48 protein-coding genes and 5 pseudogenes (1 of these 53 only partly in view) are annotated in these 50,208 nt (G+C 61.8%); 29 read left to right on the top strand and 24 right to left on the bottom strand.

All coding sequences use genetic code 11. The features are described 5' to 3' along the window. A partial coding sequence (locus VSR82_RS18160) for a helix-turn-helix domain-containing protein (RefSeq protein ID WP_498857977.1) occupies positions 1-223 on the bottom strand: 223 nt, incomplete at its 3' end. A 606-nt stretch (positions 224-829) separates the two neighbouring features. On the opposite strand from VSR82_RS18160, the gene VSR82_RS18155 reads away from it, so the two are divergent. Both VSR82_RS18155 and VSR82_RS18150 read left to right on the top strand, forming a co-directional pair. Beyond that, positions 830-2,173, top strand: a complete 1,344-nt coding sequence (locus VSR82_RS18155; protein WP_429462332.1) for an ATP-binding protein — start codon at positions 830-832, stop codon at positions 2,171-2,173. Between the two features lie 162 nt (positions 2,174-2,335). Then, positions 2,336-3,286 carry a universal stress protein gene (locus tag VSR82_RS18150; RefSeq protein WP_498857976.1) on the top strand — a complete coding sequence of 317 codons (951 nt, stop codon included), beginning with the start codon at positions 2,336-2,338 and terminating at the stop codon, positions 3,284-3,286. Between the two features lie 24 nt (positions 3,287-3,310). Here VSR82_RS18150 and VSR82_RS18145 read toward each other — a convergent pair whose 3' ends face one another. Then, positions 3,311-5,602 (bottom strand): heavy metal translocating P-type ATPase, encoded by a 2,292-nt coding sequence (locus VSR82_RS18145; protein ID WP_498857975.1) that lies wholly within the window; start codon positions 5,600-5,602, stop codon positions 3,311-3,313. 235 nt (positions 5,603-5,837) lie between these two features. Here VSR82_RS18145 and VSR82_RS18140 point away from each other — a divergent pair, with 235 nt between their 5' ends. Beyond that, on the top strand, positions 5,838-6,479 hold the full coding sequence (locus VSR82_RS18140; protein WP_429462339.1) for a hypothetical protein: 642 nt from the start codon (positions 5,838-5,840) through the stop codon (positions 6,477-6,479). A 230-nt stretch (positions 6,480-6,709) separates the two neighbouring features. Next, positions 6,710-7,177 (top strand): CreA family protein, encoded by a 468-nt coding sequence (locus VSR82_RS18135; RefSeq protein ID WP_410853059.1) that lies wholly within the window; start codon positions 6,710-6,712, stop codon positions 7,175-7,177. A 329-nt stretch (positions 7,178-7,506) separates the two neighbouring features. Here VSR82_RS18135 and VSR82_RS18130 read toward each other — a convergent pair whose 3' ends face one another. Continuing rightward, a complete protein-coding gene (locus VSR82_RS18130) occupies positions 7,507-8,520 on the bottom strand; it encodes a hypothetical protein (protein WP_429462342.1) in 1,014 nt (337 codons plus the stop codon). Positions 8,521-9,034: 514 nt separating this feature from the next. Between VSR82_RS18130 and VSR82_RS18125 the strand changes: the two genes are divergently transcribed. The 5 genes from VSR82_RS18125 to VSR82_RS18105 all read left to right on the top strand — a co-directional run bounded on the left by VSR82_RS18125 (position 9,035) and on the right by VSR82_RS18105 (position 12,468). Then, positions 9,035-9,616: a lipocalin family protein gene (locus VSR82_RS18125; protein WP_429463602.1), complete on the top strand. Its 582-nt coding sequence runs from the start codon at positions 9,035-9,037 to the stop codon at positions 9,614-9,616. 220 nt (positions 9,617-9,836) lie between these two features. Then, positions 9,837-10,073: a ChaB family protein gene (locus VSR82_RS18120; protein ID WP_429462344.1), complete on the top strand. Its 237-nt coding sequence runs from the start codon at positions 9,837-9,839 to the stop codon at positions 10,071-10,073. 165 nt (positions 10,074-10,238) lie between these two features. Continuing rightward, a complete protein-coding gene (locus VSR82_RS18115; protein ID WP_429463604.1) occupies positions 10,239-11,078 on the top strand; it encodes a universal stress protein in 840 nt (279 codons plus the stop codon). Between the two features lie 502 nt (positions 11,079-11,580). Then, a complete protein-coding gene (locus VSR82_RS18110; RefSeq protein WP_410853281.1) occupies positions 11,581-12,183 on the top strand; it encodes a hypothetical protein in 603 nt (200 codons plus the stop codon). A gap of 33 nt (positions 12,184-12,216) precedes the next feature. Next, the gene (locus VSR82_RS18105) at positions 12,217-12,468 is read left to right on the top strand and encodes a Bax inhibitor 1 family protein (RefSeq protein WP_429462346.1); all 252 of its coding nucleotides are present in this window, start codon (positions 12,217-12,219) and stop codon (positions 12,466-12,468) included. Positions 12,469-12,651: 183 nt separating this feature from the next. Here the strand turns inward: VSR82_RS18105 and VSR82_RS18100 are convergent, their stop codons facing one another. Then, a complete protein-coding gene (locus VSR82_RS18100) occupies positions 12,652-12,924 on the bottom strand; it encodes a hypothetical protein (protein WP_410842388.1) in 273 nt (90 codons plus the stop codon). Between the two features lie 237 nt (positions 12,925-13,161). Here VSR82_RS18100 and VSR82_RS18095 point away from each other — a divergent pair, with 237 nt between their 5' ends. After that, positions 13,162-14,406 carry a hypothetical protein gene (locus tag VSR82_RS18095; protein ID WP_410852300.1) on the top strand — a complete coding sequence of 415 codons (1,245 nt, stop codon included), beginning with the start codon at positions 13,162-13,164 and terminating at the stop codon, positions 14,404-14,406. Positions 14,407-14,551: 145 nt separating this feature from the next. Here VSR82_RS18095 and VSR82_RS18090 read toward each other — a convergent pair whose 3' ends face one another. From VSR82_RS18090 to VSR82_RS18075, 4 genes are all read right to left on the bottom strand, one after another. Continuing rightward, positions 14,552-15,508 (bottom strand): 1-phosphofructokinase family hexose kinase, encoded by a 957-nt coding sequence (locus VSR82_RS18090; RefSeq protein ID WP_498857974.1) that lies wholly within the window; start codon positions 15,506-15,508, stop codon positions 14,552-14,554. A 38-nt stretch (positions 15,509-15,546) separates the two neighbouring features. Further along, complete coding sequence (gene ppsA, locus VSR82_RS18085; RefSeq protein WP_498857973.1) at positions 15,547-17,955, bottom strand: phosphoenolpyruvate synthase; 2,409 nt, start codon at positions 17,953-17,955, stop codon at positions 15,547-15,549. Between the two features lie 83 nt (positions 17,956-18,038). Continuing rightward, positions 18,039-18,512 (bottom strand): hypothetical protein, encoded by a 474-nt coding sequence (locus VSR82_RS18080; protein ID WP_368581654.1) that lies wholly within the window; start codon positions 18,510-18,512, stop codon positions 18,039-18,041. 312 nt (positions 18,513-18,824) lie between these two features. Then, positions 18,825-19,187: a hypothetical protein gene (locus VSR82_RS18075; RefSeq protein WP_368581655.1), complete on the bottom strand. Its 363-nt coding sequence runs from the start codon at positions 19,185-19,187 to the stop codon at positions 18,825-18,827. 367 nt (positions 19,188-19,554) lie between these two features. Between VSR82_RS18075 and VSR82_RS18070 the strand changes: the two are divergent. From VSR82_RS18070 to VSR82_RS18060, 3 genes and pseudogenes are all read left to right on the top strand, one after another. Next, positions 19,555-20,649 (top strand): annotated as a pseudogene (locus VSR82_RS18070) (sensor histidine kinase); the annotation flags it as partial. 21 nt (positions 20,650-20,670) lie between these two features. Then, complete coding sequence (locus VSR82_RS18065; protein ID WP_410852296.1) at positions 20,671-21,123, top strand: response regulator; 453 nt, start codon at positions 20,671-20,673, stop codon at positions 21,121-21,123. Further along, on the top strand, positions 21,120-22,595 hold the full coding sequence (locus tag VSR82_RS18060; RefSeq protein ID WP_410852295.1) for a hybrid sensor histidine kinase/response regulator: 1,476 nt from the start codon (positions 21,120-21,122) through the stop codon (positions 22,593-22,595). The genes VSR82_RS18065 and VSR82_RS18060 overlap by 4 nt, the downstream gene beginning before the upstream one ends. 203 nt (positions 22,596-22,798) lie before the next feature. On the opposite strand, the gene VSR82_RS18055 is transcribed toward VSR82_RS18060, so the two are convergent. From VSR82_RS18055 to VSR82_RS18040, 4 genes are all read right to left on the bottom strand, one after another. Continuing rightward, positions 22,799-23,119: a chaperone modulator CbpM gene (locus tag VSR82_RS18055; RefSeq protein WP_368581658.1), complete on the bottom strand. Its 321-nt coding sequence runs from the start codon at positions 23,117-23,119 to the stop codon at positions 22,799-22,801. A gap of 3 nt (positions 23,120-23,122) precedes the next feature. After that, positions 23,123-24,058, bottom strand: coding sequence for a DnaJ C-terminal domain-containing protein (locus VSR82_RS18050; protein ID WP_368581659.1), 936 nt, complete (start codon positions 24,056-24,058; stop codon positions 23,123-23,125). 177 nt (positions 24,059-24,235) lie between these two features. Continuing rightward, a complete protein-coding gene (locus VSR82_RS18045; protein ID WP_368581661.1) occupies positions 24,236-24,475 on the bottom strand; it encodes a hypothetical protein in 240 nt (79 codons plus the stop codon). A gap of 65 nt (positions 24,476-24,540) precedes the next feature. Beyond that, positions 24,541-25,191: a BON domain-containing protein gene (locus tag VSR82_RS18040; RefSeq protein WP_498857972.1), complete on the bottom strand. Its 651-nt coding sequence runs from the start codon at positions 25,189-25,191 to the stop codon at positions 24,541-24,543. A 378-nt stretch (positions 25,192-25,569) separates the two neighbouring features. On the opposite strand from VSR82_RS18040, the gene VSR82_RS18035 reads away from it, so the two are divergent. Further along, entirely contained in the window at positions 25,570-25,923 is a 354-nt protein-coding gene (locus tag VSR82_RS18035) for a hypothetical protein (protein WP_429462353.1), read from the top strand. A 209-nt stretch (positions 25,924-26,132) separates the two neighbouring features. Here VSR82_RS18035 and VSR82_RS18030 read toward each other — a convergent pair whose 3' ends face one another. Continuing rightward, on the bottom strand, positions 26,133-26,822 hold the full coding sequence (locus VSR82_RS18030) for a CBS domain-containing protein (protein WP_035490457.1): 690 nt from the start codon (positions 26,820-26,822) through the stop codon (positions 26,133-26,135). A gap of 124 nt (positions 26,823-26,946) precedes the next feature. Next, positions 26,947-27,981 carry a chemotaxis protein CheB gene (locus tag VSR82_RS18025; protein ID WP_429462355.1) on the bottom strand — a complete coding sequence of 345 codons (1,035 nt, stop codon included), beginning with the start codon at positions 27,979-27,981 and terminating at the stop codon, positions 26,947-26,949. Between the two features lie 327 nt (positions 27,982-28,308). Between VSR82_RS18025 and VSR82_RS18020 the strand changes: the two are divergent. Further along, a pseudogene (locus VSR82_RS18020) lies at positions 28,309-28,707 on the top strand (nitroreductase family protein); the annotation flags it as partial. A gap of 77 nt (positions 28,708-28,784) precedes the next feature. Here VSR82_RS18020 and VSR82_RS18015 read toward each other — a convergent pair. From VSR82_RS18015 to VSR82_RS18005, 3 genes are all read right to left on the bottom strand, one after another. Continuing rightward, entirely contained in the window at positions 28,785-29,219 is a 435-nt protein-coding gene (locus VSR82_RS18015) for an Hsp20/alpha crystallin family protein (RefSeq protein WP_429462357.1), read from the bottom strand. A gap of 174 nt (positions 29,220-29,393) precedes the next feature. Continuing rightward, positions 29,394-29,708: a hypothetical protein gene (locus VSR82_RS18010; RefSeq protein ID WP_429462359.1), complete on the bottom strand. Its 315-nt coding sequence runs from the start codon at positions 29,706-29,708 to the stop codon at positions 29,394-29,396. A gap of 227 nt (positions 29,709-29,935) precedes the next feature. Beyond that, positions 29,936-30,178 (bottom strand): hypothetical protein, encoded by a 243-nt coding sequence (locus tag VSR82_RS18005; protein WP_429462361.1) that lies wholly within the window; start codon positions 30,176-30,178, stop codon positions 29,936-29,938. 375 nt (positions 30,179-30,553) lie between these two features. On the opposite strand from VSR82_RS18005, the gene acs reads away from it, so the two are divergent. From acs to VSR82_RS17990, 3 genes are all read left to right on the top strand, one after another. Beyond that, positions 30,554-32,530, top strand: a complete 1,977-nt coding sequence (gene acs / locus VSR82_RS18000) for an acetate--CoA ligase (protein ID WP_429456631.1) — start codon at positions 30,554-30,556, stop codon at positions 32,528-32,530. 30 nt (positions 32,531-32,560) lie between these two features. Continuing rightward, on the top strand, positions 32,561-33,172 hold the full coding sequence (locus VSR82_RS17995; RefSeq protein ID WP_368587505.1) for an acetate uptake transporter: 612 nt from the start codon (positions 32,561-32,563) through the stop codon (positions 33,170-33,172). 247 nt (positions 33,173-33,419) lie between these two features. After that, positions 33,420-33,755, top strand: coding sequence for a c-type cytochrome (locus VSR82_RS17990; RefSeq protein WP_368587506.1), 336 nt, complete (start codon positions 33,420-33,422; stop codon positions 33,753-33,755). 436 nt (positions 33,756-34,191) lie between these two features. Here the strand turns inward: VSR82_RS17990 and VSR82_RS17985 are convergent, their stop codons facing one another. Next, positions 34,192-34,683 carry a hypothetical protein gene (locus tag VSR82_RS17985; RefSeq protein WP_410852284.1) on the bottom strand — a complete coding sequence of 164 codons (492 nt, stop codon included), beginning with the start codon at positions 34,681-34,683 and terminating at the stop codon, positions 34,192-34,194. Positions 34,684-35,261: 578 nt separating this feature from the next. Beyond that, positions 35,262-36,011, bottom strand: a complete 750-nt coding sequence (locus VSR82_RS17980; protein WP_498857971.1) for a flavodoxin family protein — start codon at positions 36,009-36,011, stop codon at positions 35,262-35,264. A 60-nt stretch (positions 36,012-36,071) separates the two neighbouring features. Between VSR82_RS17980 and VSR82_RS17975 the strand changes: the two genes are divergently transcribed. The 5 genes from VSR82_RS17975 to VSR82_RS17955 all read left to right on the top strand — a co-directional run bounded on the left by VSR82_RS17975 (position 36,072) and on the right by VSR82_RS17955 (position 41,034). Then, a complete protein-coding gene (locus VSR82_RS17975) occupies positions 36,072-36,911 on the top strand; it encodes a universal stress protein (RefSeq protein ID WP_429462370.1) in 840 nt (279 codons plus the stop codon). Positions 36,912-36,934: 23 nt separating this feature from the next. Continuing rightward, positions 36,935-37,438 (top strand): universal stress protein, encoded by a 504-nt coding sequence (locus VSR82_RS17970; protein ID WP_498857970.1) that lies wholly within the window; start codon positions 36,935-36,937, stop codon positions 37,436-37,438. Next, the gene (locus tag VSR82_RS17965; protein ID WP_498857969.1) at positions 37,435-38,262 is read left to right on the top strand and encodes a universal stress protein; all 828 of its coding nucleotides are present in this window, start codon (positions 37,435-37,437) and stop codon (positions 38,260-38,262) included. The genes VSR82_RS17970 and VSR82_RS17965 overlap by 4 nt, the downstream gene beginning before the upstream one ends. 327 nt (positions 38,263-38,589) lie before the next feature. Next, positions 38,590-39,237 (top strand): response regulator, encoded by a 648-nt coding sequence (locus tag VSR82_RS17960; RefSeq protein WP_368587513.1) that lies wholly within the window; start codon positions 38,590-38,592, stop codon positions 39,235-39,237. A 219-nt stretch (positions 39,238-39,456) separates the two neighbouring features. Then, complete coding sequence (locus VSR82_RS17955; RefSeq protein ID WP_429462376.1) at positions 39,457-41,034, top strand: HAD-IC family P-type ATPase; 1,578 nt, start codon at positions 39,457-39,459, stop codon at positions 41,032-41,034. A 154-nt stretch (positions 41,035-41,188) separates the two neighbouring features. Here VSR82_RS17955 and VSR82_RS17950 read toward each other — a convergent pair whose 3' ends face one another. The 3 genes and pseudogenes from VSR82_RS17950 to VSR82_RS17940 form a co-directional block, all read right to left on the bottom strand. Then, complete coding sequence (locus VSR82_RS17950; RefSeq protein ID WP_429462378.1) at positions 41,189-42,409, bottom strand: permease; 1,221 nt, start codon at positions 42,407-42,409, stop codon at positions 41,189-41,191. A 44-nt stretch (positions 42,410-42,453) separates the two neighbouring features. Beyond that, a pseudogene (locus VSR82_RS17945) lies at positions 42,454-43,101 on the bottom strand (YncE family protein). 6 nt (positions 43,102-43,107) lie between these two features. After that, positions 43,108-43,308: a heavy-metal-associated domain-containing protein gene (locus tag VSR82_RS17940; protein ID WP_368587517.1), complete on the bottom strand. Its 201-nt coding sequence runs from the start codon at positions 43,306-43,308 to the stop codon at positions 43,108-43,110. 958 nt (positions 43,309-44,266) lie between these two features. Here VSR82_RS17940 and VSR82_RS17935 point away from each other — a divergent pair. From VSR82_RS17935 to VSR82_RS17915, 5 genes are all read left to right on the top strand, one after another. Beyond that, positions 44,267-45,769 carry a TolC family protein gene (locus tag VSR82_RS17935; protein WP_429462381.1) on the top strand — a complete coding sequence of 501 codons (1,503 nt, stop codon included), beginning with the start codon at positions 44,267-44,269 and terminating at the stop codon, positions 45,767-45,769. A gap of 6 nt (positions 45,770-45,775) precedes the next feature. Continuing rightward, positions 45,776-47,071 (top strand): multicopper oxidase domain-containing protein, encoded by a 1,296-nt coding sequence (locus VSR82_RS17930; protein ID WP_498857983.1) that lies wholly within the window; start codon positions 45,776-45,778, stop codon positions 47,069-47,071. A 64-nt stretch (positions 47,072-47,135) separates the two neighbouring features. Further along, positions 47,136-47,483, top strand: a complete 348-nt coding sequence (locus tag VSR82_RS17925) for a copper-binding protein (RefSeq protein WP_429462383.1) — start codon at positions 47,136-47,138, stop codon at positions 47,481-47,483. 68 nt (positions 47,484-47,551) lie between these two features. After that, entirely contained in the window at positions 47,552-47,926 is a 375-nt protein-coding gene (copC, locus tag VSR82_RS17920) for a copper homeostasis periplasmic binding protein CopC (RefSeq protein ID WP_176367070.1), read from the top strand. Further along, entirely contained in the window at positions 47,926-48,867 is a 942-nt protein-coding gene (locus VSR82_RS17915; protein WP_410852273.1) for a CopD family protein, read from the top strand. The genes copC and VSR82_RS17915 overlap by 1 nt, the downstream gene beginning before the upstream one ends. 20 nt (positions 48,868-48,887) lie before the next feature. On the opposite strand, the pseudogene VSR82_RS17910 reads toward VSR82_RS17915, so the two are convergent. Both VSR82_RS17910 and VSR82_RS17905 read right to left on the bottom strand, forming a co-directional pair. Further along, positions 48,888-49,073 (bottom strand): annotated as a pseudogene (locus VSR82_RS17910) (DUF6691 family protein); the annotation flags it as partial. Then, positions 49,073-49,327, bottom strand: a complete 255-nt coding sequence (locus tag VSR82_RS17905) for a protein-disulfide reductase DsbD domain-containing protein (RefSeq protein ID WP_498857982.1) — start codon at positions 49,325-49,327, stop codon at positions 49,073-49,075. The pseudogene VSR82_RS17910 and the gene VSR82_RS17905, both read right to left, overlap by 1 nt. Before the next feature lie 62 nt (positions 49,328-49,389). On the opposite strand from VSR82_RS17905, the pseudogene VSR82_RS17900 reads away from it, so the two are divergent. Next, positions 49,390-50,208: pseudogene (locus tag VSR82_RS17900) on the top strand (copper-translocating P-type ATPase) (its annotated part continues 699 nt past the right edge of the window); the annotation flags it as partial.

The raw sequence follows: 50,208 nt of genomic DNA, 5'->3' as shown, positions 1-50,208 counted from the left end.
CGACCGGCAGTTCCCGGTTACTGGGCAAGCCCCGTTTGGCCGACACCAGTCCCGCCGGCCCACAGGCCTCGTAACGCCGGCACAGCCGGCTGACCTGACGCGTACACAGATCCAGTCGCTCGGCCGCTTGAAAACAGTGCAGCCGGCCTTCAATGACCGCCTCGATGACCTTGACCCGTTCCAGTTCGCGCATGCTTGCCGTGATCAGTCCACGCCCGTTCATGATTCACCCCTGGTGACGCTTCGCGACAGCGTGCGCCCTGAGGGTGCGAATCGGACATTTCTAATGAGCCAGAATCGGACATTACTAAAAAGCCCCCACATCAAAAATATTGATAATTTATCTTATGTAAAGTTGAAGCGGCTAACAAAGTCAAGGCCGGCATTTCTCTAAGGTTCAATGCGGAAAACTGTAACCTGCGTTACATATGGTCACATTGCGCACCTGCCCCCGATATCCATGAATGCCCACCGTGGCATCGCATCGAACTGCTGCGCCGTATTACCTGCGAGGCCAGCGCCGGCGCAGCGCCGTCCGCCGTGGCGGCCAATCCACAGCCGGAAGCTGTAGCTGCGGGCATCACGGTCAATATCGAGCCCGATCCGGCCGCGCCTGACGTGCCGCCCGACGAGATACTCGCATGGGTCGGCGTCCACGCGCCGCACTATCTGTCAAGCCAGCGCAGTTTCGCGCTGTACGTGCGCGGCTGGAACGTTGTCGACAAAGTCCGCGGCGCCAAACTCAACGGGACGTTCGCCGTGGTGCTGGCCCGCTGGCGCGTGCTCGCCGTCGATCTGCCGAAGGCGTGGCGCGGGCTGCCACCACGTGATGATCCGGCCGCGCTCACTGCAGGGCCGTCTGCTCGTACTCGTACTCGTGATCGCGGTCGTGGTCGGCGTCTGGCTGATTACCGCGCTGTTCATCTGGCGCGACGCACGCGGCGAACTCGACGAACTGCTCGACAGTCATCTCGCCCAGGCAGCGGCGCTGCTGGTCATCCAGCAAACTCAATCGATCGACGACGATGACACGATCGATTCGCGTGTGCCCCACCCGTACGCGCCCAAGGTTGCGTTTCAGATCTTTCATGAGGGGCAGGCGGTCCTGCGTTCCGCCAACGCTCCAACAGCCCCCATGATTCCCGCGGATCGACAGATCGACCAGAGTTTCGCAACCGTGCAAATCAACGGTGAAGCGTGGCGGGTGTTTTCCACCAGCGGGCCGCATGAACACACACGCGTGTATGTTGGTGAGCGTGTCGATTCGCGCACTTCGATACTGCTTGCAGTATTGCGCGGCACGTTGTGGCCTATGGCAGTTGCGTTACCGCTTTTCGGCTTGGTCACCGGGTGGGCCGTGCGGCGAGGCGTAGCGCCCCTCAAACGGCTGGGTCGTACGATCGCCCTGCGTGGTCCCGATGACCTTGCGCCTGTGGTGATGACGCAAACGCCCGCCGAAATGTCCCCAGTGCTCGACGCCCTCAACCATCTCTTCATCCGCATTCAGACAGTCTGGGAAGCAGAGCGCCGGTTCACTGCGGATGCGGCTCATGAGTTGCGCACGCCGATCGCGGCGATTCGAACCCAAGCCCAGGTTGCGCTCGCCGAAACAGATGATGCGCTTCGCCAGCATGCATTGCGCGCTACGCTGGAAGGGTGTGACCGTGCAACGCGGCTGGTGGACCAGTTGCTGGTTCTATCACGGCTCGAGTCTGGGGCGACTCTCGAACTGACCGTAGTTGATCTAAGCGCGCTGGTGCAACGCGTGGTCGCGGAACTGGCACCGACGGCGATCACGAAGCGTCAGTCGCTGGAATTCGACGGTGCGAAACTGTGCCGCATCACGGGCGACGAAATGCTGCTCGCGGTTCTGGTGCGCAATCTCGTGGACAATGCCATCCGCTATTGCCCACCCGGCGCATCGGTCCTGATCAAAACCGAAAACGGCAAGGACGGAGCAATCCTGTCAGTCGAGGACAGCGGTCCCGGGCTCGCGGACTCGGACCGCCCGCGACTGGGGGAACGTTTCTTCCGCGTGCCAGGCACGGCGGAAAGCGGCAGTGGACTCGGCTGGTCGATCGTGCAACGGATCGTCGACCTTCACGCGGCGTCGGTCGACGTGCGGCGCTCCAGTGCCCTCGGGGGGCTCAGGTGGCACCCGGCCGGGAACTGATCGACATCCTCGCGATGCCAGCACTGGCTCGAACCTGTCCCGGGGCGATCCGGACCCGATCAATGACCCGGGCCGAAGAGTTGACCTTGGTCAACCGCCATTGCATGTTCGACGGTAGGATGCCCATGAATGCACACTAAATTCGTGTGTACGGAGCAAATCATGAATTCCCCTCGTTCAGGCGACGCCATGTCGACGCTGCCGTGCAGGGTCCTGATCGCAGTCGATTCGTCGATGGCCTCGCGACAGGCACTCACCTACGCCCGAAACATTCTTCCCTTCGGTGCCGAGGTACGGCTCGTGAGCGTAGCCGAGAATCCGCATACGCTCTTTCCAACGGGCCGGCATGTTGCCCGCGCACTTGACGTGGTTCGCGAAGAATTGCTGCACGATGCGGCCGAAGCGCTCGACCGCGCGAGGGAATTGATGTCCGAGTGCGATGTGCGTATCGAAGCCGAAGTGATCGATCTCTCGAAGCGCGGCGGCGACGTCGCGGATGCCCTGCTCGAGGCAGCCGACTCGTGGCGAGCCGACCTGATGGTTGTCGGTGCCCGTCAACACCAGGGTTTGCAGCGTTGGGTCGAGGGTACCGTGTCGGAACCGCTCACGAGACGTCTGCGATGCCCGATACTCGTTGTTCCTGAAAACCACAGCATGACGGGTGGCCACTTGCCGCAGCGCATCCTGTTTGCGGTCGACGGAAGCCCTCAGTCGATGTCGGCATTGCGGCATGGCGTACGGTTCGCCACGCCCGACACGCACCTGCGAGCGGTCTATGTGATCGATCGCGCCGTGCGGGTCTCCGATTTCTTCCCCATCGATGCGCTCCAGGACGCGTTCGTCGAAGAAGGCAATCAGGCGCTAGCCGCCGCCGAACCGGTTCTTGCCGACGTGTCGACGCAGACCACTACCGCGCTCGTCAGGACAGGCCCGGCCAGCGACGACGTTGCGCACGCTATCGTGCGCGAAGCGAGCGGCTGGGACGCGCAACTGATCGTGATGGGCACTCATGGCCGGAGGGGCATGGCACGCTGGATACTGGGCAGCGTTGCTGGGCGCGTCGCTCAGATCACGCAAACGCCGCTCCTGCTCGTTCAAGCGACCGGGGCTTGACGGATTCAGGCTGCAGCTTCGGCCTTATGCCCCGTCTCCAAGGGCGTGGAACAGTTCGTCTTCCTGCGCGCAATGCAGACGTACGATCGCATCGAGCCCGTACAGCAGGCGCTGGAATTCGCACAGGCTGGCAGCATCGGGCCCCTCGGGTCGTATGTCCTCCGTCATTTGTCCGAGCAACCGGGCAATCCGAAATATTTCGCGGTGCGTAGCGCTCATCGCCGCCATCGGGTCTTCCCCGCCAACCAGACGTGCGAGACCCGGATACACCTCCAGATCGTCGCGCTGTTCATGCGGCACGAGATGACGCTTCAGCAGATCGTTCATGCCGGCGAGCGCGCCCACCACTGACGTTCGCGGCAAACGGGGCAGCTTGTCTGCCAGTTCCCGGATTTGCTCCATAACCGGACCGAGCTCGACATGCTCACTTTTGAGGCGCTCCGCATCGCTACGGGACAGGGAGCCGGCAGTCGCCGTCGAACGTATCCGCAACGCGCGCAGCGCGTTCGCGATGACAGCCACATCGATGACCTCCTGGATCACCGCGCCCAGCAACGGAGGCAGAAACCCGAAGGCGGCGGCGACCATTGCGGCAAACGAGAGCGCCATCCCGGCAATCACGCTCTCCAAGGCGATTCGCCTTGTCTGGCGTGCTACCCGTAATCCCTCGACAAGCCGATCCAGCCGGTCGACCAGAAGCACCACGTCGGCAGCCTCCGACGACGCCGCTGCTCCGCGCGCCCCCATTGCTACGCCGACGTCGGCGGCCGCAAGCGCTGGCGCGTCGTTGACGCCGTCGCCGATCATGATGACCGTGCCTTCCCGGCGCGCTGCGCGAATGGCTTCGAGCTTGTCCGATGGCGTCTGTTCTGGCCGTACTTCAGTCAGGCCGAGCGTCGCGCCGATCGTCTCTGCCACGTCGCGCCTGTCGCCCGTGAGCATGATCAAGCGCCGGATGCCTTCCTGCCGCAACAGCCGCAGAGCCCGGGGCGTCTCGAGGCGGATCTGATCGGCCATCTGGAGGGCGCCTATCATCACGCCGTCCACGCTAACGAACACCGCGGAAGCGCCCCCATAGCCCACGCGCTGAAGGAACGCCGCGCTCCACAGCGCTGGCGTCGCTAGCGACGACACGTAGGCAAACGAACCGATTGCGACGGCACGGTCTTCCACTTCGCCCTGCACCCCGGCGCCAGCCTGCTCCACGACCCTTCGGGGCGCTGGCAGCACGAGATTGCGCTCGCGTGCGGCCGTCGTCACTGCTTCGGATATCACGTGCGCAGACGCCTGGCCGAGAGAGGCCGCAAAGCGCAATACGGTCTCGGGTGAAATAGCAGGACCAGTTTCGATCGAGACGAGGCGCGCGCGTCCGCTCGTCAGGGTTCCCGTCTTGTCGAAGAACAGCACACTGGCTCGCGCGAGCGTTTCGAGCGCGCCGCCGCCCTTGACTAACACGCCACGTCGGGCGCACCGCGACATGCCGGAGACGACGGCCACCGGAACAGCAAGAATCAGCGGGCAAGGCGTTGCCACGACGAGCACCGCGAGCGCCCGAACTACCTCGCCGGTGACAAGCCAGCTGCCACCGGCCAGCATCAGCGCGACAGCGACGAACAGCAGCGCGTAGCGGTCGGCAAGACGCGTTGCGGGGCTGCGCTCCTGCTGCGCGGACTCCACCATGCGGACGATTCCGGCAAACGTGCTATCTGCGGCGCTCGCCGCGGCGACCATCTCGAACGCCGCCCCCACGTTGACTACGCCGCTGCACACCGATTCGCCGGACGATCGCTGCTGAATCGCGGATTCCCCGGTCAGTGTGGACTCGTCGAGCTGCGCGTGGCCCGTGAGCGAGCCATCGACCGGTACGAACTCGCCATTGCGAACGAGCAGACGATCGCCGGGACGCACCGTGTCCAGCCCGATCTGGCGCCACTCGCCAGCCTCGAAGCGGTTGGCGTGACGCGGAGTACGGTTTAGTAACGCGGTCATTTCGCGACGCGCCCGCTGCTGGGCGTACTGTTCGAGCGCCCTCCCACTCGCGAGCATCAAGGAGATCACCGCCGCTGTCAGATATTCGCTGAGGCTCAGTGCGAAACCAATGGCAAGCAGCGCGAGCACATCGACGCCCGCTTCGTGGCGCCGCAGCGCCGTGACGATGGATATCGATAGCGCCACCAGGATCGGTAATGCACCGGCTATCCACAGCGCATGTGCGACCGCGCCCCTGCCGATCACGGCGAAAGCAGCCCCGGCTAGCAGGCTCCCTCCCGAGACGAGCAGGAGAGCCAGATCGACTGCGGGTAACGGACGTGACATGGCGGGCAGGTGAAGAGGAGTCCAGTCGACCAGGAAGCGCTACGCGCGCGCATCACGCGAGATCCGAATCATAATTAGTGTAGGGATCCATCTTTTACATTTGCTTGACTTGCGTCAAACCGGACGTTTCCCCGCCAATCCGATACTTGCCGTTCGCCGGTCGAACCGTGTCGATTCGCGCCTCCCGTCGCACGGCAAGTTCGAAAAGGTGGTCAATCGGTCAAGAGGCCCTGACATGTCGACGTTGGCAACGCTGTTCGTTGTCGTGCTGCTGCTCAATCTCGCGCCTGCGTTTGCGCCGCCTACGTGGATGGCCATGTCCTGGGTCGGCTTCAATATCTCCGAGGGCAATCCGTTCGTATTTGCCGTCGTAGCCGCCAGCGCCGCAACCATTGGCCGGCTGGTGCTGGCCAGGTTTTCAAGGTCCTTGATGCGCGGGCGGCTGATGCGCGAGTCCGACCGGGAAAACATTGCTGTTGTTGAAGAATGGCTCAGGAAGCGCAGGAAGCTCACCGTGGGCGCGTTCTTTTTATATGCGCTGGGACCGTTGCCTTCCAACTTCCTGTTCATCGCATATGGACTGTCGGGATTGCCCCTGCGCGTCATCGGTGCCGCATTCTTCGCGGGTCGTGCGATCAGTTATTCCGTCTGGGCTCACCTTGGGCGGTTCGCTTCCACATTTATCGATTCGGAGTCCGACTTCGAAGGCGGATATCTCAGCGGCTACTTTGTCATCTCCCAGCTGGCCTTGCTAGGTTTTGTGTACATCCTGATGAAACTTGACTGGAAGATGCTAATGGAGCAACGCAAGCTGAGGTGGCGGCGCTCAGTCAGCCTTCCCCACGTCGCTGAGCGCGGCCAACCCCCGAAGGATTGAACACGGCTATTCGACCAGCCAGGCGCGTTTTTGCACGCCTTTACAGGCGTGCAAAAGTTTCACGCGGTTGCGATGGCGCGCTGATCTGATCCCGCACGGTGTCTCCCTTTCCGCCATCTGTTGACATGCGTCAAGCCTTCGCACTTACGAGGCCATAGTCTGTCCGAAACAACCCATACGACCGTCCGAACGGTTCCTCGATACCGTCCAGCGAATCAAGGAGATGTGTGATGACACGTTGCCTCGTCCTTTATTCGAGTATGGCAGCCGCGCTGGCCATTTCGCTACCCGATCCGGCTCCCGGCGAGCAATTGGCGAGAATCGCGACGCATTCCCACCGCTATGGTGGGCAAATAGAAATCTCCGCGTATGACGATCCGTTCTTGAGGGGCATCACCTGTTATGTTTCCAAATCACACGACGAAAATGCTCTGGGTGGCACATCTCAGCCGACGCGGGCACCTGATGCGGAAGTTTCCTGTCATCAAGTGGGCAAGCTGACGGCCTCGAACCGTGTCCCCAAACAGGCGCAGGTATTCGACGAATCCGTGGACCCGATTTTCAGGGTCCTTCACGTATTCCGGATACTCGATGCGAGCCGGCAATCGGTCCTGTATTTCAGTTACACAGAAAGTGAACTGGCAGGAGACTTACCCGGCCATGTTGACGTGATTCAGTTACCGGTACGGGGAAGGTAAACCGGAGAATAGATGAAGCCCCCGTTTCAGTTCGCAATACCCAACCCCCGATACCGAATCGGCTTATCGGATCGTGCGGATGTTCGAACCTCTAACTGCGCGTTACGCTGAACGCCTCGCTACCGTTCGACAGAAGGTTCGAGGTCCAGCCGATCTTCGTGCCGTCGAGCGGCGCGTTCGAGTCCATTGCGGGTAAATCCACAATCGTGCTAACGATCGCCCGTCGAAAGTTGTCGAAGTCTGCAACGGAGATAATACGGCACACTGCATCGTGCTCGGATTCCATTGTTTGAACGGGCGACGGCACGCATACGCCAAGGTCCGAAGCGTCAGATCGCGCGCGTTGCTGCGTCGACATGCAACCCCGCGGGCAATAGTTCGTCACGAGCGAAACGTACGAGTATGAATGCGCGCATGCGGGGTGGATCGCCCGGAATGCGCGCAAGGCGTAGCTCAATTTCGCGGCTGGCCTCGGTATCGTCGTTGCGGATTACATTCATCAAATCCAGACGCAGGCGACGCTTCTCGACATAGATATGCTCGGCAGGAGTCGAAAATACCTCGCAAACCCGGTCCAGTTGAAGGTCAATAAGTTCGGTCGGGACGCGAAGTGCAGCCAGGTTTCGGGTGTTCTCAGCGATCTGGTTCTCGAGCCGCGCCAGTTCATCCGAATCAGCGTCCTGACTGCCCCCGACCACCGAGCGCATGCCCACGCCGCGGCGTTCCAGTAGCGCGACGCGCGCCTCGATAAGCTCTCTGCCTTTTGCTACAAGCGCGTGACGATCAGCGGCCAGTCTGGCGAGCCCCTCCAGCGCCAGTTGATCCACCAGGCGGCGCGCAATCTCCTCGCGGAGGTCGGCGTCTGATTTGCCACAGACGCTGACACGATGGTCACTGAAGCAAAGCGTGGTTTGGGGGACGTCGTGCCGCACCTCGCCGCCCTCGGATGCAACGCCCAGCACGTGGCGTTCGAACATCGCCATACCAAGCGTCGCGTAGGCTTCTGTCAGCAAAGAGTTCCGGGCGAAATATGTGCGCAGTTCTTCGGAGCGGCTGAAGGCCTTCACGAGATCATCGGGCGTTGCGAAGAAAACGCGAATCAATGGATCGGTCGACCAGGCGGCCGCATTGGCTTCGTGGGGCGCGGGCAGCGAGCCTATCAGATCGTCGATGTAGGTCAGCGAGACGGAAACGGCTTTCTCGAGACGTTCCCTGTAATGTCGTGCCAGCCGCAGGCGCGGGTTCATCGCAATGACGCGATCGATCATCTCGGCCGCGCGCGCGCTTTCGACATGTGCAGCTCGTGCTCGCATGGGATGGAACAGACTGGCAAGCAATCCCATAATTCACCTCTTACAAGAGTCTCACATTGCGCGTGGTCACGTGAACCGTGGCGAATCCACAATCGCAATAGTAGTTGCCCTGACTGCTCCGTGCTAGCAAATGTCACGGCGACCACGCGTGTGCTCTTCTGCCGAACGGAGTGTCCCCCTGTCACAGGCGCCGGCTACGATGCACCTGCCCGCCTACGCGTCAGTCAGGCTAAAGGGCCACGCGTCTATCAGACTGCCGGGCGGGGACATGTCAATTGATCCATGTCAAGACTGGTAAGTGACTCGCTTGCGGGTACGTCTCGGTCGGGCAGTTATCGTAGCGCGCGTGATCGTTAAAAGCTTCGTTCCGAACTGGAATCGCCCTGCGCAATCGAGATGCGCTCGAATTGATGCAGATCAACGGAGCCAGCAGTCAGCGCGAGTGCAATGGCGACATGCGCTAAACGCTCCGATCAACCGTCGCTGCATCGCTGGTCTCGCGAAATCGCGTTTCGATGACGACCGCTCAACATACACTGCGCCAATGCAAAATTCGATAGCGTGCTTGACGGCCATCGCCGCTTGCCAGACCGGCTGCGCGCACATCCCGGCAGCTTCGCCGCAGGCCCCCGGCCAACCCACAGCCTGTGTCGCGGGTCCGCCGATCGATCTGCAACGCTACATGGGAAAGTGGTTCGTCATTGCGGAAACGCCATATCTCAGCGATGCCGACTATGTCGGCAGCTACGACGAATGGACGTTGCGTGCCGATGGAAAAATCACAGACGACTATCGCGGCCGACGACACTCATTCGACCAGCCGGTCACAGGAAGCCACTTCGTGGCGAAGGTTGTGGGTGGAACGGGGAATACGACGTGGCGAGTCGGACTCATCTGGCCATTCGAAGTCCGGGTTGTGACCGCGTACGTGGATCCTGAGTATCACCACACGATTCGCTGCATGGTCGACAGCAACATGGTGTGGGTGCTCTCGCGCAGTCCAACGATGGACGAAGAGACTTACCTCGATCTGATTGCCCGACTCGCCGGTATGGGCTTCAACGTTCAGCGAATACGGCAGGTTCCACAAGATGCGGAACATATCAGCCCACCGGGATCTGAATGAAATCCGTGGGGAACGTGGTTCGAAACCGGTGGCGTAAAACCACAATCGACGTCGTTTCAACGGAACTAGACCCTTTAGTCGGACGTCCCGATGCTCCATCATTGATACACGTCAACGCCTGCGCCTCGCAGGCGCTCATCCTCTTATTTGAGCGTCACGCTTTTTCATCCCAGCGGTCATCTGCAATTGGGCGTGATCTGCCGCCGTGCACGCGACGCACATGCCGACTCTTCGAGCGGAGAACGAAGTGCCCTATTTCAGCAATGCCGATCTGCCCGAATCGGTTCGGGATCATCTGCCGCAGCACGCGCAGGAGATCTATCGGGCTGCATTTAACGCTGCATACGAGGAATACGCGGCCGATGCGCGTCACGAAGAAATCGCGCATCGCGTGGCATGGGCGGCAATCAAGCGGCGTTACGTCAAGGGCGGCAATGAGTGGATAGCGCGCCGCTGATCCGCCGGATAGTGGCGCTCCTGCTGCTGGTCAAAGCCCTTTGTGCTGTACAGCCCGCAGGCCCCCAATCCGGTTGACTTGCGTCAACGCTGCGGTCTCCCGCCTACCCGGACTGGATTCAGTCATGCGCGAAGACATCTTTTGCGTGCCGATGGAGTCAATGCGATGAACTACCGCAACTTGCTGGTCCATCTGGACGATAGTCAGGCAGCGCGGCAGCGCCTCGAAATCGCGTTGCGCGTCGCCCGGCAGTTTGATGCGCTATTGGTGGGGCTGGACGCCACCCCCATTCCAGATCCTCACATATTGTCTGCGATACCGGGCGCGGCCAGCATGTACGCGGAAGTAATGCGGCAGAGCGATCAGCAGCGAGCGGCTTTGCGTGATCTATTCGACGCCGCGTGCCGGCACGCAGAGGTCGCCGGCCAATTCCGATGCCGCGACGCCAGCGACATGCGTAGCATCGTACGGTACGCGCGTCTGGCTGACCTTATCATCGCCGGCCAGTCGAACCCGAACGCCCCCGAAACATACATCCACGATCACGTTGGCGAACAGCTGATGATGACAGCAGGGCGACCCGTGCTCTTCGTGCCCCACACGGGCGTACTCCCGAGCGTCGGCAACCGCATCCTGATCGCATGGGATGGAAGCCGCGCGGCGACCCGCGCCATCCACGACGCCCTGCCGTTCATTTCCCGCGCGCGACAGAACATCCTCGTGATGGTGCATGGACCGGCGGACGCGCCGTTTGGCGCGCGCATTCCGGGCACGGACATGGCACGTACGCTCGCCCGTCACGACGCGGTCATCGACTTGCTCGAACTCGAAGGCGCCACCGGAGAGCGCGTGGGAAGCAAGTTGCTGTCGTGCGCGCAGGCTCATGGCAGCGACCTGATCGTGATGGGTGGATACGGTCACGCGCGCTGGCACGAAGCCGTATGGGGCGGTGTTACGCGCGCCCTGCTGCAATCGATGACTGTCCCGGTTCTGATGTCGAACTGAATCCGCGCAGTTTGCGTGAGGTACGTCATGTTCGCGAATACCGTCGTTCGCTCTGGACGTGATTCGCGCGCTCAGTCTCGGACTCCGCGATATGGCGCAATGCGTGCATCAATCGTCCACCGCCTTTCGGATTGACCTGCGTCAGGTGTGCATTTTGCCGCGCGGTGCCTCGCACAGCACGCGTTCGCATCAGATCCGTATCGCCGTTGACATGCATCAACCGAACTGGCGCGCGAGCCCCTACGATGAAACCGTGCGTGAAGTGCAGACGGGGCTCAGCATGCTTAAACGGATCTTGCTAATAGGATTTCTCGCACTGCCGGGCTCGTTCGTCGTCGTGTCGCTCGCGTGCGTTCATCCTCGCGTCCGCGCAAGGTTGGCCGAACTCGCATACGCGCCGCAGTTGCTCGCTCGTGTGAGCAGACGTATTGCGCCGTCCACATTCTTCGAACGTGGCGGCGTGAACAAACGCATTTGAGTTGCACGGCGCGGAGGTTACACGATGAAACACAGATGGCAAGGCGGACTGCTGGCGGCCACGGCAGGACTTATATTCGCCGCAGCGCTTCCGCGCGCGGCAACGGCGGAAGAAGGCACAACCCAGACGGCCCCCGACAAGCCTTTCTCGGGCACCAGCGTCACACATGCGAACGCGGTCGTGTTCGCGATAGATGCCGGACGAAACAGCATGACACTCCTCGAAGACAACGGTGAACCCGTCGACGTGGTGGTCGACCCGAGTATCGGAGACGTGCAAAAACTGCGGCTGGGCGACACCGTCGCCGTCACGTTCAACCGCGCGCTATTGCTGCGGGCCGACAAGTCCAACTCGAGTGGCATCCGCGAGCGCGTCGATAAAGGGTTCACGACCGGCCCATCGCTCGGCGCGTCCCTTGCCGTACACCGGGTCGAGGCAGTGGTTACCGTCGTGCAGATCGATCGCGGCAAGCGTCAATTGACGTTGCGCGGACCGACGCGCACCGTTGTGCTGCAGGCGTCGTCAGACGGTTTGCTCGAAGGGCTCGAAGCGGGCGACAGCGTACACGTCGACTACGTCGAGGCGACTGCGGTTCAGATCACGCGAGACGGCGCTCCGGTACGCTGAACGCGTCCCGCAATCGCAGTAACAGGAGCGACCATGGCACACAGATTCGCCGGCAGCGACCAGCCAGCAGCGACGCAGCCCGGACTCGAAAGTAGCGCCCCGGGGCTCGCGCAATATGTGCTGCGCGTCTACAACTATATGGCAGCGGGCCTCGTGCTGACGGGCGTCGTTGGATACGTCGGGGCGGTGAGCGGATTGTATGCATCGATCGCCGCCACGCCTTTGTGCTGGATCGTGCTGCTCGCCCCGCTCGCCCTCGTCTTTTTGCTGAGCGGTCGCCGTTAGGCCGGCTGTCGCGCGCCCCAAACGGGGGCGGTGCGCGAGCAACAGGCATCGTGCTGTAGCGCCGTCCTCCATCAAAAGGCTTCTATGAAAGCCGGCCGTCCGCCTCCTCACTTCAGACCCGATCGTGGAGTTCCTATCGCTGTCAGATTTCGAGAACCAGGTCACGGACCATGTCAATGAGCTCTATGAACGAGGACGCGGATTCCCGCGCATCTCCTCCCGTTTTAGCGACGTTTCCAAAACTTCGGCAGACGACGCTATATAGCGACGCGCCCATTCAATGGCGTCACCTTCAGCCATTGCCTTGGTTGGCTTGACCGCCCGGAGAAAGAAACGGACCTTCGGCACTTTGATTGGTTTCGCGTAGTCGCCTTGACGAGAAAAGCGCGCCTCCGCCGTCCATCCATCTACACGCTCGGGAAAAATCTCAACGAAGAAAGGTTTGATCGAGTACATCATGCGCTCCGGCGGTCTTTCGCCTACCGTACGCCACGCATCCCGTCGTCATTTGATCTGGGTCATACAAGCTGTCGCGAACTCTCTCTCGGACGGGAATGAATTTCAGTGCGCCCAGCTAGCACCGGTGCGCGAACATGCAAGCATGACCTGGATCAATATGCGCGGGCCGTGCGGTTCTACGATGAATCCCAAGTCGAGAGAGAGTACGCGACAACGTGGATGAGGCGCCAAATCATGAATCGCTACCTGCATCTTGGGCCTGAAAGAACGGAACGTAATGCGCCGACCGCCGAGGAAATCCTGCAGGACACGCAGAGTTTCTCACTGGTTCTGGGCGGCCCGCTCTATCAGCTTTTGCGCCGCACGCACATGGCCGACGATGCGCTGGCGTTGGTGCGCCAGCGGGTTCTCGTCATCTCGCTGTTGGCCTGGCTGCCGCTACTGATGCTCGCTGCTGTGGGCGGGCATTTGCTAGGCAACCGTGTGGCGCTACCGTTCCTGCTGGACCTGGAAGTTCACATCCGCTTCCTCGTGGCGGTGCCCCTTTTGATCATCGCCGAGCTGGTTGTGCATCGGCGGCTGCGCCCGATCGCGCAGGCCTTCCTCGAACGCAAGATCATTCCGGAAGCGTCCGTTGCGCGGTTCGATGAAGCTGTCAGGTCGGCATTCCGTCTGCGCAATTCAGTGGCCGCCGAGCTGATGCTGATCGCTCTTGTGTACGGTGTGGGTGTCCTTGTGGTGTGGCGCCAATACATCGCATTGCAAACGACGTCGACGTGGTACGCAGTACCCACTGCCAATGGCTTGACGCTTTCGCTCGCTGGATTCTGGTATGCCTTTGTGAGCGTCCCACTGTTTCAGTTCCTGTTGATCCGCTGGTATTTCCGGATCTTTATCTGGGCACGGTTTCTCTGGCAGGTGTCGCGCATCGAACTGAGCCTTGTTCCCACTCATCCTGATCGCGTCGGCGGTCTGGGATTTCTCGCCAACACCGTCTATGCGTTCATGGCCCTGCTGGCCGCGCACGGCGCGATGCTTGCGGCCCAGTTCGCGAACCGCATTTTCTTCGCCGGGGCCGCCCTCACGGAATTCAAGGTCGAGACTGCATCGATGGTTCTCTTCCTGTTGTGTCTGGTCTTTGGTCCCTTACTGGTGTTCGCGCCTCAACTGGCCCAGGCGAAGCGAACAGGCCTGAGTGAATACGGTGCTCTGGCCGAACAGTACGTGCGTGAATTCGACGCCAAGTGGCTGCGGGGCGGCTCGTCTGGCGGTGAGGCGTTGGTGGGCAGCGGTGACATTCAATCGCTTGCGGACCTCGCCAACAGTTTCGACGTGGTCCGAACCATGCGTATCGCTCCCATTACCAAGGAAGCCATCCTTCGCCTCGCAGCCGCGGTACTTGTGCCGATCGTGCCGTTGGCCCTGACGATGATGTCGTTGGAAGATCTGGTGAAAAGACTGTTCGGCCTGGTGTTCTAGAAGTTGCCCTGCTTTGCGCAATGACCGCCAAAGACCCCGCAGAGCCGAGCCAACTGGAAACCCGGGAGTCGCCACGCAGTCTGATCGATTCGCGTCAAACGAATCGCGGTCCAAGCGTCCGTCGTTCGTCCGCGGGAATCGGGCGTCAAGCCAAGGAGACGATATCTGCACCCGCGAGCTCGAGCTCGCGGTAAATCCGCTCTATCTGCTCCCGCTCGCACAGGCGGGTTCCCTCAGTGAGCAACGACGCCGAAGCAGCCGCCACCGCATAGCGCAAGGTTTCGTCAAACGTCATGCCGCGATTGAGTGACCAAACCATTGCGGCGAGGAAGCTATCTCCCGCGCCGATCGAACTCGAAACCGGTACCGCAACTCCAGGCACGCGCAGCGCACGATCCGCAGTGACGACGAGTGCCCCGTGTTCGCCGAGCGTGAGCGCGACGATCGCCGCGCCGCCGTCACGCACGACCTTGCGTGCGGCGGCGAGCCGCTGCCCATCGTCTTCGAGCTCGCGGCCTGCCAACGTGCAAAGTTCCGACAGACTCGGTTTGACCAGAAAAACCCCAGCCGCCAGCGCCGCGGCAAGCGGCGCCCCGGAGGAGTCGAGCACGACGCGGGTGTCGTGTTCCCGTGCAATCCTTGCGACGCGAGCGTAGATGTCGTCGGGGACGCCCGGCGGCACGCTGCCGCTGAGTACGAGGTAGCGTGGCACGACGGCGAGCTCACCGATGTGCCGCAGGCAGGCCTGCCATTCCGCCTCGGCGAGCACGGGCCCGGGTAACACGAAGCGGAACTCGCGCCCGGACGAGGTCTCACGGACGCAGAAGCTTTCACGGGTCTCGCCGGCGATGCCGATACAAGTGGCGTGCACCCCTTCCGCTTCGATCATCGCGCTCAGCGTCAGGCCAGGCGGACCGCCCGCCATATAGAGCGCCTCGCAGTCGCCACCTAGCCGATGTATCACGCGCGCGACGTTGATCCCACCGCCGCCAGGATCTCGCCGCGCCGCGCTGCAACGAAGCTTGCGCGTGTCGACGATTCTATCGACCGAAGTCGCGACGTCGACCGCTGGGTTCAGTGTCAGAGTGAGGATCTCGGGCATCGGGCATCTCCGGTCGCGCCGGGGCGTCTTCAACCCGTTCAGGCCGTCGCCGCCGGCGAAGCCACGCGAGTTTCCGCACTTGCCACTGCGCGCTTGACCGCAATGAAGCTGTCCGGGCTCACCGACATCGAATCGATCGCACAGTCGACGAGAAACACCGCGAATTCCGGGTGATCGCTCGGCGCCTGACCGCACAGACCAACCTTCGCGCCTGCCCGATGCGCGTCGTCGATCACCCGACGGATCATCCATTCGACGGCTTCGTCCTGCTCGTCGAACAGTGGCGCCAGCTCCGCCGAGTCACGATCGACACCGAGCGTCAATTGCGTGAGATCGTTGCTGCCGATCGAAAAGCCGTCGAAACGCTGCGCGAATTGGCGCGCAAGAATCACGTTCGACGGAACCTCGCACATCACGTATACCTGCAGTCCGTCCTGCCCGCGCCGCAAGCCATTCTGCGCCATGACTTCGAGCACCTGATCGGCTTCGCAAACCGTGCGACAGAACGGAATCATCACCACGACGTTACGCAGCCCCATTTCTTCACGCAGCCGCCGGATCGCCCTGCACTCCAATGCAAAACCTTCGCGATAGCGCGGCGAGTAATAGCGCGAAGCGCCACGGAACCCCAGCATCGGATTTTCCTCGTGCGGCTCGAACGCCTGGCCGCCGATCAGATGCGCGTATTCGTTGGTCTTGAAGTCGCTCATGCGTATGATCGCGGGCCGCGGGTACTGGACCGCGGCAATGCGGCCGAGTCCACGCGCAAGCCGATCCACGAAATACTCCGCCTTGTCCGGGTACCCTGCCGTCAGTTCCTCGATGCGCTGCTTCGCGGTCGCGTCCGCGAGCTCATCAAATCGCACGAGCGCCATCGGATGAATCTTGATGTCGTTGCTTACGACGAACTCCATGCGCACGAGACCGACGCCGTCAGCCGGCAAGCGCCACCAACGGAAGGCGGCCGCGGGATTGGCCAGATTGAGCATCACGTGGGTGCGCGTTTGCGGGATCGATCGGAAATCGATCTCCTCCACGTCGAACGCGGCCGTGCCCTCGTATACGAAACCTTCGTCGCCTTCCGCGCACGACACCGTCACTTCCTGTTCGTCGTGCAGCAGATGCGTGGCGTTGCCGGTACCGACGATCGCGGGCAGCCCCAGTTCCCGGCTCACGATGGCCGCGTGCGAAGTGCGCCCGCCGTGGTCCGTGATGATCGCGGCGGCGCGACGCATCACCGGCACCCAGTCGGGGTCGGTGGTGGGCGTCACGAGAACCGCGCCGTCGACGAAACGGTGCATGTCGCTCGGATGCTCGATCACGCAAACCGCGCCGGCCGCGATCGCTTCACCCACGCTGACGCCGCGCAAAAGACGGCGCCCCGCGTCGCGCAGCCGGTAGTTCCTGACCGAACTCGCTTCCCGGCGCGACTGCACCGTTTCGGGACGCGCCTGCACGATGAACATCTCACCGGTCGCGCCGTCTTTCGCCCATTCGATGTCCATCGGCCGCCCGTAGTGAGCCTCGATCGCGCAGGCCGAGCGCGACAGGGACAGGATCTCGGCATCGTCAAGCACGAATGCGGCGCGCTCGGCTTTGGAGGTCGGCACGTTCTTCGTCGGATGAGGTCCGTTTTTCGCGTAGATCATCTTGCGGGCCTTCTCCCCGCGCTTTTTGCCGACGATCGGTGAATACCCGCGTTCAGCCAGCAGCGGCTTGAACACCTCGTACTCGTCCGGATCGACCGCGCCCTGCACGACGTTCTCGCCAAGGCCCCAGGCCGCATTGATCAGCACAATCTTGTCGAACCCGGTCTCTGTGTCGATCGTAAACGTCACGCCCGCGCCGCCGAGATCCGAGCGCACCATCCGTTGCACGCCGATCGACAGTGCAACCTGCAAATGGTCGAAGCCCTTCGCCGTTCGATACGCGATGGCCCGGTCGGTAAACAGCGACGCGTAGCAGCGCCGGCAGGCATCGAGCAGCGCCCGCTCGCCGCGCACGTTGAGAAAAGTTTCCTGCTGGCCGGCAAAGCTCGCGTCGGGAAGATCCTCGGCTGTGGCGCTCGAACGTACCGCGACGTCAGCGTCAGCGCCGCCGCTGCGCTCTCCGAGCGTTCGATATGCGGCACAGACGGCTTGCGCGAGTTCGGTCGGCCAGTCGCCATGCACGATGGCCGCGCGGATCGCCTCCCCGGCTTCGGCGAGCGTGAGGCGCCCTTGCGCAAGGTCCTCGAGACGCGCCGAAATTTGCTCACGCAGACGATTGGCGTCGATAAAGCGCCAATAGGCCTGCGCCGTGGTCGCGAATCCCGGCGGAACCCGAACGCCATGCCCGTCCAGCTGGGACAATAGTTCCCCAAGCGACGCGTTCTTGCCTCCAACGCTTGCGACGTCCTCGCGTCGCAAGTCCTCGAACCAGATCACCTGCGCGACAGCTTGATCCATGTTGTGCTCCTTGCCCCGACCATTTGCCGCGCCGTGGGCGCGCGCCTGCGCGGCGCGACGTCCCGGCTGCAGCAGGGCTCTTACTAGATGCTGATATAGCCCTGGAAAGTCCACGGCAGCTGCATTTGCGCCTGCCTCGCCGATTCGCCGCCGCATTCGAAGCACGTGCCCGAGAACCCTGGGGCGCCATCCGACGAGAAGACCGGCACGAAAGCGAACTCATCGTTCACCGTGATCAGAAAATCGCGGTTGTAGCGAGATGGCGCGAAGATCGTCACGGAGCGAAAGAACTGCGACGTCTGGAACGGGCGGTCGAGGTCGATCCCACGCGCTCCGGAGGCGCGGCCCAAATCGAACCGCGCGGGAATCTCGTACTCGAGACCGCTCCGTTCGACCCGCTCACCTGGCGTGAACACGAGCGTCGCGCCGGGATACGGAAGAGTGTGTATCTGCTGAGGGGCCGGCCCTTCCGGTCCGAGAATCAGTGGCGGGTAGGCCCACATCGACAGAGCCAACGATGCTGTTTTCTGCGAAAAAAACTCTGCAAGCCAGTTCATGCGATTCTCCAACGCGACCGTATCGATCTCCGACAATCGGAAGCTATGTCATGCAGCTGTCGGTCGCATCGCTGCATCCATTCAGGCTCACTGTAGGCGGTCCCGCGCATGGCTCATTGATGTGGGTCAATCGCGCAAGGCGGAACGACGCGCAACGAGCCATCGTGATGACCCACGCTACACAACTCGACGCGGTGTGCCGGCACATCAGAGATTCGAGCAGGACTGTTCCGATGCCGCTGACCGCTGCCTGATTTCGAACCGCACGCGAGATCAAGACCGCAGAAGTCCATTCCGGCAAACCGCAACGTGTCAGTGTGTAACGACTTCATAGCCGTCGGCCGCGACCTTCCACGTCGTCACGCGTTGCAGTCTTTCGAAACGATGAATGGCGCCGGAAATCGCAGCCTCCTGCGCGGCGCCGTCATAGCAGACGCGCATGACCTCGCAGTGATGTGGAAAGCCGCGGTGGTCGAGGATCTCCTTGTAGAACACGACTTCGACGCGGGGCACATCCGTGAGCGCGGCGCCGCTCCGCGCGAGCGACGCGTTGCGCGAGCGGGCGTTGATACGATGACAGCGCCTGTTCCTGCCGCTACACGCCGACTCGGCCTCGCAGTTCGAATCACAACCGGCAAGCCGGCGCTTGTCACGTCGTTCAAGTTTCTTCGCCATGGCAGTGCTCCCCCATCTTTTTGCGGCTCGTCGCAACAAACCCCCTTCCGCGCAAAGAGCGCTGGGCGCACATAAAGTGTGTCGCGATATGAAGCAATTTAGACGTCTCGCTCCGGGCCCCGTTGACGCACGTCAACCGGATCACGTCAACGAGCCGGTGCTTTCGTGCAAGCTGATCGGCGATTTACCAGTACTACCTGAACGGTTAATTCAATGTTGCGATTCGGGCGCAAGAATTGCATTCCCTGCCCGTCCAGGCGGGTAATAGATGCTATAAAGTGAATGAGCTTTGTTGCTCGTCGGCGGTACTCTTCGCACAGCCGGAGATCGAATGGAATCGTCCAAGCAATTGAACAGCCCCACGCACGAGCTATTCCGCCAGGTCGTCGAAGCGGCCCCCAACGCGATGGTGATGGCGGACCGGGACGGCCGGATTGTGCTCGTCAACGCGCAGGCGGAGAAGATGTTTGGTTATCTGCGAGACGAACTGGTCGGCCATAGCGTCGATATGCTCGTGCCCGAGCGTTTTCGTTCGGCGCATCCTCAGTATCGCCGCATGTTCTACGGCAACCTCAGCAGCAGGCCGATGGGCACCGGACGCGATCTTTTCGCGCTCAGAAAGGACGGCTCCGAAGTCCTTGTGGAGATCGGACTCAATCCGGTCACGACCCCGGAGGAAGTCTTTGTGCTGGCCGCGATCGTCGATATTACGGAACGCAAGCGCGCCGAGCAGGAACTTATCAGGCGTACCGAAGAACTCGCGCGTTCCAACCATGATCTCGAGCAATTCGCCTACGTCGCGTCGCACGACCTTCAGGAGCCGTTGCGCGCCGTCGCCGGGCCTCTTCAGCTGCTACAGCGCCGCTATCACGGGCAACTGGATGCCCGCGCGGACGAATTCATCGCACATGCGGTAGATGGTGCGACGCGCATGCAGAAGCTCATCGAGGATCTGCTTGCGTACTCGCGCGTCGGAAGGTCAGGCGCCACCCAGGAACTGGTCAACTGCACGACGGCTCTCGACCAGGCGCTCAAAAGTCTGAGCGTCGTGCTGCAGGAATCTCACGCGCAGATCAATCGCGATGCGCTCCCCGTGGTCATGGGCATTCCGACGCAACTCGCTCTGCTGTTCCAGAACCTCATCGGCAACGCGATCAAATTCCGGCGACTCGATCAACCGGTACGGATCGACATCGGCGCCCGCCGTGAAGGAGACGAATGGATCGTCTCGGTCAAGGACAACGGAATCGGTATCGAGTCGCAATACTTCGAACGCATTTTCATGATTTTCCAGCGCCTGCATTCGCGTGCCGAATACCCCGGCACGGGAATCGGCCTCGCGCTATGCAAGCGTATCGTCGAACAGCATGGCGGCCGCATCTGGGTGGAATCCGGGCCAGACGGCGGATCGACCTTCTTTTTCACGCTGAATGCGAAGTTGGATGGCGGCGCTCGAACGTAATGTCCGCCCGAGGAGACGCCAATGCAGTCACAGGTTACGAGCAATCCCGTACACATCCTTCTGGTCGAAGACAGTCCTACCGACGTGTTGATGACGCGCGAAGCGCTCGAGGACCAGGAGGTGCTCAATCCGTTGCACGTCGTGCAGGACGGCGCCGAAGCCATGGATTTCCTGCACCGCAGCGGTCGGCATCACGACGCGCCCCGTCCCGGCCTGATCATTCTCGATCTCAATCTGCCGAAAAAGAGCGGCCGGGAAGTCCTTGAGGAACTGAAAGCCGATCCCGATCTGATGAGTATTCCCGTCATCGTGCTCACCACGTCGAGATCGGAGGAAGACGTTGCAAAAACGTACGGATTACATGCCAATTGCTACGTCACCAAGCCAGTCGACTTTACGATGTTCGTCGATGTCCTGCGCCGAATCAACGACTTCTGGTTCAGCGTCGTGACATTGCCGCCGGCCAAGCCATGAATACGCCCCAGCATCTGCGAATTCTCCTTGTCGAAGATAGTCCGACCGATGCCCTTTTGATCGGGGAGGCGCTTGCCGATGTGGACGATTTCCAGCACGACCTCGTGCATGTGGAACGTCTTGCGGACGCCATTTCTCGCTGTGTGGCCATTCGCTTCGACATCGTACTTCTCGATCTGGGTTTGCCCGACGCGCACGGAATCTCCACGTTCAGGACCTTTCGCGATCGGGTGCCGGAGTTGCCCGTGCTGGTATTCACCGGCCTCGACGACAAGTCGGTTGGCCTTCTGGCAATCCAGTACGGCGCGCAAGACTATCTGGCCAAGCGTGACATCGACCCGTCGGCACTGAGCCGCGCGATCCGCTACGCGATCGAGCGCCATCGCATCGCGCATGCGCTGGAGGAGAGCGAAGAGCGCTTTCAGTTGGCCGTCAGCGGTGCAAGCGCGGGGCTATGGGACTGGGATCCGCAATCCGGTGCAACCTGGCTTTCCCCCTATTTCAAGAAAATCCTCGGCTATGAGCCAGATGAGTTTCCCGACGATTCCGGGACGGTTCTCGACGCCATTCATCCTGCCGACCGCGGACGCGTCAACACCTGCCTCGCCGCGCATCTCGAACAGATGCGCCCCTACGACGTCGAATATCGCATGCGGACAAAGTCCGGTGAATACTGCTGGGTCCATGCGCGCGGGCAGGCGTTGTGGAATCAGTTCGGGCAACCCTATCGCATGCTGGGCTGGATCATCGATGTCACGGAACGCAGGCTCGCCGAGGAGGCCCTGCGTGCCTCCCGCGAAGAACTCCAGCGACTGTCGGCAGGCATCCAGCAGGCGCGCGAGGACGAAAAAGCCCGGATCGCGCGCGAATTGCATGACGATTTCGGCCAGCAGCTCGTCGCGCTGAAGATTGCGTGCGCGAGGCTCGATGCGTCGATCACGCGTAGCGATAGCCCGGCAGGCGCGGCCGACCTCGCCAACGTCTATAGACTCATCGATCAGCTGGTCGTGTCAGTAAGGCGCATCGCCACCGATCTGCGGCCGGCGATGCTCGACGATCTGGGCCTGATCCCAGCCCTCGAATGGCTCGTCAACCGGTTTTCGGAGCGGCATGGCGTGCGCGTCTCGCGTCGCATTGCCGACAACATCGCTTTCAACGACGACAGCGCCACAGCCGTGTTCCGGATCGTTCAGGAAGCACTGACGAACGTCGCCCGGCATGCGCGAGCGACCGAAGTGGTGCTTGAAATCCTGCGCAAGGAACCGCATTGCGTCGTTCACATTGCAGACAACGGCTGCGGCAGCGCGCCGGACCAACGGCCCGCAGCGGACTCGTTCGGCCTGCTGGGAATCCGCGAGCGCGCGTGGGCCCTTCGCGGTGACCTGCAGATCCGCACGGCGCCGGATCAGGGCTTTGCGATCACGGTCTCGTTGCCGCTCGACACCATTGAAGCCCGCAGTGGAAGAAATTGACGGACGTCGTGTTCGAACAGAGTCTCTGCATGGCTTAGGGACGCAATTGTGGCGCGTCGCATGCTCACACGACGACAGAACAATTCGCGTCGGACAGCATCCGCGACGTGATGAACGCGAATCGAGAAACTCGCGAGCATTCCCGATATCAGCGCAGCGCGCATCGAGGCAGATTGCGGACAGCGCTGACTGACAGGCCCAGTTCAATCGCCTGTCGAATGTTTAGGGTTTGTCTTCAGCGCCTTGATTTCGTCGAGCAGATCGAGCGCGAGCGCGATGCCCGGAGCGTTGATCTGAAGATCTCGAGCCAGCCGGAAAGCCGTTCGCGCACGACACAGCGAAGCGCCGCTGAACCGCCAATCCCGTGGGCCGGCGCCTTTCGGCTCGAAAACGCCTTCAGCAACCCAAAGGCTGATTTCTGCTGCCGATGCGCCAGTTATCCGACTCATGTCGATGAGCGTGAATTCAACGTCTTCATCGATGATCTGTCCTGCCAGATAGGTGATCCCGGAGTTCTTCATCATGAGCTACCCATAAAGTCGCACACGCGGGTCAAAGTCAAACGCTTGCCGCATCGTGTCGTAGGCAGCTTTGGCTCGCTCGCTGTCGGCCGGCGGCAACACGATGTTCAAGATCACGTACAGGTCCCCGGGGGGCTCGCCAGGAATTCCCTTACCCTTGAGCCGCAATCGCCTGCCACCGGCGGAGCCCATTGGTACCGTCATGTCGACCTTGCCATCGGGTGTCGGCACCGTTACCTGCCCGCCAAGCGCCGCTTCCCAGGGTGCAACCGGCAAGTCGAGAAGGACGTCGGAGCCATCGACACGAAAGTGCGGATGCTCGCGAAACGCAATTTCCAAATAGAGATCGCCCGCCGGGCCGCCTCCCGCGCCGGTCCCTCCCTGGCCTACGAGCCGCAGGTGCTGCCCCGCCCGCACGCCCTTCGGAATGGAAACGTTCAACGTACGTGACTGCAACGATACATGGCCATGCGCATCGACGGTAGGCAATTGCAAGAGGATGGAGCGCTGTGCTCCCCGATAGGCGTCTTCGATATCGATGGCCACCCTGGCGTGGTGATCCTGGCTCATCGTATGAGAGGGCCGCGCATGCGCGGTTCGTTCACCCCGAAACAATGCTTCGAAGAAATCGTTGAGGCCTGCATCGGTGCCGGCTTGCTCACCCGCGCCGCTGAATTCGAAACCTTCGTCCCAGTTCGGCGGCGGCTGGAAGTCCTGCCCGGCGCGCCAGCCCGTGCCCATCCGATCGTAGGCTGCGCGCTTTTCCGGATCCTTCAGCACCTCATAGGCCTCGCCCAGCTCCTTGAAACGATCCTCCGCGTCGGCATGCTTGCTGATGTCCGGGTGGTATTTGCGCGCGAGCTTACGATACGCGCGCTTGATGTCGTCCTGAGCCGCCGTGCGCTCCACGCCCAGGATCGCGTAATAGTCTTTGTATTTCATTTTGGCAATCTCATCGGGAAGGAAATCACTGCAAAGCCGGACAGGATGAACAGCGCACGGACGAGAAAGAAATTCAGCGTGAACCGTAACCCATCACTCGTGAACCGCGTTTGCGGTTGATGTGCATAAACGCTTTGCGCGGCGCGCGGCGCACCGGTCTGGCCGTCGATCCATGCGCTACACGGCGATCGTCCGCGTGGTCTTCAACGCGATCCAGGTCATGCCTTCGCGCAGCCCTTCGAGCACCGCTTCGCGCTCACTGGCGAAGATTTTCGCGTGGTGGAAGCTATGTTCGAAGTCGCCGTCCGGCGACGCATGCCGTACATGGATGGTCGATTGGAAGCCGCCGTCGTGCGCCGCATCCGTCTGGACGCTCACGGACCAAGTGCCTTGCTGCACGTTTGCCGATAGGGTCATCGAAGACTCCTTGAGTTTTGACGAGCGAATCCTGATCACGCGAGCGCGCCGCGACTGGCCGCAGGTCATTCGACAACCAGATCGTCGACGACCGCGCGCACGCCGGGCGCGCTCCATGCCACACCGCGCGCGACCGCGCGTTCCGCGCACGATCCAACTTTGCCGGTCAGCGTGACCGTACCATCCTTGACGTGGATGCCGATGTGCTTGACTTCGCGCTGCGCGTGACGCTGCATCGCTGCGGCGATCTTGCCGACGATGTCCTCGGACACGGCCGAGCCGCGCACTTCGATAGCGTTGGTCATGCCGCGCAGGCCACGCATATGACCAACCGCACGCGCGACGATCTGGCGCTGATAGGCCCAATCCACCGAGCCAGTCAACGTGACCCAGCCCTTTTCCACCTGGACCTTTACCGAATCGTCAGGCACGACGACGCTCCAGTGCAGAGTCGCGCGGACGGCGTTGGCCAGTTCTTCGTCGCCGTGTTCGTGGTGCTTCGGCAACCGGACCTGCATTTCGACGACCACGGCCTTGACACCGGCGACGCGTTGCGCGGCTTTCTCGGCCGCGAGTTTCTCTGCGAAGCTCGGTGGATGACCGGAAAGCGTCACGACACGGTTTGTCACTTCGACACCGATATCTGTCGCAGTGACGGCTGGATCCCAATCGAGTTCGTCCTCGACTTCACGCTTCAGTTGGCTGTCGGTTTTCATCACGAGTCTCTTCGGGGTGCATAGTCTTCGACGCAACGTGGCTCACGTTGTCATGACACAGGTTCGTCCTGCGGCAGCGTAAGGATTCTGACGCAGATCAACGGTGCGCGAGTTCGTCGTCGAAATCTGATCCGAAACCTTTCCACTGCTGTGCTCCTTTCCTGCAAGCTCGCCGAAGCATGACGCTCCAATTGATCGCACTGAATGCGCCGGCCTTCCTGCTCGATGCGCCTGATCCGGCCTGACCAACGCCGTCAACGCGCTTCCCGAACCCGAAAAGATCACGGCTGGCCCCGGAAAGGCGCAACGTGATCGTCGTGCGCGTGGCGCTAACTGCTGTTGCGCGCCCGCCCTGCCAAACTATCCGGCGACGGTTTCGTGCTTGTCCTCTTCGCGAATCAGCAACACTGGACACCGCGCGAAGCGCATAATCTGCTCCGCCACGCTGCCGATCACCAGTCGGAACCAGGTCGCCTGCTTTGCGACGCTCAGCTGCAGCTACCGTGGCACCCTGCTGCAGCGAAGCTGCGCGTCAACGCGCCGGCGCTGCGGGTGCGCGGCCCGCGGCGTAACACGCCGCTCGGCCCGGTACGCGGCAGGTCCGCGCGGATGATGGCCCCCTCCCTCCAAAACAGTCCGTCCGGTGAGCTACAAGCGCAAGCCCTGGCCCATTATCCGTTGCGCGGCATGGGCCGCGGCGCCCGCTTGCAGCGTCGCGAGCCGATCGGTTGAGCGGGCCAGCCCGCCATCGCCGACAGCAGCAGCTCATACGTCGGCTGCCTGCGTGCGACGACGGACTTCTGTCTCGGCCGCCCTGTCCGTCCCGGCGATCGGCGCGCCAGCGACGCTCCAGCGTCAGAAGAACCGGGCGCTCTTGCCGACACACGCATGCGGCGCATCGGCTCGAGATACGGTGCGCAACGGTTTTTGCACCGCCCCTGTCACATCGGCGCAAAGGCGTCGGGATACTCCAGATGATCCTTCACGGCTTTCACGCCTGGCGCGCGGGCTGCGGCGGCGAGGATCGCCTGACGCTCTTCCTCGGATCGCACCACTCCCCAGCAATGAGCGACCCCTTCCATGACTATCAGGTTGTCGGCTGCGATCGCCCAGCGGTGCCCATCGAGTTCTTTCGTAATCGCGCCGCGGATCTGCTCGTCCGACGGTTGTGCATCGAGCTGCGCGGGCGCACAGCTCGCTAGCGCGCGCACCAGACCGGCCCTGCTGACGATGCCGACGAGCTTGCCTTTGCGTAACACCGGTAGCCGCTTGATGTGCTTGCGCCCGAGCAATGCGGCGACCTCGGTAAGCGGCGCGGATTCTTCGACTGTGACAGCGGGCGCGCTCATCACGTCGCTCACCTGAATCGAACGCTCTTTCAGATACTCGACCGCAAGCTGACGCGTGGGCGCGAGGAACTCCGCGAGCCATGACCGACGCGGCGTTTCGGTGCCCATTTCGACACGCCGGAGCAGATCGCCCTCGCTGACGATGCCAATCACGCTGCCCGCGTCATCGACGACCGGCAGGCCGCTGATCCTGTTGTCGGCAAGCAGCTTGGCCGCGTCATAGACCGAGCTGTCCGGTGCAATTGAAACGACCTGGGTCGTCATGATGTCCGAGGCTTGCATGGTGATCTCCATATCGAGTGGCGAGTTGGGGGCAAGACGGGACAATGTTTGGTCCGATTCGGCTTGCAGGCGTTGACCGAAATCAAGCGACCGTGCGTTGAGCAGCGCTCTGGACGGTCTTGCGTTAGCGTGCCGACGCGGACCCGGGTTGGCCGTCAGGCGGAGAAGCGCCGCGCTCAGATGCGCAAAGCCATTGCCACACCTGCGTGGCTTCCCGTTCCGCTCCGCCGATTCTTTCGTGCAGCGCTACGTCGGTGTCAATGCGTTGCGCCAACGGAGCGTTCAGCAGGCGTCGTGCGAGCGCGGCTTCTTCGTTGAGCAAACCGAACAGCGCGGCCAGATGGTTCTCGCGCGATCGCTGCTGTTCGCCAAGAAGACAAAGCGCGGAAAATGCGTGGCCCGCACGGCACCTGAACCGCATCATCCGTCGATCGCGCAATTCGAATAGCGCGCTCGTGCACTCAGGACAGTTCAGGCCGGACGGCGCGCTCATGCGCTCGAAGAGCGCCCAGTCCGCGGTGTCGAGCATGCCCTCCGCGATGCGAGTCTCGATCCGGATGAGCTCGTCATAGTCGCCCGACACGGGCGTGTCCGGATCGTCGTTGGCGAGACTCACGAACAGCTCTCCCATCTCCCCGAGCTTGCAGCAGTGATCGATGCAGACATGTGCGAGCCCGCTTCGCGGCATCGACGGCGCAAGCGCCTCCGATGGCTCCTGCACGACCGCGATTCCACCCCGATCCTTGATGGCCATCAAACCGGCCGTGCCATCGTCGAGATGTCCGGTCAACACCACGCCGACGACGGCCGGCCCATACACGTTGGAGGCGGAGCGAAACAGCGGGTCGATCGCCGGGCGGCAGTGATTTTCCCGTGGTCCTTGCGACAGGCGAAGATAGCCTTGCCGGACAAGCATATGGTGATCGGGAGGAGCGACATAAATGCGCCCCTTCTCAAAGATTTCGAGATTGTGCGGCTGGGTCACCGGCAGGCGTGCTGCCTTGCCCAGAATGACCGGCAGCATGCTCGGGCTAGCGGCGCCGATGTGCTGGACGATGAACACTGGCGCCGGGAAGCTGGCGGGTAACTGTCTCACCAGTTGTTGCAACGCGTCGATTCCGCCGTGTGATGCGCCTATCACAAAGATCCGGCCGCTCATGATTAGCCTTCGGTTCGAATAGAACCCCATGATCGCTGCGTGATGCCAGACCGTTGTTGATTTGCGTCAAGCCGGCAGTGGCGGCGCTCATGCTGATGTCCCACGACTATCGCGATCTGCGCTGAGGGCACAGAGCTGTCCGTTTTTCACTGCTCCGCACCGGCCAATTGCTCCGGTCACGCGCTCTTGACCTACCTGTGGGTAACGGGCGATGCGCCGGACGTCGCGCAAGCCGTGTCACGACGCGTTGACTGAAGTCAAACGGCAGCCGCGTACGCGCCGGTATGTTCGAGACGATGCATCGACATGCGAGGGAACGCATCGCCCCACGAAATCGAGCTCTACGCGGTGCTGCCCAACGGCGTTTATCGCTATGACCCGGCGTCGCACCGGCTCGTGCTCAAGCATGCGAGCGACGCGCGCAATCTGACCGGCTATCAGGACTTCGTCGGCGACGCACCGCTCGACCTCGTGTATGTGGTCAACACGTCGCGTCTGCTGCAGATGCCGTTGCAGCAACGCGATATCTTTTCCGCCGTCGCGGCCGGCGCGATGGCGCAAAACGTCGCGCTGTATTGCGCGTCCGCTGGGCTCGGCAGCGTGGTGCGCGGCTGGATCAATCACCGCCAGCTTGCCGACGCGCTCAGGTTGAACGAAGACGAACTGCCGATTCTCGCGCAGACCGTTGGCCCACTCGGCACGGAGGTCAGCTCTCTCGCGGATTGAGGCTGTTGATCGGCAAAACAAAAGGCGCGCCAGTGACGGCGCGCCATACTTCATCGTCCAGGCTGGGTTGCTGGCTTCTAGTTGACCGTCAGGCGCTTGTGCTCGCTCGAGGCTTTTTTCGGCAGGCTCAACGACAGCACACCGTCCTTGTATTCGGCTTTCGCATTGGCCTCGTCGACCTCGCCGCCGAGCGAGAACGAGCGGCTGAACGTGCCGGAGTAACGCTCGCGACGGATCACGTGTTCGCCCTCCTTTTCCTCCTTGTTGCGCTCGACCTTCGCGTTGATCGAAACGACGCGCCCGTCGATCTGAACGTCGATATCCTTCTTGTCGACGCCCGGCAGTGCGGCTTTCACCGAATATGCACCGTCGTTTTCCGTCACGTCGATCTTCATCGATGCGAGTTCGGTGTCCTGTGTCGTCAGCATCGAGCGCATCGGCCGGAAAAATCCCTGGAACAGCTCCGAAACAGGATCCGTCGAAAACGGATCAAAATGCGTCAGATTGCTCATTGCGCTCTCCTTCATATAAGCAGACCATCAAATGGCCCAATTGTGTCGTTGATCCACGTCAAGCCAGGTCCAGTGCACCGACGGCTTCGCTCGCCTTTGCAGCAGTTCGTGATCCAGCACCGTCCGTCGTCAAGCGCATGGCGCGTGAAACATCGTGCGTCGAGCCATCGTCGGTCAGTGGTTGCGCGCTCGCGCTGCGATCGCTTCGAGTTCTTGTTCCGCGAGATCGAACGCGCCGCGGATCGCCGCCTCGGCGTTGTCGCCGACGCAATGCGCGATGGACCTGAATTCGTGCGCGGGAGTGGTCAGATCCAGACGCACGTCGAAATGCGGACTGGCGCGATCCGGGCGCAACGCCTCAACCGCCAGATGGCAGTTCGATACGAGCGCCCCGAACCGCGCAAGACGCACCAGCTGCACACCCGCCTCTGCTTCGAGCTGCGCGGTGCCAGCGAAGCCGAGATAGACAATCTGCATCCCGATGCCCATCCTCCCCCTCCCGCTCCGAGTATTGTCCGGACACCGAGCGCGGCACCGTCCGTGGACAGCGTCGTTCGCCGCAGGCCTATCGTGTTCCTCCGTGAAGCGGAGTCATTGACCTGCGTCAACCGCGACGAAGGACGGGGGATAAAGGTCATTTTCTTGATGTGCCCAAGCATCTCACGACGCGATGCCGCTCCCGTAGCCAGCGGTGCCGCTGTGAGAGGGCTCAGCGCTTAAACACACCCCGCGCTCATCGCCGGCAGGCATTCAACGGGCGGAAACACGTCCCACGAACCATTGCCGTGCCGGAAAAACACTATCGTCAGGGGCCGCGAAGAAATCGCGCCTTCAAGCCTGACGTAACGCGCGCGAGTGATCGCCATGCGGCCGGTGCGCACCACATGCGCGGGGGTCGCGCCGGTGGGCGCAAGCCATTTTTCGACCAGTGCCCGCAGGGGAATGATGGTGTCTTTCATGACCGCCTCCTCGTTTTCGCCGACTCTGACGCCGTGGAAACGGCGTGCCGTCGAATCTATTATTGGCAACCGTGCTCGTTATCTAAATCAGCGGCGGCGGAAACGCGGGTAGTCCGTGGAGACCGCTCGTAGGAATCGGCTGACTCTCGTCGGACCATCGGACGACACGATTCGTGCTCCTTCGCAGACGCACAAATTCGCGTCACGCACCCGCGATTGATCTGAGTCAATCGTGCCCCTTGCTTTGCGCAACACACTGGTTGCGACATCCGAAGCACTGTTCGAGTCATGCACGCCGCCGCGCCGCCGATCGTCGGATATCGGCAGTCGCGGTGTACCTGTCCGAGTTCACTCATTCACGTCAGCGAGAAGACTATGTCCACTGTCGCCATCAACGATCAAACGCCGGAAACGGCCGCCCCGCCGCTTCTTAAGGACACCGCCATCGACGGCATGGCCGCCTACGAAGCGCTCGTCAACGAAGCCCGCACCGACCGGAGCGGCTTCTGGGCACGGCTCGCGCGCGAGCATCTGAGCTGGCACCGGCCCTTCACGAAGGTGCTCGACGAATCGAACGCACCGTTCTTCAAGTGGTTCGACGACGGTCTGCTGAACGCGTCGTACAACTGCCTGGACCGCCATCTGCACGACGGCAACGCCAACAAGACCGCGATCATTTTCGAGGCCGACGACGGCACCGTGACGACCATCACGTACCGGCAACTGCATGCGCGCGTGTGCCGCCTGGCGAATGGGCTGCGCGCGCGCGGCATCGCGTGTGGAGACCGCGTGATGATCTATCTGCCGATGTCGATCGAAGGTGTCGTCGCGATGCAGGCCTGCGCGCGCATTGGTGCGCTTCATTCGGTCGTGTTCGGCGGCTTCTCGGCGAAGTCGCTGCACGAACGCATGGTCGACGTCGGCGCCGTCGCCGTCATTACCGCCGACGAGCAGATGCGCGGCGGCAAGAATCTGCCCTTGAAATCCGTCGTCGACGAAGCGCTGAACATGGCAGGCACCGACGCGATCCATACCGTGATCGTCTATCGGCGCACGGGCGGCTCGATCCTGTGGGACGAACCGCGCGATTGCTGGCTGCACGAACTCGAAGCGACCCAGCCCGACACCTGCGAACCCGAATGGGTCGGTGCCGAACATCCGCTGTTCGTTCTGTACACGTCCGGTTCGACCGGCACGCCCAAGGGCGTGCAGCACAGCACGGCGGGCTATCTGCTGTGGGCCGCCGTCACGATGAAGTGGACGTTCGACCTGCGCGCCGACGACGTGTACTGGTGCACGGCCGACATCGGCTGGATCACCGGTCACAGCTACATCTGCTATGGCCCGACCGCGGTCGGCGCGACCCAGGTGATTTTCGAGGGCGTGCCGACGTGGCCCGACGCGGGACGGTTCTGGGAGATGATCGCGCGGCACAAGGTCAGCATCTTCTATACGGCGCCCACTGCGATCCGCTCGCTGATCAAGGCCGCCGAGACGAACAGCAGCGTGCATCCGCGTCGCTTCGACCTCGGCTCGTTACGTTTGCTCGGCACCGTCGGCGAGCCGATCAATCCGAGCGCGTGGGAGTGGTTTGCGCGCGAAGTCGGCGGCGGACGCTGTCCGGTGCTCGACACCTTCTGGCAAACCGAAACGGGCGGCCACATGATCACGCCGCTGCCGGGCGCGACACCGCTCGTCGCCGGATCGTGCACGTTGCCGCTGCCCGGCATCGAGGCCGCGATCGTCGACGAAACCGGCTGCGACCTGCCGAACGGTCAGGGCGGCCTGCTGGTCATCAAGGAGCCATGGCCGTCGATGCTGCGCACCATCTGGGGCAATCCGCAGCGCTTCCGCAGTGGCTACTACCCCGCGGACCTGGGCGGCAAACTTTATCTGGCGGGCGACGGGGCGATTCGCGATCCGCAGACCGGCTATTTCACGATCACCGGCCGCATCGACGATGTGCTGAACGTTTCGGGCCACCGCATGGGCACGATGGAAATCGAATCGGCGCTCGCCGCGCATTCGCTGGTGGCGGAGGCCGCGGTCGTCGGCCGGCCCGACGAGACGATCGGCGAAGCGATCGTCGCATTCGTCGTGCTCAAGGGGCCGCGCCCGGAAGGCGCCGAAGCGAAAAAGGTCGCGGAGCAGTTGCGTGCGTGGGTGGGCAAGGAAATCGGGCCGATCGCCAAGCCGAAGGAAATCCGCTTCGGCGACAGCATGCCGAAGACGCGCTCCGGCAAGGTCGTGCGGCGTCTGCTGCGCTCGGTCGCGAAGGGGGAAACGGTCGAGCAGGACATGTCCACCGTGGAAAACCCCGCCGTGCTGCTGCAGTTCGGACATCACGAGTAAGCCCCCCAGTTCCATTCAGGAGACTTCACCATGAAACCCACCGCTCCCAACCCCGCATCGCTCGGCCTTGCCGCCTTCGCGCTGACCACGTGGCTCCTGAGCATGATCAACGCCGGCTGGTTCAGCGGCGGCTCGCTCGGTCTCGTGCTCGCCGTTGCGTTTGCGTTCGGCGGCAGCATGCAGATCGTCGCCGGACTCATGGAGATTCCGCGCGGCAACACATTTGGCGCCACCGCGTTCCTGAGCTATGGCGCGTTCTGGTGGTCGTTCGCGCTGTTTGCGCTGTTCCTGCACGAACAGGTGCCGGCCGCGTTCGTCGGCTGGTATTTGCTGTTGTGGGGCGTCTTCACGTTCTACATGTGGATCGCGACGTTCCGCTCGTCGCGCGCGCTGCAGTGCGTGTTCGTCGCGCTGTGGGCGACCTTCTTTCTGCTTGCGGCCGGCGAATGGCTCGGCTCGGCGGCACTTCGGCACGCGGGTGGCTATGGCGGCCTGCTGACGGCGCTGCTCGCGTTCTATCTGTCCGCGGCGGAGATCATCAACGAGTCGCTGGGGCGCACGGTCCTGCCGATCGGCGCGAAACCCCCGGTCGTCGAAATGGAATCGCTCAGCGCCGCGGTGGTGACGCGTTTTGCGGATTGATTACGCTCATCCGCCGCTGCACTCGGGCCGCCGCGCATATCAGATGCGCGGCGGCCCTCGTCATTTGGATACGCTCCCGCACGCGCGAAACTTGCGGCTGACTGGCGGGCGAAAGCTTTACCCAATGCCACGGCGCACGGGCGAACCGGGAACCCGCCGGCTTGCACCGCAGATCATTTGACCGAGGTCAATAAGGGCAGTTTCGCCGCCCATACACTGGTCTTATTCCTTATGCGGGAGCACTGCCGTGATTGCGCGAATTCGAAACTGTCTGCTGGTGTGCGCGGCGTCCGCGCTGACGGCCGGCACCGCCTACGGCGAATCCGAGCCGACCGCGCTCGTCGATCAGCAGCACTGCATGTTCTGCCACACGCGCGATGCGCCATTTCTCGCGCCGTCGTTCCAGCAGATCGCCGACCACTATCGCAACATGCCCGATGCGCAGCCGATGCTTGAGCACAAGCTGCGGCTCGGCGGCAAGGCACACTGGGGCGATACGCCGATGCCGCCCGCGGCCGAACGCGGTGGCCCGCTGTCGGCACAGGACGCGCACACCTTAGTGCAGTGGGTGCTTAGCCAATAAGGACTCGTCGAGCCGGCCAGCGACATACGATCGCGGCGATCACCCCGTCAGTCGCTCACGTTGCGCGGCGCGTTCGCTCTGTGGCTCGACAAAGACACATGGCAAGGCCCGCATAAAGGTTCTTTCGATCCCGAGGTTCGATCGATATCAGACCAGCCGGGGATCCGCGCTGTTTATTCCTGTGCCGACATTCGGATCGGTCATGTAATCGATTATTCCGCGCATTTGCTGCGCCCCGTCGCTCTTGTCGGGCGCATCGCGGAACATGGTTTTGCCGTCCTGGACAGCATTTACCCGCTGCGACCTCAAGCTCAAGATACGCATACGACCGGCCACCTATTTGATGCAGGTCAACGTAGTGTGGTCATGCGCTTTGCGGACTGATTCGGCGGAGCGATCCCGTGCACTGATACGCATTCGAGCTCGCTGAAGCTCGTCATTTCGCTTCGCTCATAAACGCGCGAAACTCGTCCTCGACCGCGACGATCGCATTCGCACAGGTCCAATACATCACGCTCGCGTTACCGTCGGTGCGGTACATGCCGCGGCACATCGCTTTCAGCTGAATTAGCGCGTGATCTTCGTCGAGCCGTCCCTTCTGCGCCGCGAGATACACGAAGCCGAACGAATGCGGCAACGCGGTTTCGATCAGCGTATCGTCAGCGCGGACGATGCGGCTCGCCGAATGCGTCGCGACGAACGCGCGCGTGCGTACCCATGCCGACTCGCAATCGACCGTCGGTTCGCAACGCACAGACGCTTGTTGACGCGCCTCGAACAGCGCGACTTCCTCGCGGCGGAAGGCCGCCTCGCGCGCGGTGCTCGCGCATCCGGCAACGAGCACCACAGATAGGATCGACACCCAGATCCGATACGCGGCGCGCTTTATGACCGCGCCGGTGTCGGTGTGGCCGCCGAACCAATGCATTTATGGATCTCGCTGAGTTTGCTGTTCATCGGGTTTCCAGTCTTTGTCGCGTCTGAACCCGGCCAACCGCAGCTCGTGTGCAGCGAACTCGACATCGACGATCGCGTCGCGTCCCGTGACGATCGCTTCCCGGGTGTCTCCAAACATAGCGGCTCGTCGCGTATGAAGACTGATCCTGATCAAACATCCCATTGACGGCGATCAAGCGGTGCCACTGCCACGCGTCTACGCTTGCGATGAATACCGCCCCGGCCACATCCACACTACCCGGCGAGGACGACTGAGACCCGCCCTGATCGTTTCGTTTCTGTTCGCGCTGCTCTGCATGTCAGGATGCGGGGGCGACATGGTGCCGGCTGCTGATCGCGAAGTCGCTGTGGCCTTTGCCGACGTGCTGGATCTCTACAACGAACGACTCGAACTGACGTAGCAAGCGGTCTTGCTCGAGCGCAAGCACCCGCTTTCACGGCTCCGGACGGAACGCCTGTGCATCGTCATCCGCGCACCGACTTCGACGCGTTGCGCGGCTCGCTGCGCGTCGAGTCGCAACGTTTTCGACCGCGAGCCTGAACACCCCGCTACACCAGCCACTCCATCTCGCGGCGTGCCGCCATTCTCGACCTGATCTTCTGCGCGAACGTGTCGCGCTTGACGCCGTCTTTGCGTCGATACAGGTCACTGCCGGTAAACACGCAGGTCGCAAGCGGCACCTTGCCCGCCGCCTCAGACATCTGCTTCAGCGCCTCTTTGCCGCCGAACGCGCCCTCGCAGCAAAACAGCGCGAGCCGGCGAACCTGCGGGCCGTGCAATTCCAACCACGCCCGAGCTGGCGCGCATGCGCCGCGTGCCCAGACCGGCGCGCCAACGACGACGAGGTCATACGCTGCGACGTCGAGCAACGCCGGCATGACCTCGGCGTGTCGATGACACAGCGCATCCATCAACGATCTGACGAAACCGCGTGCACCGTTACGCGGCTCGGGACCGCCGGGTTCGCGGATCGGTTCGATGTCGGCGTCCAGCCCGGACGCGAGCAGCTCGGCATCACGCCGCGTTGTGCCGGTTCGCGAGTAATAGACGATGAGAATCCTGCAACGCTCGGACATATGCTTTCTCCGACAGCGGACATGGGGCACCTCATCCGCCAATTGAGCGTCATGCGCTGCGAACGTGCCGGCTCGCGATGCGATGCCGCTTCGATCAAGATTCGACTTGCGGGCGGTGGTGTCAGAGTAATTGAGCTCGGCCGGCAGCGATTGACCCACGTCAACTGGCGTGCGGCATCCGCGTGCTTGATCTGCGTCAACAGTCGCGCCGGGCTGGACCATAGACTAAATGTCACCACGGGTTGCGCCCGTTTCCACGCGGTCTGTCAGGGAGCCTTGACGATGAGCTACAAAAGCATTCTCGTTCACATCGATACGAGCGTTCGCGCGCATCCGCGTCTCGAGATCGCATTGCAGCTTGCACACCGGTTTCACGCGCGGCTGACCGGTCTGTTTTCGACCTATGTGCCACCGCGCCACGCGTTCTTCGTCATGGCCGGCACTGCCGAGTACTACGCGGAGCACGAGCGCCAGCGCCACGAAAGGGCTGGCTCGCTCGAGCGGCTCTTTCATGCCGAACTCGCGCGTGCAAAGGTCGAAGGTCAGTGGATCACCGCAGACGGCTATGCGAACGACGATGTGCCGCCGTACGCCCGTCTCGCCGATCTGATCGTGCTCGGACAGACTGATCCGGTCGACCCCGAGGCGTTCGTCGCCGAACAGTTCGTCGAGCACGTCGTGCTGTCGACGGGACGGCCGGTATTGCTGGTGCCGTCGAGCGGGCGCGTCACGCCGCCGGGCCGGCACGTGCTGATCGCGTGGGACGGCAGCCGTGAAGCCACCCGCGCGATCCACGACGCGCTGCCGTTCCTCGCGCATGCCGCGAAGGTGTCGCTGCTGACGGTCCATTCGCCCAGCGATCAACCGCCGCGCGATAGGATTCCCGGCGCGGACATCGCGCTGACCATCGCGCGTCACGGCGTGAAGATCGACGTGCGAGAGCTGACCATCGAAAACGACACGCCGGTCGGCGATGCTTTGCTGTCGCAAGCGTCGGAGCTCGGCTGCGACCTGATCGTGATGGGCGCGTACGCACACTCCCGGCTGCATGAAGTCGTACTGGGAGGCGCAACGCGCACGATGCTCGAGTCGATGACCGTGCCAGTGCTGTTGTCGCACTGAAGATCGCGCTTAAGGAGACCATTATGTTTCACCGCCTACTGGTCGCGCTCGACGGCAGCGATACCGTCTCTCGAGCCTTCGATGCCGCATTGACCCTCGCCGCCGAGTCCGGTGCCGAATTGATGCCGCTGTATGTGATCGATATGCCCATCATGGCGTACGACACGCCGGGTTTCGATCCGTCCGTGATCGAGGACGCCTTCATCGAAGAAGGCCAGCGGATCGCGACCGACGCGAAGAGCCGGCTGGCAGCGCACGGCGTCAAGGGCACGCCACGCACCGTGGAAGCCTCGATCCCCGGCGAAGACGTCGCGAAGCGCATCATCGCGGCGGCGCTCGAATGGAACGCCGATGCCATCGTGATGGGTACGCACGGCCGCCGCGGCTTTCGGCGCGTCATGCTCGGCAGCGTCGCCGAGCGCGTGCTGCGTAGCGCCCGCTGCCCGGTCCTGTTGATTCCGGCTCGTGCGGTCGTTGAACCCGACGATCAGTCCGTCACCGCGTCCGCCGAAAAGGAGCTGACATGAGCTACAAGACCCTGCTCGTTCATATCGACGACAGCCGTCGCTGCGACGCGCGCGTCGCGCTCGCGCTCGATCTTGCGCAGCGTTGGGACGCACACCTGATCGGTTTGTATGTCGTGTGCGAGGACTTCGCGAAACCGCTGTTCGGCACCGACGACGGTTTCGTCGCCCAGCTCGCCGCACTGTCGGCCGATCGCCGTGAGACGGCTCAGCAGGCATTTCTAGCCGCGGCCGAGCGCGCCGGCCGCACAGCGGAATGGCGCACGCCGGAGGGCTCGCCGGTCGATGTGACCACACTTCATGCGCGGCACGCCGACCTGCTGGTGCTCGGCCAACCCGACCCGCACGATCCCGCGACTTACGTTGATCGGCATTTCGTCGGCGAGGTCGTGCTGGGCGCGGGGCGACCCGCGCTCGTGATCCCGCACGCGGGTGCGGTGCCGACGCTTGGCGAGAACGTGTTGATCGCGTGGGACGGCAGCCGCGAAGCCTCACGAGCGATCGCCGACGCGATGCCGCTGCTTCAACGCGCGCGCTTTGTCAGCGTCGACGTCGTCGGGCCCACGCATGACCGTGAAACGGGACCCAGCGCGATCGACGTCGCAGCATGGCTCGAGGCGCAGGGCGTGCGCGCGTCGTTCTCGACGACGCCGCGCCTTCGCGTCGCGGGCACGGGCGCGACGCTGCTCAACCGGGTCTCGGACCTGCACGCCGATCTGCTGGTGATGGGTGCGTATGGCCATTCGCGTGCGCGTGGACGGGTGTGGGGCGGCGTCACGCGGACGATGCTCGAATCGATGACGGTGCCGGTGTTGATGGCGCATTGAGCCGCGCCCGAGCTAAATGAGCGCTGCGGGACGGCGCAGGTGTGGATAAAGGGCAACCGGGCCAATGCGCGCGCCGTCCCCGCGAACCGCTTACTACGGATTATTCACGGCATGGGGCGGTGGCGCGAGGCCACGTCCTTCAGGAGACGCTGAATAACACTGCCCACCCTGCGATGGCGAGCACGCTTGGACCGACGCCGTGCACAAATGGCGCGTACTGCTTGCTGTGGGAGGCGGATAATAGTCGTGTCCTCCAATCGGTAGACAGTCGAAGGCAACGGTGGATATGTTTCCCTTGCAATCGATGCAACAGATAGAGATCGCCTCATGATCAAAGTGTTGCTAGCCGACGACCACACGCTCGTGCGCGAGGGGCTGCGCCATATCCTCCAGCAGGCAAACGGCTTTGAAGTAGCCGGTGAAGCGTGTGACAGCGCCACGACGATCGCGCTGATCCGCACGACGCATGCGCACGTGCTCGTGCTCGATCTGTCGATGCCCGGGCGCAATGGCATCGAACTGATCAAGCAGATCAAGGAGGAAAAACCCGATCTGCGGATTCTGGTACTGACGATGCACGCCGAGCAGCAATACGCGGTGCGCGCGTTCAAGGCGGGTGCGTCGGGCTATCTGACCAAGGAAAGCGCGAGCGCGGAACTGGTCGGCGCGGTGACGAAAGCTGCGTCAGGGGGCGTGTATGTGAGTCTCGCGATGGCCGAACGCTTCGCGCAGAATCTGAACGAGCCTGTCGACACGCTGCCGCACCAGCGGTTGTCCGATCGCGAATTTGACGTGTTCCGGCGCCTCGTCGAAGGCCAGAGCATCAGCGAGATCGCCAACGAACTTTGCGTCAGCGTCAAGACGATCAGCACACACAAGACGCGCATCCTCGAAAAAATGCAGATGCCGAACGAGAACGGGCTGGTTCGCTATGCGATCCGTCACAAGCTGTTCGACGACGAAACCGACCTGTAGCACCCTTCCACTTCCGTGCTCAGAGAGCGACCTCCTGTCGTCAGGAATATTCCAACGCCGGCTACCTCGATTCCTGGTCTCGGTTAAAGCGCCGCTGATGCATATTTGCGATGACGTCGCCAATCAAGGTTTCGGCGCGATCGCCTCGTGCGGGCGAAAGGCAAAACGATCCATATCGAAGACGCGGAAGGACTCACCCGAGTCTGAGCGCCGGCCCCGATGCCTCAACACAAGAAAGCAATGGTCGCCGCGTTGCAGGCAAACGGTCATACCGTCGCCATGATAGGTGGCGGAGTCAACGATGTGCTTGCGCTGAAACAGGCAGACATTGGTATCGCGATGGGGAGTAGTTCAGGGGCCGCCCGCACGGTCGCGCCACTTGTACTGGTCGATGACCGTCTTGCGTCGCTACCGGCTATTGTCGGCGAAGGGCGGCGAATCATCGGCAACGTTGAGCGTCTGGCAAACCTCTTCGTGACCAAAACGGTCTATGCGATGCTGCTCGCAATTGCAGCGGGTATTGCCGACCTGCCGTTCCCTTTCCTTCCGCGCCACCTCACTCTTGTAGGCACATTGAGTATCGGGATACCTGCCTTCCTGCTATCCATGGAGGCCGGTGGCGACCGCGTCAAGCCCGGCTTCATTGGGCGAGTGATGCGATTCGCCATTCCGGCAGGTCTTGTGGCCGCCATCGGCACATTCGCAGCCTATTTCACCGTGTTTCAATATGAAAATGGAGGCCTCGAAAGCGCGCGGACAATGGTCGCCATCGCATTGTTCTGCGTCGCATTGTGGACTCTATACCTGTTGTCCAGGCCGGTGAATCTTTTTCGCGCGTTATCGATTGGCGCAATGACTGCATGCTTCGTCCTGGTCGTCGCATTGCGGCCGCTCCGAACGTTCTTCAACCTCTCGCTGCCGTCACCGATGATGCCGCTCACATCGGCTATCGTGGTGCTGGTAGCCAGCTTTGCACTCACGCGGGTCGTCTATAAACTTTCGGCCGCGACATTTGCGCCCGGAAGCGAGTTTGGTATGTCCGGCGGACAGAGGATTACCTGGCATCTGATTTACGAGCGCATCGGCGTCCGCAACCTGCTTGTTGCAACGGTACTGGTGATTGGTGGCGTGTGGCTCTTCTTTGGCGTGCTCGAGGATGTCGTCAGTCATGACCCGCTGGTAGACGTGGACGTTGCTATTCACGCCGCCATGCAGCCCCTTCGCTTTCCCGCCCTCGATTCGGTGATGGTCGCTGCGTCGGAACTCGGCGATGCGGCGGTCACCGTCCCTGTGATGTTCGTCGTGCTTGGCTGGTTCGTCTGGCAGCGCGAATTGCGAAGTGGCCTTTACTGGGTAGCAGCAATCGGGTTGGCTGAAGTCTTCGTCATTCAGCGGCCGAGGCCGACGTTGATATACGAGGGTGTGCACAGTTTCTCGTTCCCTAGTAACCACGCGACACTGAGCGTCGTCACCTGCGGTCTTCTTGCTTACTTTGTCGCACGTACCTATCGCGGCGTATGGCGCCAGCGTATTGCCATAGCAGCGGGCCTTCTCATTGCGCTCATCTCATTTTCGCGCCTCTACCTCGGAGCCCACTGGTTCTCGGACGTCCTCGCTGGCATCAGTTTTGGTATCGCGTGTATCGCCTCGGTGGCCTTACTTCACCATATTGGCGACGGCGGCAGAAGCAAGACGCTCGCCTTGGGTGTTTCGGCAATGGTCGCCCTCTTGCTCACCGCGGGCACATACGTCTTCATGCAACACAGCGCCGACCTAATTCGGTATGCACCGAGGTAGCTCGGCTGCGACCGCTATCCGATTTCGGTTCATATCCTCTCCATTTGGATGCAGCTTCTGCGAAAATTGCCCGCGTTCGTGGTAAGCATCCCGCGACGCATCCTTAAAGTGTGAAAGGTTCTGGAGTACTTGGGTATGCAACCTCGTTTGCAATTCAATGTTGCTGGTGAGTGCCGTGGCCATGCCCAGGCGGATGATGTTCGTGGGAACCTGCTCGATGTCCGGCCCCGTGATGGTCATGTTCGCCGCGCTCCATCATCCGCACCATTTCGGGACCACCTGTCCTGAAGAACACAAACGTCAATACCATGAACACGACACCGAAACCGATGTTGAGTATCGTGGTGTAGTTGAAGGAAATAGTCGCATCGACCATCGCTGTCCGGTGTTCGCGCGGAATCAAGCCAGCCAACTGGAACACCGCCTCCACGATAAGCGCTGCCACGACCATGGCGATATAAAAGGTGACCGCCATGAACACGGTCATTTTGCCGCCGTAGTACTTCCGGTAGATGTTCAGGATGGGAAGGATGATGAGGTCACCGAATATGAACGAGGCGACGCCACCAAAGCTGATGCCCCCTTTCCATAGAACCGCTGCCAACGGTACGTTTCCGACGGAACAGGTGAACGAGGCAACTGCGATGAGCGGGCCGATGAAAGCGCCCCAAATCATTGCGACTGCCGGATGACTTACCAGAAAAGACTTCTGCCAGAAACTGTCCGGCACCCAGGCGGCTATGGCACCGGCAACAAGTAGCCCGATGCCAATGTCACGCCATAGCATGGTCCAGTTCATCACATAGCTATGACTGATTGCCCTCCAGCCATCCTTCGATGAGAGCCGCTCTTTCCAGGTCCCCTTCTGTTCACCCATCGACATGGCAGCATGCCCTTCCATGCTGCCGGCGACACCTTTGTTCGCCTGGTCGATAGCCTGCTTTCGCAGGGAATCGCGCAGGAAGAATCGAAACAGCAGGACGAGCACACCAATCATGATGGTGCCACCGACGAACTCGGCGGCGGCGAACTGCCAGGCAATCAGTACCCACATCAGCACGCCCAGCTCAAGCACTAAATTGGTCGCAGCGAACTGGAATGCCATGGCAGCGGTAAAGTCGGCTCCTTTACGCACCATGGAGCGCGCCATGGCGACGGCCGCATAAGAGCACGATGACGACGCTGCACCGAACAGGCTCGCACGCGTGAGCGAACGCAAGGAGGCGTCCGGAAGCAGCTTCGACATCTCGGACTTCGAGACCGTCACCTCAATCACGGCGGAAAACAGGAAGCCGAGGCTGAGCCCCCAGAAAATCTGCCATAACATGGTGAAGGACATCCACAGGGCATGACCCAGTGCGCTGAGAATGTGCATCACGAACTCCGTGAGTTGCGCTCCTATGACAATGGTGCGCGATTCTAAAAATAGGTGCGGTGAGGTGACATGCCGACCTTGATGGTGCTCATGAACTTCAGCGTCTTCATGTCAGCGACACCGACGTAACGGCTCAAGCGGAACGTAACCCGCAGGTATCGCCGGTCAGGTGTCAGTTCCATATCGTCCGGCGCAGGCAGCAAGCCCTTGATGGTGCCGACGTTTGTGAGCGAGTTCTCGTCGAGGATGCTAATGGTATTGCCGACCCGATTCGTGACGAGCACGTGCTGACTATCAGCGAGCGAACGGAAATTGTGAGCCCCCTTGTCGATGTGGATGGCCTTCACAATTTACCGGGCGCGCCGGTCGATAACAGCGACGTAGTCAGCACCCGTCATGCCTGCTAGAAGAAATTTGTCGCTGGGAATCAGCCACAGGCCCGCAGGGGCCTAGACGAGCCTAATCCCGACCGCGTTCGCCACTATCAACGATTGGTTGTCGGGCGTCGCCGTCAAATGGTGCGGCTCGTTTCCGACGGCCACGGTATCGACAACCTTTAGAATGGCCTCGTCTATCAAGCTGACATTCGCGTCCGCCGAATCGAGAACGATGACGTTTTCAGCCGCGGCGGCCGACGGAACGGACGCAACCAGACCCAGCGCTAACAGAAGGGGCGCATCCGAGACTCTCACTGGTCTTTACGGCGCTATGACCACTGGATGGAAGTTAGCCTGCTCGATTGCGTGGAAAATCTGGCCCTGATTCAACGCAGATTCCACTTTCACTGTCTTGGCTGCGACGTCAATCTGAACCTTTGCCGCCGGGTCCAGCCGTGCAATTGCCTTGCTGATTGCGCTTGCACATCCACCGCACGACATGTCCGAAACCTTGAATTCCATTTTCATCCCCACGTAATAAGTTACCTTTACAGCATGAACATTCCCACGATGGGAATGTCAAGTAGAGTCGCAACGGCCACACCGGAAATGTCCCTAGCCGAGAGCGTTGAATCCGCTCGAGGCCAGCCTTCAGTTAGGAAATGACGCCTTCGCACGCTTAACCAGGTCGTAAGCCCGTGCTAAACTTCGCGGCTATGTCCTACTGGCGCAAAATTATTCTCGTCGTGCTGTTGGCACTGAGCCTTCCGGTTCAGTCGTTTGCGGCCGTCTCGATGATTTGTGCTGCTTCTGAAGCGGTCGGCGATGACACGACCGCCCACCATGTCCATCGAGGCGACTCAGTCGACGGACATGCGCTGGTATCCGACGCTGATGGCCATCATGGTCACGACCACAGCGGCGTACATCATCCTCACGGATGTTTGACCTGCGCCTCCTGCTGTATCGGGGCAGCAATACCGGTCGTGCCTGCGGTTTCCGCTTCGGCTGACCTGTCTAATTTTCCCGTCCCCCTGCCTCCGCCTGCGCGTGTCGCGTCGTTCCTGACCGGCGGCATTGAACGCCCTCCCCGCCTGATTCTCGTCTAATCCTCGCACTCGCGGCGATTCGCTGCGACCAGCAAGCTCTTCTGGCGTCTTTCACGGACGCCGGATGATTTACGACGAGAGCAATTCATGCGAACAATTTCTGCGGCGCTATTCGGCGCAAGCGCAGTACTGCCGTTGCTCGCGCACGCGACGGCTCTTTCCGACCCGACTGATGCGGCGGTATCGGTGCCGGCCGTCACCGTGCACTCCGCCTTTGACGGCTACCGGTCGTACCGGGACGGCGAAGCACCGAGCTGGCAGTCATTAAACCGCGCAGTTACACCCGGTCACCGCACGGCTGGAATGAAACAAGGTCAGCAATCAGGTGATGCTTCCGCCGCGAAGAAACACGAACACGGGGGCGAGTCGGAATGATGCGACTACTCGCGCACCGCCGCGCGACCTCTATCGCCCTCGCGACGCTGTTCATGGCCGGCTGCACGACCTTCTCGAAGGACGGTGGCTTTAACACCGTATCGTCGACAGCGTCGGAGCGCCTTGGCAAAGAGGTCGTCTACGTGAAAACCGACGAAGACCGTGAGGCGGTCTTCAGGCGGACACAGGAACTGCTGTCGAAGCCGCTCGGGATGGATGATGCCGTCCAGGTCGCGTTGCTGAACAACCGGGGACTTCAGGCATCGTACGGCGAGCTCGGCATTTCCGAGGCCGACCTTGTTCAGGCGGGCCGCCTGCCCAACCCGGGCTTTACGTTCAGCCGGACACACTGGAGCGATGGCTTCGGCATCAGCCGGACCTTTTCCATGGGCGTCCTGGGGATACTCGCGCTGCCGGTAGCGACACACATCGAGAGCCAACGGTTTGAAGAGACCAGGCTCGAAACTGCCAACGCGATGCTCGCCGTCGCCGCCGACACCCGAAAGGCCTACGTGAGTGCTGTGGCTGCGGAGCAGGCAGCCCTCTACTCCGCTCAGGTCAAGGACTCCGCCGAAGCTGGGGCAGAACTCGCCTTACGGATGCGCCAGGCAGGCAACTTCAGCAAGCTCGACTATGCGCGCGAGCAGGCCTTCTACGGGGAGTCGGTCGCGGAGGTGGCAAAGGCAAGGCAGCAGTCAGTCGTCGCTCGCGAGAAGCTGACCCGCATGATGGGCCTTTGGGGTTCAGGAACCCAGTTCAAGTTGCCGGAGCGCCTGCCCGACCTGCCAGACGACAGGCCGCAACTCAACGACCTCGAGAGCTTCGCGATGCAGAACCGCCTGGACATTCAGGCGGCGAAGCAGCGCACGCAAAGCGTCGCCAGCTCGCTGGGGCTTAGCAAGGCAACCCGGTTTATCAATGCGCTCGACGTCGGCTATCTCAACAATTTCGAGACCGACAAGGGACATGAGCGCGGCTACGAAATCAGCGTTGAGATTCCAATCTTCGATTGGGGCAGCGCAAAGGTCGCGCGTGCTGAGGCCATCTACATGCAGTCCGCAAACCGCCTCGCCCAGACGGCGATCGATGCGCGCTCCGAAGTACGCGAGTCGTACTCCGCCTACGTGACGAGCTATGACGTTGCGAAGCACTACCGCGACGAGGTGGTGCCCGTGCGCAAAACCATCTCGGACGAAATGCTGCTGCGTTACAACGGCATGCTCGCCAGCGTGTTCGAGCTGCTTGCCGACTCACGCGAACAGGTCGCCGCCGTCAACGGGTACATCGACGCGCTGAAAGACTTCTGGCTCGCGGAAACGGACCTGCAGCAGTCGCTTGGGGGCCGTCTTCCGCCGCTCGCCATGACGCGGGCACCGGACGCCCCGCATAGCGACGCAACAGATGCCCCTGCCGCACAAACGCCATCGGCCCCGGCGCAGGAATCGCCATTGTCGGCCACCACCATGCAACCGGCGTCGCCGACGAATTCAAAAAGGTGAATGAAGATGGTTTCACGTCGAAGTTTTCTCGGCGGCTCGGGCGCAGCGCTGCTCGGCGCAGCGTTGGTCAGCAAGGCTGGCGCAGCGTCACTTCCAGAAGCGCCCACGATGGAAAAGACCGCCACACAGCCACCGCTGGTACCGCCCAATGGACGCCCCTATACACCCGTGGCGACACTGAACGGCTGGACGCTGCCGTGGCGCATGAAAAACGGCTGGAAGGAATTCCACCTCATTGCCGAGCCGGTGGTCCGTGAAATGGCACCCGGCATGAAGGCGAATCTTTGGGGATACAACGGCCAGGCACCAGGCCCGACTATCGAAGCGGTTGAAGGCGACAAGGTCCGCATCTTCGTAACCAACAAACTGCCCGAACACACCACGGTTCACTGGCACGGGATGCTGGTGCCATCAGGGATGGATGGCGTTGGCGGGCTGACGCAGCCCCACATTCCGCCGGGCAAGACGTTCGTCTATGAGTTCCAGCTTGAGAAGCACGGTACGTTCATGTATCACCCGCACGCGGATGAGATGGTGCAGATGGCGATGGGGATGATGGGTACGTTCATCGTGCATCCCAAGGACCGAAGTGTCATGCCGGTAGACCGCGACTTCGTGTTCCTGATGTCCGCCTACGACATCGACCCGGGCAGCTTCACGCCACGTGTCAACGAAATGACCGACTTCAATATGTGGACGTGGAACGCACGGGTCTTTCCCGGCATCGACCCGCTGCCGGTACGAGCAGGAGACCGCGTACGCATCCGCTTCGGCAACCTGACGATGACCAATCACCCCATCCATCTTCATGGGTACAGCTTCGAGGTCGCAGGAACCGATGGTGGATGGATTCCGCCTTCCGCACGTTGGCCGGAAGTAACCGCCGATGTCGCAGTCGGTCAGATGCGCGCCATCGAGTTCACCGCGAACCGCCCCGGCGACTGGGCGTTTCACTGCCACAAGTCGCATCACACGATGAATGCGATGGGCCACCAGGTACCGAATCTCATTGGCGTACCGCAGAAAGACCTCGCGACGCGCATCAACAAGCTCGTACCGGGCTACATGGCGATGGGCAGCGCAGGCGGCTCGATGGGGGACATGGAAATGCCGCTACCCGACAACACGTTGCCAATGATGACGGGAACAGGACCGTTCGGCGCGCTGGAAATGGGCGGCATGTTCAGCGTCGTCAAGGTGCGCGAGGGCCTCGGCCGGAACGACTATCGCGACCCGGGCTGGTTTAAGCACCCGAAGGGAACCGTGGCGTACGAGTACACGGGCGAACTGCCGGATAGCTGATTTCGTGGCGAGCCGGACGTGGCTCCGGCCGATATTTGTAAATCCAACTGTGGGAGAGAACTTGATGAAGAAGGCAATTGCTTCGATTTTGCTGGGCTGCGCCGTCGCGGCATCCGCGACCGCGTTTGCCGCAGGTGACGCGGGCAACATGAACATGGCAAGCGGCGCTCAACAGGTCGCGGAAGCGACGAACGCCATGTCGCATGGCGAGGTGAAGAAGGTGGATACCTCCGCCGGAAAACTGACCATCAAACACGGACCGCTGAAAAACCTGGATATGGAAGCCATGACCATGGTGTTCAAGGTCAAAGACCCAGCCATGCTTTCACAGGTGAAAGCGGGCGACAAGATTGACTTCGTGGCCGAAGAAATCGACGGCGCGCTCACCGTGACGAAGCTGCAGAAGCAGTGAGCAATTCAATGGGGCGTCAGCGGCGCGGCACAGGCTACGCCCCGATTTGATTTTCGGAGGAAACAATCGTGAATACCAATCTACGCAAACTGCTGCTCAGTGCAGCAGCGACCACCGCCGTCGTGCTCTCACCCACTCTCACGTTTGCCCACGGCAAGCTGGAGAGTGCCATGCCAGCGGCCGGCAGCGCGGTCGATACGTCGCCTGAACTGCTGCGTCTGACTTTCAATGAAGACCTCGAGTCGTCGTTCAGCACAATCAAGGTGGTCGATGCATCGGGGGCGTCCGCGACAAAGGACAAGGCCAAGGTCGATTCTTCGAACCCACGCGTGCTCATCGTTGCGGTCCCCAAGCTTGCTTCCGGCTCGTACACGGTCCAATGGGCGGTCATGACGCACGATGCCCACAAGACCAAAGGCACCTACACATTTGCGGTGAAGTGATGAACGACGGTTTCCTCGGCATTTCGCGGCTCGCGTTCGTAGCGTTGCAGAACGTCGGCTTAGCTGTTCTTGTCGGTGCCCTGCTGAGTGACAGCTGGCTGTCCCGTAGCACTTCGCGATGGCAGAGCAGCGTCAGCGGACGCCTGCTTGTCACCGTGCGCATCACTTCCTTTGCCACGCTGATGTCCAGTGCGTTCGCATTCTGGATTCATTGCGCGTTGATGAGCGAATCGACGCTCGGCGAGGCAGGTCCCGCTATCCGTTCAATGCTGGTGGAAACCGACTTTGGCCATGCCTGGCTGGCAGGCGCAGGGTTGATGCTCGTGGTGGTGATTCTGTCGTTCGCACAACGTCGACGCCCGATTCATTTCAAGCCTGCTATCTGGCTGGCCATCGCCGGCGTTGCACTGGCGCGCAGTCACGGCGGACACCCTGTGGATGCTGGCGTTTTTAGTTTGCCGGTGTGGGTGGACTGGGTGCATCTGCTTGCCATCAGCGTGTGGGTGGGCCTCGTTCTTGTTACAACGTACATCGTGGTGCCCCGCATACTTATCGCGCCCACCGCCGAGCGTGCGAAAGCGGCGATATTCGTTCAGTCGCTTTCTGACGCCGCGACGTTCGCGCTGGCCATCCTGATTATCACTGGTGCGTACAGCGGCTGGCGCGGAGTCAATGCACTTGAGCACCTGTGGGCGTCCACATACGGACAAGTCCTGCTGGTTAAGCTTGCTCTCGTAGTCACTGCCGCCGCGCTTGGGGGGCACAACCGGTTCTTCGAAATGCCCGGGCTACTCTCATCTCTGAAGGACACGCGAACCGAATTCACACCAAAGCCGTTGAAGCGGTTCGCCGTTGTCCTGCATGTCGAGTCGGTTGTCCTGGCAGGCGCGCTGGTAGCCGCTGCGGTCCTTGTTTCCAGTCCACTTCCCGGGACAACGTAAGCTCGCACGGTCGCACTTCTTTACGCTTGCTGCATGGTCGACTTCGCGCGCTCGAAGAGTTCGTAGACGACCATGCCCGCAACCATGGCAGCTACAAAACCGACGGCCTTTGGATAGCCCGCGCCCAAGGCCACCAGCATAGGTCCCGGGCAAAGACCGGCCAGACCCCGGCCGATACCGAAAGCGGCGCTCCCGAGGACCAGCCTCAGCGGGAAGTGACGGATAGAACCACGTTCGTCGAGACTGGACGAGGCAACGCAAGCTGGATTTGCACCGGCCGGCGGTAGACCGTAACCATGCCGAACATCGGGTCGTTTTTAACTTCCACTGGCGGCATCTGGTCCGGCTTTATCGACGCGCCGTCCACCGCGAAGTCGAATCGGTCCCGATAAATGTAGTAGCCAGCGTGCGTCCTGAAATCGAGGGTGACCTGCTGAGGCGCACTGAGCTTGACCGCCAGCGGAAATGCCTGGTCCGGTGGCAGCAGGTCGGTTTCGCTTACCGCCTCTGCAGCCAGAGACCGACGGCACGGAAGAGATTGTGCAGCTCGAAGAAGTCATCGTCGGCGACACCCTGCGTGTGAAGCCGGGTTCGAAGATACCGGTCGACGGCGTGGTGATTGATGGGCGGTCGAGCGTCGATGAGTCAATGATTACTGGCGAACCGATTCCAGCCGAGAAGGTCAAGGGTAGCAAGGTGACCGGCGCAACCGTCAACCAGACGGGAACGTTCCTGATGCGCGCAGAGAAGGTTGGCTCCGACACGCTGCTCGCGCGAATCGTGCAGATGGTGGCGCAGGCTGGACGCTCGCGTGCACCTATCCAGAAGCTTGCTGACCAGGTCTCTGGCTGGTTCGTGCTCGCGGTCATTGGCCTCGCCGCAGTTTCCTTTGCTGCCTGGTCGTTGGTCGGTCCCGCGCCCGCGCTGGCAAACGCGCTGGTCGTCGCCATCAGTGTGCTTATCATCGCATGTCCGTGCGCGCTCGGCTTGGCCACCCCGGTTTCCATCATAGTTGGGGTTGGACGTGGCGCTCGCGAAGGCGTGCTCATCAAGGACGCTGAAGCCCTCGAGTTGATGGAGAAGGTTGACACCGTCGTAGTCGACAAGACCGGAACTCTCACGGAAGGCAAGCCGCGCGTACAGACGGTTGTTGCGCTGAATAGCCAGTCCGAATCCAAAGTGCTTGGTTACGCCGCAAGTCTCGAAGGTGCGAGCGAACACCCCCTCGCTCAGGCCATCATCATGCACGCGAAAGAAGCTGGAACAGGGACGAATCGCGTAGAGGCTTTCGACTCGGTACCCGGCAAAGGCGTGACCGGAAAAATCGAAGGGCACACGGTA

Source organism: Burkholderia sp. JPY481 (assembly GCF_038900515.1).
Classification (GTDB): domain Bacteria; phylum Pseudomonadota; class Gammaproteobacteria; order Burkholderiales; family Burkholderiaceae; genus Paraburkholderia; species Paraburkholderia youngii.
This window is presented reverse-complemented; position numbering and strand designations above follow the sequence as displayed.

Coding starts and splice junctions, on each gene's coding strand:
- VSR82_RS18155 (WP_429462332.1), top strand. CDS start 830: ATGATCCGGCCGCGCTCACTGCAGGGCCGTCTGCTCGTACTCGTACTC.
- VSR82_RS18150 (WP_498857976.1), top strand. CDS start 2,336: ATGAATTCCCCTCGTTCAGGCGACGCCATGTCGACGCTGCCGTGCAGG.
- VSR82_RS18145 (WP_498857975.1), bottom strand. CDS start 5,602: ATGTCACGTCCGTTACCCGCAGTCGATCTGGCTCTCCTGCTCGTCTCG.
- VSR82_RS18140 (WP_429462339.1), top strand. CDS start 5,838: ATGTCGACGTTGGCAACGCTGTTCGTTGTCGTGCTGCTGCTCAATCTC.
- VSR82_RS18135 (WP_410853059.1), top strand. CDS start 6,710: ATGACACGTTGCCTCGTCCTTTATTCGAGTATGGCAGCCGCGCTGGCC.
- VSR82_RS18130 (WP_429462342.1), bottom strand. CDS start 8,520: ATGGGATTGCTTGCCAGTCTGTTCCATCCCATGCGAGCACGAGCTGCA.
- VSR82_RS18125 (WP_429463602.1), top strand. CDS start 9,035: ATGCAAAATTCGATAGCGTGCTTGACGGCCATCGCCGCTTGCCAGACC.
- VSR82_RS18120 (WP_429462344.1), top strand. CDS start 9,837: ATGCCGACTCTTCGAGCGGAGAACGAAGTGCCCTATTTCAGCAATGCC.
- VSR82_RS18115 (WP_429463604.1), top strand. CDS start 10,239: ATGAACTACCGCAACTTGCTGGTCCATCTGGACGATAGTCAGGCAGCG.
- VSR82_RS18110 (WP_410853281.1), top strand. CDS start 11,581: ATGAAACACAGATGGCAAGGCGGACTGCTGGCGGCCACGGCAGGACTT.
- VSR82_RS18105 (WP_429462346.1), top strand. CDS start 12,217: ATGGCACACAGATTCGCCGGCAGCGACCAGCCAGCAGCGACGCAGCCC.
- VSR82_RS18100 (WP_410842388.1), bottom strand. CDS start 12,924: ATGTACTCGATCAAACCTTTCTTCGTTGAGATTTTTCCCGAGCGTGTA.
- VSR82_RS18095 (WP_410852300.1), top strand. CDS start 13,162: ATGAATCGCTACCTGCATCTTGGGCCTGAAAGAACGGAACGTAATGCG.
- VSR82_RS18090 (WP_498857974.1), bottom strand. CDS start 15,508: ATGCCCGAGATCCTCACTCTGACACTGAACCCAGCGGTCGACGTCGCG.
- ppsA (WP_498857973.1), bottom strand. CDS start 17,955: ATGGATCAAGCTGTCGCGCAGGTGATCTGGTTCGAGGACTTGCGACGC.
- VSR82_RS18080 (WP_368581654.1), bottom strand. CDS start 18,512: ATGAACTGGCTTGCAGAGTTTTTTTCGCAGAAAACAGCATCGTTGGCT.
- VSR82_RS18075 (WP_368581655.1), bottom strand. CDS start 19,187: ATGGCGAAGAAACTTGAACGACGTGACAAGCGCCGGCTTGCCGGTTGT.
- VSR82_RS18065 (WP_410852296.1), top strand. CDS start 20,671: ATGCAGTCACAGGTTACGAGCAATCCCGTACACATCCTTCTGGTCGAA.
- VSR82_RS18060 (WP_410852295.1), top strand. CDS start 21,120: ATGAATACGCCCCAGCATCTGCGAATTCTCCTTGTCGAAGATAGTCCG.
- VSR82_RS18055 (WP_368581658.1), bottom strand. CDS start 23,119: ATGATGAAGAACTCCGGGATCACCTATCTGGCAGGACAGATCATCGAT.
- VSR82_RS18050 (WP_368581659.1), bottom strand. CDS start 24,058: ATGAAATACAAAGACTATTACGCGATCCTGGGCGTGGAGCGCACGGCG.
- VSR82_RS18045 (WP_368581661.1), bottom strand. CDS start 24,475: ATGACCCTATCGGCAAACGTGCAGCAAGGCACTTGGTCCGTGAGCGTC.
- VSR82_RS18040 (WP_498857972.1), bottom strand. CDS start 25,191: ATGAAAACCGACAGCCAACTGAAGCGTGAAGTCGAGGACGAACTCGAT.
- VSR82_RS18030 (WP_035490457.1), bottom strand. CDS start 26,822: ATGCAAGCCTCGGACATCATGACGACCCAGGTCGTTTCAATTGCACCG.
- VSR82_RS18025 (WP_429462355.1), bottom strand. CDS start 27,981: ATGAGCGGCCGGATCTTTGTGATAGGCGCATCACACGGCGGAATCGAC.
- VSR82_RS18015 (WP_429462357.1), bottom strand. CDS start 29,219: ATGAGCAATCTGACGCATTTTGATCCGTTTTCGACGGATCCTGTTTCG.
- VSR82_RS18010 (WP_429462359.1), bottom strand. CDS start 29,708: ATGGGCATCGGGATGCAGATTGTCTATCTCGGCTTCGCTGGCACCGCG.
- VSR82_RS18005 (WP_429462361.1), bottom strand. CDS start 30,178: ATGAAAGACACCATCATTCCCCTGCGGGCACTGGTCGAAAAATGGCTT.
- acs (WP_429456631.1), top strand. CDS start 30,554: ATGTCCACTGTCGCCATCAACGATCAAACGCCGGAAACGGCCGCCCCG.
- VSR82_RS17995 (WP_368587505.1), top strand. CDS start 32,561: ATGAAACCCACCGCTCCCAACCCCGCATCGCTCGGCCTTGCCGCCTTC.
- VSR82_RS17985 (WP_410852284.1), bottom strand. CDS start 34,683: ATGCATTGGTTCGGCGGCCACACCGACACCGGCGCGGTCATAAAGCGC.
- VSR82_RS17980 (WP_498857971.1), bottom strand. CDS start 36,011: ATGGTCCAGCCCGGCGCGACTGTTGACGCAGATCAAGCACGCGGATGC.
- VSR82_RS17975 (WP_429462370.1), top strand. CDS start 36,072: ATGAGCTACAAAAGCATTCTCGTTCACATCGATACGAGCGTTCGCGCG.
- VSR82_RS17970 (WP_498857970.1), top strand. CDS start 36,935: ATGTTTCACCGCCTACTGGTCGCGCTCGACGGCAGCGATACCGTCTCT.
- VSR82_RS17965 (WP_498857969.1), top strand. CDS start 37,435: ATGAGCTACAAGACCCTGCTCGTTCATATCGACGACAGCCGTCGCTGC.
- VSR82_RS17960 (WP_368587513.1), top strand. CDS start 38,590: ATGATCAAAGTGTTGCTAGCCGACGACCACACGCTCGTGCGCGAGGGG.
- VSR82_RS17955 (WP_429462376.1), top strand. CDS start 39,457: ATGCCTCAACACAAGAAAGCAATGGTCGCCGCGTTGCAGGCAAACGGT.
- VSR82_RS17950 (WP_429462378.1), bottom strand. CDS start 42,409: ATGCACATTCTCAGCGCACTGGGTCATGCCCTGTGGATGTCCTTCACC.
- VSR82_RS17940 (WP_368587517.1), bottom strand. CDS start 43,308: ATGGAATTCAAGGTTTCGGACATGTCGTGCGGTGGATGTGCAAGCGCA.
- VSR82_RS17935 (WP_429462381.1), top strand. CDS start 44,267: ATGATGCGACTACTCGCGCACCGCCGCGCGACCTCTATCGCCCTCGCG.
- VSR82_RS17930 (WP_498857983.1), top strand. CDS start 45,776: ATGGTTTCACGTCGAAGTTTTCTCGGCGGCTCGGGCGCAGCGCTGCTC.
- VSR82_RS17925 (WP_429462383.1), top strand. CDS start 47,136: ATGAAGAAGGCAATTGCTTCGATTTTGCTGGGCTGCGCCGTCGCGGCA.
- VSR82_RS17915 (WP_410852273.1), top strand. CDS start 47,926: ATGAACGACGGTTTCCTCGGCATTTCGCGGCTCGCGTTCGTAGCGTTG.